Source organism: Marinococcus sp. PL1-022, from assembly GCF_033845285.1.
In the GTDB taxonomy this organism is placed as follows: Bacteria; Bacillota; Bacilli; order Bacillales; family Marinococcaceae; genus Marinococcus.
On record NZ_JAWXCX010000001.1, the window covers coordinates 747,252 to 801,843 of the forward strand.

At 47.0% G+C, this 54,592-nt stretch carries 67 protein-coding genes, 1 riboswitch and 2 other annotated features (2 of these 70 only partly in view); of the genes, 51 read left to right on the forward strand and 16 right to left on the reverse strand.

Annotated features, from left to right (window positions below):
* The 24 genes from hemL to SIC45_RS03870 all read left to right on the forward strand — a co-directional run.
* Positions 1 to 342, forward strand: the 3' end of a protein-coding gene (hemL, locus tag SIC45_RS03755) for a glutamate-1-semialdehyde 2,1-aminomutase (protein WP_319631114.1). The gene continues 972 nt to the left of window position 1, outside the view; 342 of the gene's 1,314 nt are visible here — the last part of the coding sequence; the start codon falls outside the window, past its left edge; its stop codon occupies positions 340 to 342.
* Positions 343 to 391: 49 nt separating this feature from the next.
* Positions 392 to 607, forward strand: a binding site (T-box leader).
* Positions 608 to 647: 40 nt separating this feature from the next.
* Complete coding sequence (locus tag SIC45_RS03760) at positions 648 to 3,287, forward strand: valine--tRNA ligase (RefSeq protein ID WP_413645497.1); 2,640 nt, start codon at positions 648 to 650, stop codon at positions 3,285 to 3,287.
* A gap of 58 nt (positions 3,288 to 3,345) precedes the next feature.
* Positions 3,346 to 4,638 carry a folylpolyglutamate synthase/dihydrofolate synthase family protein gene (locus SIC45_RS03765; RefSeq protein ID WP_319631115.1) on the forward strand — a complete coding sequence of 431 codons (1,293 nt, stop codon included), beginning with the start codon at positions 3,346 to 3,348 and terminating at the stop codon, positions 4,636 to 4,638.
* Positions 4,639 to 4,743: 105 nt separating this feature from the next.
* A complete protein-coding gene (locus SIC45_RS03770; RefSeq protein WP_319631116.1) occupies positions 4,744 to 5,499 on the forward strand; it encodes a prepilin peptidase in 756 nt (251 codons plus the stop codon).
* A 38-nt stretch (positions 5,500 to 5,537) separates the two neighbouring features.
* Positions 5,538 to 6,224, forward strand: a complete 687-nt coding sequence (gene radC, locus SIC45_RS03775) for a RadC family protein (protein WP_319631117.1) — start codon at positions 5,538 to 5,540, stop codon at positions 6,222 to 6,224.
* A gap of 328 nt (positions 6,225 to 6,552) precedes the next feature.
* Positions 6,553 to 7,596: a rod shape-determining protein gene (locus SIC45_RS03780; protein ID WP_319631118.1), complete on the forward strand. Its 1,044-nt coding sequence runs from the start codon at positions 6,553 to 6,555 to the stop codon at positions 7,594 to 7,596.
* A gap of 26 nt (positions 7,597 to 7,622) precedes the next feature.
* Entirely contained in the window at positions 7,623 to 8,564 is a 942-nt protein-coding gene (mreC, locus tag SIC45_RS03785; RefSeq protein ID WP_298783597.1) for a rod shape-determining protein MreC, read from the forward strand.
* Positions 8,561 to 9,085 carry a rod shape-determining protein MreD gene (gene mreD, locus SIC45_RS03790; protein ID WP_298783599.1) on the forward strand — a complete coding sequence of 175 codons (525 nt, stop codon included), beginning with the start codon at positions 8,561 to 8,563 and terminating at the stop codon, positions 9,083 to 9,085. The genes mreC and mreD overlap by 4 nt, the downstream gene beginning before the upstream one ends.
* A gap of 111 nt (positions 9,086 to 9,196) precedes the next feature.
* Positions 9,197 to 9,889, forward strand: a complete 693-nt coding sequence (minC, locus tag SIC45_RS03795) for a septum site-determining protein MinC (protein ID WP_319631119.1) — start codon at positions 9,197 to 9,199, stop codon at positions 9,887 to 9,889.
* Between the two features lie 79 nt (positions 9,890 to 9,968).
* On the forward strand, positions 9,969 to 10,766 hold the full coding sequence (gene minD / locus SIC45_RS03800; RefSeq protein ID WP_319631120.1) for a septum site-determining protein MinD: 798 nt from the start codon (positions 9,969 to 9,971) through the stop codon (positions 10,764 to 10,766).
* A gap of 204 nt (positions 10,767 to 10,970) precedes the next feature.
* A complete protein-coding gene (locus SIC45_RS03805) occupies positions 10,971 to 11,144 on the forward strand; it encodes a hypothetical protein (RefSeq protein WP_022793174.1) in 174 nt (57 codons plus the stop codon).
* Between the two features lie 67 nt (positions 11,145 to 11,211).
* On the forward strand, positions 11,212 to 12,726 hold the full coding sequence (locus SIC45_RS03810) for an Rne/Rng family ribonuclease (RefSeq protein WP_319631121.1): 1,515 nt from the start codon (positions 11,212 to 11,214) through the stop codon (positions 12,724 to 12,726).
* Positions 12,727 to 12,764: 38 nt separating this feature from the next.
* Positions 12,765 to 12,837: a sequence feature (ribosomal protein L21 leader region), on the forward strand.
* Positions 12,838 to 12,848: 11 nt separating this feature from the next.
* Entirely contained in the window at positions 12,849 to 13,157 is a 309-nt protein-coding gene (gene rplU, locus SIC45_RS03815) for a 50S ribosomal protein L21 (RefSeq protein ID WP_298783610.1), read from the forward strand.
* A 2-nt stretch (positions 13,158 to 13,159) separates the two neighbouring features.
* Complete coding sequence (locus tag SIC45_RS03820) at positions 13,160 to 13,498, forward strand: ribosomal-processing cysteine protease Prp (RefSeq protein ID WP_298783611.1); 339 nt, start codon at positions 13,160 to 13,162, stop codon at positions 13,496 to 13,498.
* A gap of 6 nt (positions 13,499 to 13,504) precedes the next feature.
* Positions 13,505 to 13,789: a 50S ribosomal protein L27 gene (rpmA, locus tag SIC45_RS03825; RefSeq protein ID WP_298783613.1), complete on the forward strand. Its 285-nt coding sequence runs from the start codon at positions 13,505 to 13,507 to the stop codon at positions 13,787 to 13,789.
* A gap of 66 nt (positions 13,790 to 13,855) precedes the next feature.
* Positions 13,856 to 14,605 (forward strand): MBL fold metallo-hydrolase, encoded by a 750-nt coding sequence (locus SIC45_RS03830; protein ID WP_319631122.1) that lies wholly within the window; start codon positions 13,856 to 13,858, stop codon positions 14,603 to 14,605.
* 177 nt (positions 14,606 to 14,782) lie between these two features.
* Positions 14,783 to 15,790 (forward strand): PstS family phosphate ABC transporter substrate-binding protein, encoded by a 1,008-nt coding sequence (locus tag SIC45_RS03835; protein ID WP_319631123.1) that lies wholly within the window; start codon positions 14,783 to 14,785, stop codon positions 15,788 to 15,790.
* A 91-nt stretch (positions 15,791 to 15,881) separates the two neighbouring features.
* Entirely contained in the window at positions 15,882 to 16,820 is a 939-nt protein-coding gene (gene pstC / locus SIC45_RS03840) for a phosphate ABC transporter permease subunit PstC (protein ID WP_319631124.1), read from the forward strand.
* Entirely contained in the window at positions 16,821 to 17,720 is a 900-nt protein-coding gene (gene pstA, locus SIC45_RS03845; protein WP_319631125.1) for a phosphate ABC transporter permease PstA, read from the forward strand.
* A 28-nt stretch (positions 17,721 to 17,748) separates the two neighbouring features.
* Positions 17,749 to 18,567, forward strand: coding sequence for a phosphate ABC transporter ATP-binding protein PstB (gene pstB / locus SIC45_RS03850; RefSeq protein WP_319631126.1), 819 nt, complete (start codon positions 17,749 to 17,751; stop codon positions 18,565 to 18,567).
* Positions 18,568 to 18,588: 21 nt separating this feature from the next.
* The gene (phoU, locus tag SIC45_RS03855; protein WP_319631127.1) at positions 18,589 to 19,245 is read left to right on the forward strand and encodes a phosphate signaling complex protein PhoU; all 657 of its coding nucleotides are present in this window, start codon (positions 18,589 to 18,591) and stop codon (positions 19,243 to 19,245) included.
* Positions 19,246 to 19,452: 207 nt separating this feature from the next.
* Positions 19,453 to 21,426 carry a chemotaxis protein CheA gene (locus SIC45_RS03860; protein WP_319631128.1) on the forward strand — a complete coding sequence of 658 codons (1,974 nt, stop codon included), beginning with the start codon at positions 19,453 to 19,455 and terminating at the stop codon, positions 21,424 to 21,426.
* Positions 21,427 to 21,442: 16 nt separating this feature from the next.
* Positions 21,443 to 21,895, forward strand: a complete 453-nt coding sequence (locus tag SIC45_RS03865; protein WP_298783632.1) for a chemotaxis protein CheW — start codon at positions 21,443 to 21,445, stop codon at positions 21,893 to 21,895.
* Between the two features lie 191 nt (positions 21,896 to 22,086).
* Complete coding sequence (locus SIC45_RS03870; protein WP_319631129.1) at positions 22,087 to 23,268, forward strand: FtsW/RodA/SpoVE family cell cycle protein; 1,182 nt, start codon at positions 22,087 to 22,089, stop codon at positions 23,266 to 23,268.
* 29 nt (positions 23,269 to 23,297) lie between these two features.
* Here the strand turns inward: SIC45_RS03870 and SIC45_RS03875 are convergent, their stop codons facing one another.
* From SIC45_RS03875 to SIC45_RS03885, 3 genes are read right to left on the reverse strand one after another with little or no spacing between them, the layout of a single operon-like run.
* Positions 23,298 to 23,486 (reverse strand): hypothetical protein, encoded by a 189-nt coding sequence (locus SIC45_RS03875; RefSeq protein WP_319631130.1) that lies wholly within the window; start codon positions 23,484 to 23,486, stop codon positions 23,298 to 23,300.
* Positions 23,487 to 23,540: 54 nt separating this feature from the next.
* Complete coding sequence (locus SIC45_RS03880; protein WP_298783638.1) at positions 23,541 to 23,762, reverse strand: DUF2922 domain-containing protein; 222 nt, start codon at positions 23,760 to 23,762, stop codon at positions 23,541 to 23,543.
* Positions 23,763 to 23,798: 36 nt separating this feature from the next.
* Positions 23,799 to 24,026: a DUF1659 domain-containing protein gene (locus SIC45_RS03885; protein WP_319631131.1), complete on the reverse strand. Its 228-nt coding sequence runs from the start codon at positions 24,024 to 24,026 to the stop codon at positions 23,799 to 23,801.
* A 123-nt stretch (positions 24,027 to 24,149) separates the two neighbouring features.
* Between SIC45_RS03885 and SIC45_RS03890 the strand changes: the two genes are divergently transcribed.
* On the forward strand, positions 24,150 to 24,788 hold the full coding sequence (locus tag SIC45_RS03890) for an SDR family oxidoreductase (protein ID WP_298783643.1): 639 nt from the start codon (positions 24,150 to 24,152) through the stop codon (positions 24,786 to 24,788).
* A gap of 69 nt (positions 24,789 to 24,857) precedes the next feature.
* Positions 24,858 to 25,457 (forward strand): type II CAAX prenyl endopeptidase Rce1 family protein, encoded by a 600-nt coding sequence (locus SIC45_RS03895; RefSeq protein WP_319631132.1) that lies wholly within the window; start codon positions 24,858 to 24,860, stop codon positions 25,455 to 25,457.
* A 20-nt stretch (positions 25,458 to 25,477) separates the two neighbouring features.
* Here SIC45_RS03895 and SIC45_RS03900 read toward each other — a convergent pair whose 3' ends face one another.
* Complete coding sequence (locus SIC45_RS03900) at positions 25,478 to 26,374, reverse strand: LCP family protein (RefSeq protein ID WP_319631133.1); 897 nt, start codon at positions 26,372 to 26,374, stop codon at positions 25,478 to 25,480.
* 134 nt (positions 26,375 to 26,508) lie between these two features.
* A riboswitch (M-box (ykoK) riboswitch) is annotated at positions 26,509 to 26,676 on the forward strand.
* 122 nt (positions 26,677 to 26,798) lie between these two features.
* Here SIC45_RS03900 and mgtE point away from each other — a divergent pair.
* Positions 26,799 to 28,157 carry a magnesium transporter gene (mgtE, locus tag SIC45_RS03905; protein ID WP_319631134.1) on the forward strand — a complete coding sequence of 453 codons (1,359 nt, stop codon included), beginning with the start codon at positions 26,799 to 26,801 and terminating at the stop codon, positions 28,155 to 28,157.
* A 132-nt stretch (positions 28,158 to 28,289) separates the two neighbouring features.
* A complete protein-coding gene (locus tag SIC45_RS03910; protein ID WP_298783652.1) occupies positions 28,290 to 28,763 on the forward strand; it encodes an RrF2 family transcriptional regulator in 474 nt (157 codons plus the stop codon).
* 128 nt (positions 28,764 to 28,891) lie between these two features.
* Here the strand turns inward: SIC45_RS03910 and SIC45_RS03915 are convergent, their stop codons facing one another.
* Together SIC45_RS03915 and SIC45_RS03920 are read right to left on the reverse strand one after the other, a co-directional pair.
* The gene (locus SIC45_RS03915) at positions 28,892 to 29,545 is read right to left on the reverse strand and encodes a potassium channel family protein (protein WP_298783654.1); all 654 of its coding nucleotides are present in this window, start codon (positions 29,543 to 29,545) and stop codon (positions 28,892 to 28,894) included.
* A gap of 79 nt (positions 29,546 to 29,624) precedes the next feature.
* Positions 29,625 to 30,017, reverse strand: a complete 393-nt coding sequence (locus SIC45_RS03920) for a hypothetical protein (RefSeq protein ID WP_319631135.1) — start codon at positions 30,015 to 30,017, stop codon at positions 29,625 to 29,627.
* Between the two features lie 343 nt (positions 30,018 to 30,360).
* Here SIC45_RS03920 and SIC45_RS03925 point away from each other — a divergent pair, with 343 nt between their 5' ends.
* From SIC45_RS03925 to SIC45_RS03955, 7 genes are all read left to right on the forward strand, one after another.
* Positions 30,361 to 30,654 (forward strand): IDEAL domain-containing protein, encoded by a 294-nt coding sequence (locus SIC45_RS03925; protein WP_319631136.1) that lies wholly within the window; start codon positions 30,361 to 30,363, stop codon positions 30,652 to 30,654.
* A 155-nt stretch (positions 30,655 to 30,809) separates the two neighbouring features.
* Positions 30,810 to 31,346: a dCTP deaminase gene (dcd, locus tag SIC45_RS03930; RefSeq protein ID WP_298783660.1), complete on the forward strand. Its 537-nt coding sequence runs from the start codon at positions 30,810 to 30,812 to the stop codon at positions 31,344 to 31,346.
* Between the two features lie 163 nt (positions 31,347 to 31,509).
* Positions 31,510 to 32,181, forward strand: a complete 672-nt coding sequence (gene queC / locus SIC45_RS03935; protein ID WP_319631137.1) for a 7-cyano-7-deazaguanine synthase QueC — start codon at positions 31,510 to 31,512, stop codon at positions 32,179 to 32,181.
* Positions 32,178 to 32,618: a 6-carboxytetrahydropterin synthase QueD gene (gene queD, locus SIC45_RS03940; protein WP_319631138.1), complete on the forward strand. Its 441-nt coding sequence runs from the start codon at positions 32,178 to 32,180 to the stop codon at positions 32,616 to 32,618. Before queC ends, queD begins: the two co-directional genes overlap by 4 nt.
* Positions 32,619 to 33,338 carry a 7-carboxy-7-deazaguanine synthase QueE gene (queE, locus tag SIC45_RS03945; RefSeq protein WP_319631139.1) on the forward strand — a complete coding sequence of 240 codons (720 nt, stop codon included), beginning with the start codon at positions 32,619 to 32,621 and terminating at the stop codon, positions 33,336 to 33,338.
* Between the two features lie 15 nt (positions 33,339 to 33,353).
* Entirely contained in the window at positions 33,354 to 33,845 is a 492-nt protein-coding gene (queF, locus tag SIC45_RS03950; protein WP_298783668.1) for a preQ(1) synthase, read from the forward strand.
* Between the two features lie 129 nt (positions 33,846 to 33,974).
* Positions 33,975 to 35,699 (forward strand): pyruvate oxidase, encoded by a 1,725-nt coding sequence (locus SIC45_RS03955; protein ID WP_319631140.1) that lies wholly within the window; start codon positions 33,975 to 33,977, stop codon positions 35,697 to 35,699.
* A gap of 17 nt (positions 35,700 to 35,716) precedes the next feature.
* Here the strand turns inward: SIC45_RS03955 and SIC45_RS03960 are convergent, their stop codons facing one another.
* Both SIC45_RS03960 and SIC45_RS03965 read right to left on the reverse strand, forming a co-directional pair.
* A complete protein-coding gene (locus SIC45_RS03960) occupies positions 35,717 to 36,025 on the reverse strand; it encodes a YtxH domain-containing protein (RefSeq protein WP_319631141.1) in 309 nt (102 codons plus the stop codon).
* A complete protein-coding gene (locus SIC45_RS03965) occupies positions 36,018 to 36,473 on the reverse strand; it encodes a DUF948 domain-containing protein (RefSeq protein WP_298783674.1) in 456 nt (151 codons plus the stop codon). The genes SIC45_RS03960 and SIC45_RS03965 overlap by 8 nt, the downstream gene beginning before the upstream one ends.
* A gap of 279 nt (positions 36,474 to 36,752) precedes the next feature.
* On the opposite strand from SIC45_RS03965, the gene SIC45_RS03970 reads away from it, so the two are divergent.
* Positions 36,753 to 37,196: a DUF2188 domain-containing protein gene (locus SIC45_RS03970; RefSeq protein WP_319631142.1), complete on the forward strand. Its 444-nt coding sequence runs from the start codon at positions 36,753 to 36,755 to the stop codon at positions 37,194 to 37,196.
* Between the two features lie 120 nt (positions 37,197 to 37,316).
* Here the strand turns inward: SIC45_RS03970 and SIC45_RS03975 are convergent, their stop codons facing one another.
* Together SIC45_RS03975 and SIC45_RS03980 are read right to left on the reverse strand one after the other, a co-directional pair.
* Positions 37,317 to 37,601 (reverse strand): 4a-hydroxytetrahydrobiopterin dehydratase, encoded by a 285-nt coding sequence (locus SIC45_RS03975; protein WP_319631143.1) that lies wholly within the window; start codon positions 37,599 to 37,601, stop codon positions 37,317 to 37,319.
* 24 nt (positions 37,602 to 37,625) lie between these two features.
* Positions 37,626 to 38,483, reverse strand: a complete 858-nt coding sequence (locus tag SIC45_RS03980) for a dimethylarginine dimethylaminohydrolase family protein (protein ID WP_319631144.1) — start codon at positions 38,481 to 38,483, stop codon at positions 37,626 to 37,628.
* A 241-nt stretch (positions 38,484 to 38,724) separates the two neighbouring features.
* Here SIC45_RS03980 and accC point away from each other — a divergent pair, with 241 nt between their 5' ends.
* Genes accC through accB form a run of 3 tightly spaced genes read left to right on the forward strand, consistent with a single transcriptional unit; the run spans position 38,725 to position 41,257 of the window.
* Positions 38,725 to 40,086, forward strand: a complete 1,362-nt coding sequence (accC, locus tag SIC45_RS03985; RefSeq protein WP_298783681.1) for an acetyl-CoA carboxylase biotin carboxylase subunit — start codon at positions 38,725 to 38,727, stop codon at positions 40,084 to 40,086.
* A gap of 23 nt (positions 40,087 to 40,109) precedes the next feature.
* Positions 40,110 to 40,742 (forward strand): TetR/AcrR family transcriptional regulator, encoded by a 633-nt coding sequence (locus SIC45_RS03990; protein WP_319631145.1) that lies wholly within the window; start codon positions 40,110 to 40,112, stop codon positions 40,740 to 40,742.
* Positions 40,743 to 40,771: 29 nt separating this feature from the next.
* Positions 40,772 to 41,257 carry an acetyl-CoA carboxylase biotin carboxyl carrier protein gene (gene accB / locus SIC45_RS03995; protein WP_319631146.1) on the forward strand — a complete coding sequence of 162 codons (486 nt, stop codon included), beginning with the start codon at positions 40,772 to 40,774 and terminating at the stop codon, positions 41,255 to 41,257.
* Between the two features lie 48 nt (positions 41,258 to 41,305).
* Here accB and SIC45_RS04000 read toward each other — a convergent pair whose 3' ends face one another.
* A complete protein-coding gene (locus SIC45_RS04000) occupies positions 41,306 to 41,746 on the reverse strand; it encodes a hypothetical protein (protein ID WP_298783688.1) in 441 nt (146 codons plus the stop codon).
* A 163-nt stretch (positions 41,747 to 41,909) separates the two neighbouring features.
* Between SIC45_RS04000 and SIC45_RS04005 the strand changes: the two genes are divergently transcribed.
* On the forward strand, positions 41,910 to 42,476 hold the full coding sequence (locus SIC45_RS04005) for a hypothetical protein (protein WP_319631147.1): 567 nt from the start codon (positions 41,910 to 41,912) through the stop codon (positions 42,474 to 42,476).
* Between the two features lie 21 nt (positions 42,477 to 42,497).
* A complete protein-coding gene (locus tag SIC45_RS04010) occupies positions 42,498 to 43,373 on the forward strand; it encodes a fumarylacetoacetate hydrolase family protein (protein WP_319631148.1) in 876 nt (291 codons plus the stop codon).
* A 1-nt stretch (position 43,374) separates the two neighbouring features.
* On the opposite strand, the gene SIC45_RS04015 is transcribed toward SIC45_RS04010, so the two are convergent.
* Positions 43,375 to 44,274: a PucR family transcriptional regulator gene (locus SIC45_RS04015; protein ID WP_319631149.1), complete on the reverse strand. Its 900-nt coding sequence runs from the start codon at positions 44,272 to 44,274 to the stop codon at positions 43,375 to 43,377.
* Between the two features lie 127 nt (positions 44,275 to 44,401).
* On the opposite strand from SIC45_RS04015, the gene SIC45_RS04020 reads away from it, so the two are divergent.
* From SIC45_RS04020 to SIC45_RS04040, 5 genes are all read left to right on the forward strand, one after another.
* Positions 44,402 to 44,773 carry a rhodanese-like domain-containing protein gene (locus SIC45_RS04020; RefSeq protein WP_022793219.1) on the forward strand — a complete coding sequence of 124 codons (372 nt, stop codon included), beginning with the start codon at positions 44,402 to 44,404 and terminating at the stop codon, positions 44,771 to 44,773.
* A 178-nt stretch (positions 44,774 to 44,951) separates the two neighbouring features.
* Positions 44,952 to 45,266: a hypothetical protein gene (locus SIC45_RS04025; protein ID WP_022793220.1), complete on the forward strand. Its 315-nt coding sequence runs from the start codon at positions 44,952 to 44,954 to the stop codon at positions 45,264 to 45,266.
* Positions 45,267 to 45,430: 164 nt separating this feature from the next.
* Positions 45,431 to 46,186 carry an alpha/beta fold hydrolase gene (locus SIC45_RS04030; RefSeq protein WP_319631150.1) on the forward strand — a complete coding sequence of 252 codons (756 nt, stop codon included), beginning with the start codon at positions 45,431 to 45,433 and terminating at the stop codon, positions 46,184 to 46,186.
* Between the two features lie 30 nt (positions 46,187 to 46,216).
* On the forward strand, positions 46,217 to 47,062 hold the full coding sequence (locus SIC45_RS04035) for a YitT family protein (protein ID WP_319631151.1): 846 nt from the start codon (positions 46,217 to 46,219) through the stop codon (positions 47,060 to 47,062).
* Between the two features lie 34 nt (positions 47,063 to 47,096).
* Positions 47,097 to 47,561 carry a BsuPI-related putative proteinase inhibitor gene (locus SIC45_RS04040; protein WP_319631152.1) on the forward strand — a complete coding sequence of 155 codons (465 nt, stop codon included), beginning with the start codon at positions 47,097 to 47,099 and terminating at the stop codon, positions 47,559 to 47,561.
* A gap of 34 nt (positions 47,562 to 47,595) precedes the next feature.
* On the opposite strand, the gene SIC45_RS04045 is transcribed toward SIC45_RS04040, so the two are convergent.
* Positions 47,596 to 47,898, reverse strand: a complete 303-nt coding sequence (locus SIC45_RS04045; RefSeq protein WP_319631153.1) for an AzlD domain-containing protein — start codon at positions 47,896 to 47,898, stop codon at positions 47,596 to 47,598.
* Positions 47,895 to 48,605 carry an AzlC family ABC transporter permease gene (locus SIC45_RS04050; protein ID WP_319631154.1) on the reverse strand — a complete coding sequence of 237 codons (711 nt, stop codon included), beginning with the start codon at positions 48,603 to 48,605 and terminating at the stop codon, positions 47,895 to 47,897. Before SIC45_RS04050 ends, SIC45_RS04045 begins: the two co-directional genes overlap by 4 nt.
* Before the next feature lie 64 nt (positions 48,606 to 48,669).
* Between SIC45_RS04050 and SIC45_RS04055 the strand changes: the two genes are divergently transcribed.
* Positions 48,670 to 49,236, forward strand: coding sequence for an XRE family transcriptional regulator (locus SIC45_RS04055; RefSeq protein ID WP_319631155.1), 567 nt, complete (start codon positions 48,670 to 48,672; stop codon positions 49,234 to 49,236).
* Positions 49,237 to 49,268: 32 nt separating this feature from the next.
* On the opposite strand, the gene SIC45_RS04060 is transcribed toward SIC45_RS04055, so the two are convergent.
* Entirely contained in the window at positions 49,269 to 49,721 is a 453-nt protein-coding gene (locus SIC45_RS04060) for a GNAT family N-acetyltransferase (RefSeq protein ID WP_298783713.1), read from the reverse strand.
* 33 nt (positions 49,722 to 49,754) lie between these two features.
* A complete protein-coding gene (locus tag SIC45_RS04065; RefSeq protein ID WP_319631156.1) occupies positions 49,755 to 50,591 on the reverse strand; it encodes a Cof-type HAD-IIB family hydrolase in 837 nt (278 codons plus the stop codon).
* A gap of 366 nt (positions 50,592 to 50,957) precedes the next feature.
* On the opposite strand from SIC45_RS04065, the gene argC reads away from it, so the two are divergent.
* The 4 genes in view from argC to SIC45_RS04085 are tightly spaced (at most 21 nt apart) and all read left to right on the forward strand, a layout consistent with a single transcriptional unit that may run on beyond the window.
* Complete coding sequence (argC, locus tag SIC45_RS04070) at positions 50,958 to 51,989, forward strand: N-acetyl-gamma-glutamyl-phosphate reductase (protein ID WP_319631157.1); 1,032 nt, start codon at positions 50,958 to 50,960, stop codon at positions 51,987 to 51,989.
* 16 nt (positions 51,990 to 52,005) lie between these two features.
* On the forward strand, positions 52,006 to 53,238 hold the full coding sequence (argJ, locus tag SIC45_RS04075; protein ID WP_319631158.1) for a bifunctional glutamate N-acetyltransferase/amino-acid acetyltransferase ArgJ: 1,233 nt from the start codon (positions 52,006 to 52,008) through the stop codon (positions 53,236 to 53,238).
* A gap of 21 nt (positions 53,239 to 53,259) precedes the next feature.
* A complete protein-coding gene (gene argB / locus SIC45_RS04080) occupies positions 53,260 to 54,048 on the forward strand; it encodes an acetylglutamate kinase (RefSeq protein WP_319631159.1) in 789 nt (262 codons plus the stop codon).
* A gap of 13 nt (positions 54,049 to 54,061) precedes the next feature.
* Positions 54,062 to 54,592: the 5' portion of an acetylornithine transaminase gene (locus SIC45_RS04085; protein ID WP_319631160.1), read on the forward strand. 627 nt of this gene lie beyond the right edge of the window; 531 of the gene's 1,158 nt are visible here — the first part of the coding sequence; it begins with the start codon at positions 54,062 to 54,064; its stop codon lies beyond the right edge, outside the window.

Consider the following 54,592-nt stretch of genomic DNA (forward strand, 5'->3'; position numbering starts at 1 on the left):
ACGTTCCGCGCCCGGGCAGCCCAGCTTGAAGAAGGGCTGAACCGTGCGGCTTCCAAGCATGGAATCCCACATCAAATCAACCGTGCCGGAGCGATGATCGGCCTGTTCTTTACCGATGAACCGGTAGTGGATTTTGCTTCTGCGAAGAAGTCTGATCTGGGAATGTTCGCGCGTTATTTCCGTGGAATGATGGCAGAGGGAATATCACTTCCGCCTTCGCAGTTCGAAGGCCTGTTTTTATCGACGGAGCACAGCGAAGAAGATATCGATAAAACCATTGAGGCGGCTGACCGCGTCTTTGCAAGTCTTGCTGCAAATAAAGAGCACGGGGAAGACAGTTGACGCACGCGTCCTGGTTTCGTAAAATAAAGACACTAACTCAATATTAATAACAAATGCAGAAACAGGGAGGAGTACGCACGCAGGTCTGTTGTACAGAAAAAAGGATCCAGGGCTGAGAGATTCTTTAACGACCCGTGCGGAAAGTCGCCCTCGAGCTTCTTTTCTGAACGCATACAGTAAGAAAAGACGGTAGCCGCCGTTATGGGAAAGTGCCTGCTTGGCGGCAGGTATTAAGGTGGTACCGCGAAAACTCTTCGTCCTTACTCGGGATGAAGAGTTTTTTTATGAGAAGAAAGGGGATTTGTATGGGAAAACAAGAGACGGAAATGGCGAAAAAGTACGATCCGAAGGAAACAGAGAACCGCTGGTATGACTTCTGGAAAGAAACAGGACAGTTTGAAGCAGGCCAGACAGACGGCACACCTTATACAATTGTTATTCCGCCGCCGAACGTAACCGGCCGGCTTCACCTTGGCCATGCGTGGGATACGACGCTTCAGGATATTTTAATCCGTATGAAGCGTATGCAGGGCTATGACACCCTATGGCTGCCGGGGATGGACCATGCCGGGATTGCTACCCAGTCCAAGGTCGAGGCGCAGCTGAAGGAAGAAGGTACGAGCCGCTACGAGCTTGGACGGGAAGCGTTCCTGGAAAAAACGTGGGGATGGAAAGAGGAATATGCAGATTTCATCCGCAGCCAGTGGGCCAAGCTCGGACTTTCACTCGATTATTCGAGGGAGCGATTCACGCTTGATGAAGGTCTCTCGGAAGCGGTGCGGGAAGTCTTTGTTTCGTTGTATGAAAGGGAGCTTATCTACCGGGGTGAGTACATCATCAACTGGGACCCGGAAACGCAGACGGCGCTTTCGGATATTGAGGTGGAGTATAAAGAAGTACAGGGTCATTTTTACCATATGCGCTACCCGGTTAAAGGCGAAAATACCTCGATCGAAGTAGCGACGACCCGGCCGGAAACGATGCTCGGGGACACGGCAGTCGCGGTACATCCGGAGGACGGGCGCTATAAGCATCTTATCGGAAAAACGGCCGTGCTGCCGATCATCGGAAGAGAAATTCCAATTATCGCAGACGACTATGTGGACATGGATTTTGGTTCAGGGGCAGTGAAAATTACGCCTGCGCATGATCCAAATGACTTTGAAATGGGTAACCGTCATGACCTGCCGCGCGTACTTGTGATGAATGAGGACGGCAGCATGAATGGAAATGCCGGCGTCTACGAGGGCATGGACCGTTTTGCCTGCCGCCGGCAGCTGACGAAGGATCTGCAGGCAGAGGGCATTCTGTTTGATATCGAGGAGCATATGCATTCTGTCGGCCATTCCGAGCGGAGCGGCGCCGTGGTTGAACCGTACCTTTCCACCCAGTGGTTTGTAAACATGGGGCCGCTTGCGGAGCAGGCGGTAGAGCTTCAGAAGAAGGAAGAAAAAGTTACCTTTGTTCCGGAACGCTTTGAAAAGACGTATCTGCAGTGGATGGAAAACATTCGGGACTGGTGTATTTCCCGGCAGCTGTGGTGGGGGCACCGGATCCCGGCCTGGTACCATAAAGAAACAGGCGAAATTTATGTCGGACGCACGGCACCGGAAAATCCGGAGGAGTGGAAACAGGACGAGGACGTGCTTGATACATGGTTCAGCTCGGCTTTATGGCCGTTTTCGACTATGGGCTGGCCGGAAGAAAGCGCGGACTATGCGCGCTACTATCCGACGAGTGCGCTTGTCACCGGCTACGACATCATTTTCTTCTGGGTGTCGCGGATGATTTTTCAGGGTCTGGAGTTTACCGGCGAACGCCCGTTTGAGGACGTGCTTATTCACGGCCTGGTACGTGACAGCGAAGGGCGGAAAATGAGTAAATCCCTCGGCAACGGGGTGGACCCGATGGATGTTATCGATCAGTACGGGGCGGATGCTCTGCGCTTTCTGCTCGCTACAGGTACAACACCGGGCAATGATATTCGTTTCCAGTGGGAAAAGGTAGAGGCCAACTGGAATTTCGGCAATAAAATTTGGAACGCTGCCCGCTTTACGCTGATGAATGTGGAAGGGATAACGGCAGAAGATATCGAGCTCGAAGGCACAAAAACGATTGCGGACCGCTGGATTTTACACCGGCTGCAGGAAACAAAGCAGAACGCCACCCAGCTGATGGAAAAATACGAGTTTGGGGAGGCCGGAAGGACGCTCTATAACTTTATTTGGGATGACCTTTGCGACTGGTATATTGAAATGGCCAAGCTGCCGCTGTACGGTGAAGACGAACAGCCAAAACGCATGGCCCAGTCTGTACTTGTTCATGTATTTGATCAGACGATGCGTATGCTTCACCCGATGATGCCGTTTATCACGGAGGAAATCTGGCAGCATCTCCCTCACGAAGGAACGTCGATCATGAGTGCTTCCTGGCCGGTAGCGGATTCGCAGCTGTTTGACGAGGAAGCGGTACGCGATATGGAATTAATTCAGGAGGTTATTCGTTCGGTCCGGAATACGCGGGCGGAAATGAACGTTCCACCGAGCAAAGCGGTGCCGATGAGTCTGAAGCCGTCCAACAGCCAGGCTTCGGAACGACTCGAACGGGGGCGTGACTATATTGTACGGTTTGGAAATCCGGAAACGCTGACGATCGATGCAGCAATGGAGGCTCCGGAAAAATCCATATCCCACGTATTGAGCGGGGCGGAGATCTTTCTGCCGCTTGAAGGCCTTATTAATGTAGACGAAGAAATAGAGCGGCTGCAGCGGGAAAAAGACAAGCTTGATAAAGAAGTGGAACGGGTCACGAAAAAGCTGAACAACGAAGGGTTTGTCAGCAAAGCTCCCGCACACGTCGTCGAGGAAGAAAAAGAAAAACAGAAGGATTACGAACAAAAAAGAGAAAAAGTAACAGCCAGAATGGAAGAACTGCAAAAAAGCTAAGCAGCAGACGCTCCCGGCGAGGGGGCCTGCTGCATGGCTGTTTAAAGGGAGGTCTACTTTGCACACATACAAGGAAGCAGAAGCATGGGTGCACTCACTCGAAACGTTCGGTATCCGCCCGGGACTTGACCGGATGAACATGATGCTTGAAGCTGTCGGCAATCCGGAACGCCGACTGAAGGGCATTCATATTGGCGGAACGAACGGCAAAGGATCCACCGCGGCATTTACGAGAAATATTATGACAGAAGCAGGTATTGTCTGCGGATCATTCACATCACCGTATATTCACCATTTCCGTGAGCGGATTGCCACAGACGGAGAGCCGATCAGCGAGGAGGATTTTCTGGAGCTGGCTGCCGTTCTTCGTCCGGTAGTGGAAAGCATCGCCCGCACGCCGTTTGGATCACCGACGGAGTTTGAAGTGATTACTGTTATAGCGGCAATGTATTTTGCCAGAAAAACGTTTCCGGACGTAGTAATATGGGAGGTTGGCCTTGGCGGTCGTCTGGACGCTACAAACGCCATCCACCCTATGGTGAGCATTATCACAAATATTGGACACGACCATCAGGGAATTCTCGGGGACACGCTCGAAGAAGTAGCCCGGGAAAAAGCCGGCATTATTAAAGGCGGGGTTCCTGTGGTGACATGCGAACAAAATGAAGAGCTTGCCGGCATTTTTGAGGAGGCTGCCGATTACCAGCGCTCGAAGTTTTATCAGCTTGGCAGTCAGTTTTATGTCCGCCGCCTTGAGCCGTCAGAGTCAGGAACTCGTTTTTCCTTTTATTCCCTGCTCGGAGATATGGAGGATCTCGAGGTCTCCATGCTCGGGGAGCATCAGGTGGAGAATGCGGCAGCAGCGGTAATTACAACGCGTTACCTGAAAATGTATTATGCCCTGCCCGCAGAGGATGAGCACATTCGTGCTGGTCTGAAAAAAGCAGCCTGGCCGGGGAGACTTGAAAAAGCGCCTGGCGAGGAGCACGTCCTTTTTGACGGTGCGCATAATGAAGAGGGAATGAAAAGCCTTAAAGAAGCGTTAGCCACGCATTATCCAAACGGCCGGTTTCATTTTATTGTTGGAATGAAAACGGACAAATTACAGGCACCGGTGCTCGATCAGTTGGACGGCCTGGAGATAAAATCCATCACGGCGGTACCGTTTGATTTTCCGCAGGCAGCAGCGCCGGAGGATATTGCTGAAGCGAATACAGCCGACGTTCAAACAGCAGAAAGCTGGCAGAAGGCGTGGGAAAAAGCAGAGACAGCCCGGGATCAGGAAGACGTGATCGTGTTTGCCGGCTCCCTGTATTTCATCTCCCAGCTGATGCAGGAGTGGAGTCAATAAGAAAACGAGAAGCAGAAGCCGTATGCTTCTGCTTTTTTATTATTTTTTTGAGCTGATTAACGGAAAAGCATGCTATAATAAGAAAAAAATGGAAGAGGTGTTGTAATGAACGTATTGCTCGCTGTATATTTTACAGCGGCAGGGATGGTAGTGAGTTCCTTCTGTAACGCCGCAGGCATGCGAATGGCTGTTGGTGCGTCTGTATGGATGCCCCCGTCAAGGTGTCCGGTATGTGTCCAGCCAATTAAAAAAAGAGATTTAGTCCCCTGCTGTTCTTATCTGTATCTGGGCGGTAAATGCCGCTTCTGTAAAACCCGTATTTCCGCGATTTATCCTCTTATGGAAGGCGCCGGTGGTGTCTTGTTTTTCCTCGCCTACGTCCGCTTCGGACCAACTGCAGAATTCGCTGCAGCTTTACTTCTTATTTCCTACCTTTTCATTATTACTATCAGCGATATTACAGCCATGATCATCCCGGACCGGGTGTCGCTTTTGTTTTTTCTTGGAGCGGTGCTTTTAAAACTGTTCTGGCTGGAGGAGCCCGCCTGGAACGAAAGCTTCATAGGCGCACTAGCCGGCTTTTTTCTTTTATCAGCTATTATTCTGGTAACGAGGGGAGGGATGGGCGGCGGCGATCTGAAAATATTTACTGTTCTCGGATTTTTCTTTGGCCCGCATCTTCTTGCCGTAAATTTTACAGCTGCTGTATTCACTGCTTCTATTGTTATTTTTCTACTATATCCATTTAATGCTTTCAAAAAAGGAACACCGTTCCCGTTTGCCCCTGCTATCGCGGTCGGCAGCTTATTTACGTTGTTTGCCGGAGAAGCATGCCTGAAATGGTACCTGGCTTTTTTATAATCCCCCGTTTCAACCCCCACACATAAAGGAGACGATCAATGATGAAATTGACTGCAATCCCTGCCGGAACAGAACTGTTCCGTCCCCGTGAGAAAATGGAACAACAAGGAGCGGAGGCGCTGACGGAGCAGGAACTGCTGGCAGTACTCCTTCGCACAGGTACAAAGCAGGCGCCGGTACTGGAGCTGGCTGCCCAGGTGATGGAACGTTTCGATGCTCTTCCCTTATTGAAAGAAGCGACCAGGGAAGAATTGATGGAAATCCCGGGTATTGGAAAAGCAAAAGCTTTGGAGCTGCAGGCTGCCCTTGAGCTGGGAAAGCGCGTCTTTCGCTATTCGTATCCGGACAGATACGTTGTGCGTTCACCTGAAGACGCGGCGGAGTATATGATGGAAGACTTGAGGTTTTTACAGCAGGAGCATTTTGTAGTACTGTGTCTGAATACTAAAAATCAAATTATTCATAAGCAGACGCTATTTATCGGCAGTTTAAATTCAAGTATTGTTCATCCACGGGAGCTGTTCAAAGAAGCGCTGCGGCGGTCCGCCGCATCAATTATCTGTCTTCACAATCATCCATCCGGCGATCCGGCGCCGAGCAGCGAGGATATTCAGGTGACTAAGCGGGTAGCAGAATGCGGCCGACTGCTTGGAATTGAACTGCTCGACCATGTAATCGTTGGTGATCAGTGCTTTGAGAGCATGAAAGAGCAGGGATTTATGTAGAACGCGCAGATGTGAAAATAAGCCTATCCTAAAAAAACAGGTGCATTGCCCCTATGTTTTTCAAATATTTTTCAGTATAATAAAAAATAGTGCATGCAGGGACAGCTGTACTTTAATGCATAATAACGGGAGAGCGTCAGAGGAACAGAAATCCTGGAGATGAAAGCATTCATCCAGGAGGACCGCTGAACGTGCCCGCTACATATGGGAATACAGGGGTGCCGAAAAGGGCATTATCCAACATAATAAATCATTAGATGCTCCAATGAATAATACCTGCTGAAAAGGACGACCGTGCATTTTGCGAGACGAGAGGAGATATACATAGATGTTTGGAACGAGAGACCTGGGGATCGATTTAGGTACGGCAAATACGCTCGTTTACGCGAGAGGTGAAGGAGTCATTCTTCGTGAGCCCTCGGTGGTAGCTATGCGGACAGACACGGGAAATATTGAAGCTGTAGGCCGCAGCGCGAAAAATATGATTGGGCGTACACCGGGCAACATTAAGGCAATACGTCCAATGAAGGACGGCGTCATTGCTGATTTTGACACAACGGCGACTATGATGGAATATTTTATTGGTCAGTCGGTCAAAAAACGTTCGATATTCTCAAGAAAGCCAAATGTGATGGTATGTGTGCCGTCAGGTATTACGGCAGTTGAAAAGAGGGCCGTCGAGGATGCAACCAAACAGGCTGGTGCAAGAGAGGCCTATACGATCGAAGAACCGTTTGCAGCAGCCATCGGAGCCGACCTTCCTGTGTGGGAGCCTACAGGAAGCATGGTTGTTGACATCGGGGGTGGAACAACAGAAGTGGCTATCATTTCTCTTGGTGGCATCGTCACGAGTCAATCGATCCGCATCGCCGGAGATGAAATGGATGAAGCGATCATTCAGTATATCCGGAAAACGTATAATGTCATGGTGGGAGAGCGGACAGCGGAAGCCATTAAGCTTGAAGTTGGTGCTGCGGCTCCTCCTGCGGAAAATGAAAACAATGATACGATGGAAATCCGCGGAAGAGATGTAGTGACCGGGCTTCCAAAAACAGTTACAATTACCTCTGAAGAGATTGCAGGGTGTCTGAAAGACACGGTCTCTACTATTATTGATACGGTGAAGAGTACCCTTGAACAGACTCCGCCGGAATTAGCAGCGGATATTATGGACCGTGGTATCCTGTTAACAGGAGGAGGAGCTCTTCTTCAGCACATTGACCGGGTTCTCAGTGAAGAAACGAACATGGCCGTATTAGTGTCGGAGGAGCCTTTGGATTGTGTGGCACTTGGTACAGGACGCGCGTTAGAAAATATTCATTTGTTCCGCTCAAAAGCAGGTATTACATCCCGCTCAGGCCGGAATGCTTAATCTATCTTTAGAGTAGGTGGGGAACCATGCCGCACTTTTTTAACAACAAGCGATTGATCATCTTGATGGTAAGCATTATTCTTCTTGTTATACTCGTAGGGTTTTCCATGAGGGAACGGGAATCGGTGCCGTGGCCTGAAGAGTTCGTAAGAGACTCTGTAGGCGTTTTTCAGTCGACCATCAGCCGCCCGGCTCACTTTGCAGCTAATCGCTTCGAAGCTGTGGAAAATTTATTGGATACATACGAGGAAAATAAAACGCTTAAGCAACAGCTGGAAAAATACGCTGCCACTTCGGCAGAGCTTGAAAACACCCGTCAGGAAAATGAAACGCTCCGGGAATCGGCAGATACGCAGGAAATGCTGAGTGACTATGAAAGCCGCCAGGCGCTTGTCGTCTATCGTAATCCTGACCGCTGGACGCAGACGATCGGTATTAATCAGGGCACCCAGAACGGTATTGAACAGGATATGGCCGTGGTTACGAATGAAGGTCTTATCGGACGTGTGGCGGAGGCTTCTGAATTTTCCTCCACTGTTCAATTATTATCCGACGGGGAACGGACAAACCGTATCAGCGCCAGTGTGACTGCTGGTGATGAGACGGTTAATGCTTTCATTGAAGGATGGGATGAAGACCGGGACGGCCTTATGCTCCGGAAAATCCGCAGTGATGCAGAAATTGAAGAAGGCCAGCAGGTAGTTACCTCAGGGATGGGCGGAGCTTTTCCAAGCGGTATTCCAATCGGGGAAGTAAAAAGCATAGAACCGGATGAATACGGTTTAACGTATAACGCCCTTATTGAACCAGCGGCAGACTTCAGTGATTTAACGTACGTGAACGTCCTGGATCGGAACATTGAAGATTTGAGTGAAGAATTTCCTTCCCTTGAGGAAGACCAGGAGCAGGAGGATGAAGAGGAAGAAGCCGTGGATCCGGTCGGTGAAGAAGGCGGCGGGGGCTCATGACACGCTTTCTTATCCCCATATCGATCTTTTGTTTATTTCTTATCGAAGGAACATGGTTTGAAATTCTCTTCCCTCAGGAAAATGAAAGTGGATGGGTGTGGATGCCGAGATTTGCACTCATTGGAGTGGTTTTGACCAGCATATACCGCGGGCCGGTCGCAGGAGTGTGGGCAGGTATTTTCGTTGGTTTTCTCTATGATTTCACGTACACGCAGATTCTTGGTGTTTATACATTCTGCTTTGGCTTTATTGCGTACATGAGCTCCTACTCTCTGCCAGTGGTCCGCAACAGCTATGGTTGGCAGTGGCTTATCTTCTTCTGTGCGCTTTTTGTGTTTGAACTGCTGATCTATTTTATTTATTTTTTGTTAGGCATTGCCGAACTTTCCTTTGGAGAATTTTTAGTGAAACGGATGCTCGCTTCGTGGCTTATTAACGGGGCCGCCGCTTTGCTGCTGCTCGTTCCTTTTCGCCGTATTTTTGAATGGATTGAAGACCAGGAAAAAATCAGGCAGCGATAATTTTTTAAAAAAGAAGTGGTTTGCTGTTTATTCCTGTGAAATGAAACCGTATAATGGAAAGAACGACATTTACTAAGAATGGAGAGCGCTTAAGGGTTCAGGGGTGAAAATATGACGAATAGCAATGGAAATTATGTAACGATTAAAGGTACTAAAGAAGGTTTAACCATTGTATTAAATGATCAGTGCTCTTTTCATGAACTTCTTGAGGAATTGAAGAAGAAGATTGAACGGGAGCAGCGTTTGTTTGAAAACGGACCGCAAGTGGAAGTCCGTGTGGACGCCGGGAACCGTTATTTAAGTAAAAGTCACGAAGAAGAAATTACGGAAGTTCTGAACAAAACGGGTTCAGTACGGGTGCATGAAGTTCATTCGAACGTGATAACAAAAGATGAAGCACAAGAAGTAATTGAAAAAGCAACAGTAACGTCTGTGATACAGATTGTCCGCTCCGGACAGGTGCTCCGCAAAACAGGTGATATCCTTATTATCGGTGATGTCAATCCCGGCGGAGTGGTCGAAGCAACGGGGAACATCTATGTTATCGGTGCATTAAAAGGGATAGCCAGAGCCGGCACAGAAGGAGAAAGTCATGCTGTGGTATGTGCCTCTGTGATGATCCCTAAACAAATTTCTATTTCGGACACCTATTACTACGCTCCGGAAAAGCACGAAAAGCAGGAGCAGAAGCCTGCGATTGAAGGACCGGGGTATGCGTATGTCACCGGAGAAGAATACAATGCAATCGCATTCGAGGAAACAAAAATGCTCGGGCATTATTTACGCTCGGTCTCATATACATAAGCATGTCAGGCCGAAAACATCTTCCGGACACCGTTAGCCGGAATGAGAAGCATGTAAGGTCTGAAAGGAGGAACCGTTGGTGGGAGAGGCAATAGTAATTACATCCGGTAAAGGCGGAGTCGGGAAAACCACGACTTCCGCCAACATCGGTACAGCACTTGCACTGCAGGGACAAAAAGTATGTTTGATTGATACAGATATCGGGCTCCGGAATTTGGATGTCGTTATGGGCCTGGAAAACCGGATTATTTACGATCTGGTAGACGCTGCGGAAGGACGCTGCAAGGTTCAGCAGGCATTAATCCGGGATAAGAGGTTCGACTGCCTGCACCTGCTGCCGGCAGCACAAACAAAGGACAAATCTGCGGTGAATCCGGAACAAATGGAGGAAATCGTGGAGACGCTCCGCCCGGAATACGATTTTATTCTTATCGATTGCCCGGCCGGTATTGAGCAGGGATTCAAAAACGCTGTGTCCGGCGCGGACAAAGCGATCGTTGTTACCACTCCGGATACGGCCGCTGTGAGAGACGCCGACCGGATCATCGGTCTGCTTGAAAACGAAGACATTGAACCGCCTAAGCTGGTGGTGAACCGGGTGCGGAGTGATCTTTCCCGGGAAGGCAACGTATTGGATGTGGAAGATGTCGTAGCTACACTTGCAGTGGATCTGCTCGGCATGATTGTAGACGAAGAGCATGTGTTAAAAGCAGCACATAAAGGGGAGCCGATTGCGATGAACCCAAACAGCAGGGCTTCGCTTGGTTATCGTAATATTGCCCGCCGGCTGCTCGGGGAATCGGTGCCGCTGATGGCAGTAGAAGAAAAGAAAAGCTTTTTCTCCAAGGTAAAAAGTTTATTCGGCATAAAATCATAGCAGGCCAGGGACAGGAAGTATGCTTCCTGTCCTTTTTTTGCAGCTGAGTCAGTTTTGTTTTCTTTAAGACTCACGTGGTATAATACTAGTGAAAGGGCATGCTGTTTTGGATCTGATTCCCGAATCGCCTGTCTTTCTTATAAAGGTTTTTACAGAATGAAAGGCTTCGAGTATCTATCCGAATGCGCGAAGGAGGAATCACTGATGACCGTTATAGAAAAGCACCCTTATCTTTCCGATGAAGAACGCCAGAAACTGGCTCTTTTAAATAAACAAATGCAGGAAGCCGCTTCCGAACAGGAGTTGAAGCGGCTTACCACACAGATCGCCCTGCTTCATGAAAAGGCGAAGGTCAGAGAAGAAAATAAGTCTAACTGAATGACTGCCATCATCATGTGGCAGTCTTTTCCTTTTGGAAAGAAATGTGCCACTGGAGGAACGTTCGATGGAATTAATTGCAAATATGAAATCCGGGGAAGCAAGAGCGGCCCTGAAACATAATGGAAGAGTGACAGAGTTCTTCTTCGAGTCCGCAATGGATGACACGGCGGCCGGAGAAATCTATAAAGGGAGAGTAGTGGATGTGCTTCCGGGCATGGATGCTGCATTTATTGATATCGGCAAAGGGAAAAAAGGATATCTGCACCGGGACAATATTATGTCGTACCGGCTGCTGAAGGAGCCGCTCGCTGAAAAAAAACAGCGGGGAATTAAAGATTTCATTAAAAAAGGGGAATATTTATTTGTGCAGGTCGTGAAGGAAGAAACGTCCAGCAAGGGTGCAAAGCTTAAAGAAAATTTATCACTGCCGGGAAAATACTGTGTGTATCTGCCGGATGAGCCGGGACTGTTTATTTCACAAAAGGTGGAGGAATCTGTTAAGGAAGAATGGCTCGAACAGGAAGAAGCGCTGCCGCTCAATGGAGACGGCCTGATTATGCGTACGGAAGGAACGACACAGTCGCTGGATGTGATTAAGAAGGAAATTTTCCAGCTTCAGAGCCTGTGGCAGGATATCGTTATTCGGGGAGAGGAGCTGTCTTCACCGGGAAAGGTATCGCAGGAGGAGCACTTTTTAACAAAATGTCTGACTTCGACACCTCTGGAACACGTGAAAAGGATCGCTGTGGATACAAGAGAAGCGGTGGAGACAGCAAAAGCACACTTCAGCGGATGGGAGCCGGAAAAGCGTCCGGAATTTATTCTTTTTAAGCGTCCCGAAAATATTTTTTCAAAAGAAAATGTGGAGATTGAGCTCGAGCGTGCCTTAAAGCCTGTAGCGTGGCTGAAAAGCGGGGGCTTTTTACAGATTGAAAAAACAGAAATGTGCATCACAATTGATGTGAATACGGGAAGGTTTACCGGAAAACATGATCTCGAGCACACGATTGTAAAAACAAACCTCGAAGCTGCCGCAGAAGTGATGCATCAATTGCGTGTGAGAAATCTCTCCGGCATGGTAATGATTGACTTTATACGAATGAATCAAGAAAAAGACCGGCAGCATTTAATACAGGTACTGGAGGAAAAAGCCGCTGAGGATCCGCAGAAAATCCGGATTGCCGGCTTTTCCCGTCTCGGTATCGTGGAGTTGACCCGTCAGCGTTCCCGCCAGAGTCTCGAGGAACACATGCTTGAACCCTTCGGAACAGAGTACGGCAAAGGATGGAGGCTGTCGGAAAAAGAACTGATGGAAAGATCAAAACGGATGCTCGGCGCCTGGATAGAGGAAGATGTGGATGCGATCGTGCTGGAGGTGCCGGACCGTCTGCTCGCCCGGGAAGGCAGAGCGTTGCATGATGACCTTCAGCAAGTAGTTCCGGGACGCTTATTTATCGTCTCTGAACCGAAGGAGCAGGAGATCGTTGTCCGCTATGCTGGAAGCCTTGAAGTGGCAGAACAAAGAAATCAGGCTTTGAAGGCTCAAATGAAGCAGCGGGGAATTGACTTTCGTTTTTAATATATGCTATTATTTGTAACGTTAGTTGTTTGGAAGCACCCAAACTACAACCGCACAATAACAGGTTTAAGCCCTGGAAAGGCACCTGTATTGGCGAGTCTAAGTGATTAGGAGGTGCAGAGATGTACGCAATTATTGAAACTGGTGGAAAACAGTTAAAAGTAGAAGAAGGCCAGACTATTTTCGTTGAAAAATTAGACGTAGAAGCTGGTAATGAAGTGACGTTCGGCAATGTAGTATTTGTCGGAGGCGACGATGTGAAAGTCGGTTCTCCATTTGTTGAGGGAGCTAAAGTTACAGGCAAAGTCGAAAGACAGGGCCGTAACAAGAAAATCATCGTGTTCAAATTTAAAAAACGTAAAAACTACCGCCGTAAGCAGGGCCATCGTCAGCCTTACACAAAAGTTACAATCAACAGCATTGACGCGTAGTTATGATACGGGTCACTGTTAGCCGCGACGGGGCAGAGCATATTCGTTCTGTTACCATGACCGGTCATGCTGAATCAGGTCCCTACGGCTATGATCTAGTATGCGCCGGTGCCTCGGCAGTATCTTTTGGAGCTGTAAATGCAATGGCATCTCTCTGCCATACAGATCCCACAGTGGATTTAGGCACAGAAGGCGGTTATTTTCATTGCGTGCTTCCGGAAGAAAGCACCGAAGAGGATAAACGCCAGATGCAGCTGTTGGCAGAGGGCATGATTATCTCTTTGGAGACCATTGCAGAGCAGTACGGTGAATTTATATCAATTGAAGAGCATAGGAGGTGAATGTTGATGTTGAAATTAGACCTGCAGTTCTTTGCTCAGAAAAAAGGGGTAGGTAGTACAAAAAACGGTCGTGACTCCATTTCCAAGCGTTTGGGTGCCAAGCGTTCCGATGGCCAGCACGTAACCGGTGGTTCTATCCTCGTCCGCCAGCGCGGTTCGAAAATTTTCCCTGGCAATAATGTCGGTAAAGGCGGAGATGACACTCTTTTCTCCAAAATCGACGGCGTTGTGAAATTTGAGCGTGTCGGGAAAAAACGTAAACGCGTAAGCGTTTATGCAAAAGAAGCATAAGAATCGTATCCGTTTAAACAGATATTTCTGTTTAAACGGATTTTTTTATTGAAAGGGGACAAAAAAATGAAGGTAACAATTATTGGTTTTTGGCATGCCTTTCCCGAAGCAGGGGAAGCAGCCTCCGGCTATCTGCTTGAAGAGGATGGATTTGAGCTGCTGCTCGACTGCGGAAGCGGAGTGATTTCCCAGCTGCAGCATTACACAGAGCTCAGCAGCATCGACGCCGTACTGCTGTCCCATTATCATCAGGATCATGTGGGTGATTTCGGAGCTTTCCAGTACTACCGGCTGCTGGAACCTGTCCTTTGGCCAAAAAAGCAGCACGAGATGGCTGTCTACGCACACCGGGAGGATGAAGAAGGCTTTCAGCGCCTGTTTTATAAAGAAGCAGTGCAGCCGATAGAATACCGGGCACAGGAGCCATTTACCGCCGGTCCTTTTACGATCACACCAGTACCGGTAAAGCACGCTGTACCGTGCTTTGGATTCCGGATTGAAACAGCTGCCGGCAGCTTGTTTTTCACCGCGGACACGTCCTACATGCCAGAGCTTGAACAGGCCGCCGCCCACGTGGACGTGCTTTTGGCAGAATCCAGCTTTTACGCTGGCCAGGACGGCTCGTTTGCCGGTCATATGAATTCCGAGGAAGCCGCAATACTTGCCAACAATGCTGAAGCAGGCAAGCTGGTATTGACTCACCTGCCTCATTTCGGGGACCATGCACAGCTAAAAAGAGAAGCAGAAAATATATTTCCCGGCCCCGTGGAGCTCGCAGCAGGAGGGCTTAAAATAAATATCAGCCGGGACAGTTAATCATTTCTTTCGGGGAATGATTTTTTTGCGTTTATATGAAAGCGGTACCGCATTCGCCTTTACATATTCTTAACAATCAAACTATTTTCTCTTAACAATTAAGTCCTATACTAAGCACTGGGAGCAAAAAGAGTTGCTTTGCCTCGATTACATACACAAAAAGAGGAGGAAGTTGGTTTGAACTTTAAAAAGGTATGGATGGTTCCAACATTCGCTACATTGGCAGTATTTGCATCCGCATGTGGCGGAGGGGGAGAAGAAAGCTCCGAGAGTGGTTCAGAGGAAAGTTCGGGAAGCGGTTCGGAAGAAAGCTCCGGTGAGGAAGGAAGCGGGGGCTCTGGAGATATCGCTATCGACGGCTCATCTACTGTCTTTCCGATCATGGAAGCCGTATCTGAAGAGTTTCAACAGGAACATGGGGATATTGAAGCGCCTGTAGGCGTATCCGGTTCCGGGGGAGGATTTGAACGCTTTATTGCCGGCGAAACGGATTTAAGTAACGCTTCGCGCCCCATTGAACAGGCAGAAGAAGATGCGCTCGAAGAAGCAGGCATTGAATATACTGAGCTGGAATTAGCCTATGACGGACTGACCGTAGCTGTAAATCCGGAAAATGACTTTGTGGATAATCTCACCTTTGAAGAACTGTCACAGATTTTCGCTGACGGAAGCGATGCTCAAAATTGGTCGGACATTCGCGACAGCTGGCCGGACGAGTCAATTGATATTTATGCGCCGGGTACAGACTCCGGCACTTATGATTTCTTCAGTGAAGAGGTACTTGAAGAAGGCGACGTTTCTCGTGAAGCCCAGCTTTCCGAAGACGACAACGTGCTGGTAAATGGTGTAGCAGGCAGTCAGAATGCTATTGGGTTCTTTGGCTATGCATACTACGCAGAAAATCAGGATTCTCTGAAAGCAGTGCCTATCGTGCCGCAAGAGGGTGAAGATGAAGGTATTGAGCCTAGCCAGGAAACAATCAACGATCAGTCATATCCTCTCTCACGTCCGTTGTTTACGTATGTGAAAAACGAATCTCTGCAGGAAAATGAAGACGTCGTCGAATATGTGCGCTTTTTAAATGAAAATGCAGCTGGTCTCGCAGAAGAAGTAGGATATGTAGCAGCACCAGAAGAAGTGTACGAAGAAAATACTCAAAAAATTGATGAAGTAGTTAATCAATAGACGAAGATGGCATGGGAAAGCGAGGGAGCATACACTTCCTTGCTTTTGTCCTTGCTTTTGAGGAATTATCTGTTAAGGGGATGTGCAGAGAATGGAAGATCGTTCAAAACTCTCGGTCAGTGAACGAATCGAACAAAGAACAAAGGGTTCGGGATCCTCGAGTTTTACGGAAAAGTTAATGCCGGTTGTTTTTTTCATTTGTGCTTTGATATCTATTCTTACTACGGTCGGCATCGTTTTTACTCTTTTATTTGAAACAGTGACGTTTTTCAGCAACGTTCCGTTTGCCGATTTTTTTGCTTCTACAGAGTGGTATCCGTTTTTTTCCGATCCTCAGTACGGCATTTGGCCTCTGGTGAATGGAACACTGATGATAGCGGGAATCGCTATGCTGGTAGCCGTGCCTTTTGGTCTGGGAGCAGCCATTTATTTGAGTGAATATGCATCCGAAAAGGTGCGTAAAACAGTAAAGCCTATTCTTGAGGTGCTGGCAGGCATACCGACGATTGTGTATGGTTTTTTTGCCCTCACGTTTGTTACACCAATTCTGCGCTCCATTATACCGGGGATGGACATTTATAATGCATTGAGTCCGGGGATTGTAGTAGGGGTAATGATTATTCCAATGATTGCGAGTCTTTCAGAAGATGCAATGAGCTCTGTTCCAAATTCAATCCGCCAGGGTGCTTTTGCTTTAGGAGCCACCCGGATGGAAGTGACTGTAAAGGTAGTGATGCCGGCGGCATTATCAGGGATTGTTGCTTCTTTTGTTCTGGGAGTATCCCGGGCGATCGGAGAAACAATGATCGTAACGGTAGCCGGCGGGGCAAGTCCAACAATGACAGTAGATCCCACAGGAGCCGTGCAGACGATGACTGCGTACATTGTGCAGGTGACTCAGGGAGACGCAGGGTATGGTACGCCGATTTATTACAGCATCTACGCTGTCGGTATGACATTGTTTATCTTCACGCTAATGATGAACCTGCTGGCTCACTACATTTCTCGACGATTCCGGGAGGATTACTAAATGAAATTTGCAAATACAGCAGCACAACAGAGAGTGCATGATGAAGAAGTACAGGGACTAAGCAGAAGAAATATTTGGAATAAAATATTCAAAGGCGTTTGTTTTACAGCTACTGCATTTAGCATACTGATGCTTCTCGTATTGCTGATACGAATACTCACTCAAGGAATTGGCTTTCTGGACTGGGGGCTTATCGTAAACTTTGCCTCAAGAAATGCAGAGGATGCAGGATTGTTAGCTGCTTTAGCCGGTACGATCTGGCTTATGATGGTGGCAGCTCCGGTTTCCTTTATTTTGGGCGTTGGAACGGCAGTGTATCTGGAAGAGTACGCCCCAAGCAATAAATTTACCAACCTGCTTCAAACGAATATTTCCAATCTTGCCGGCGTTCCCTCCGTCGTTTTCGGGTTATTGGGGCTTACGATATTTAACCGTCTGATGGGAATGGGAGCAAGTGTGGTAGCAGGTGGTCTGACGCTTTCACTGCTTGTTCTTCCAATTATCGTGGTGGCTTCCAGGGAGGCTATCAGCGCGGTTCCGACAGATGTTAAGCATGCCTCCTACGCGATGGGAGCAACAAAATGGCAGACGATCTTCAGAATTGTTATTCCTACAGCTTTACCAGGAGTGCTTACAGGTACGATTTTAGCTTTATCCCGGGCCATTGGGGAGACAGCACCAATTTTAGTGCTCGGTGCCTTAACATACGTTGCCGCTACACCTTCCGGTTTACTTTCAAGTTTCACGGCAATGCCGGTACAGATTTACAACTGGACTGGGCGCCCGCAACAGGAATTTCAGGATATTGCGGCAGCAGGAATTATCATTTTATTGCTGATGCTTTTATTTATGAATTCAATTGCTGTATTTATCAGAAGCAAATTCCAAAAACGATTCTAATAGAAGGAATAAAGAGAGGGGAAGCAGTATGCAGACTAAGCATGAAAACCGTTCAGTAGAAGGGAATAAAACCACAAATTCAGAGGAAAAAGCACCGCTTGCCTATAACGTAGAGCAGCTGAACCTTTGGTACGCTGACAATCATGCCCTTCAGGATATTTCCATGGAGATTCCGGAAAAATCAGTGACAGCTATCATCGGGCCTTCCGGCTGCGGAAAATCAACATTTATTAAAACCTTAAACCGGATGACTGAAATGAATCCGATTGTAAAAACGAACGGCTCTATTAAATACCGGGAAAATGAGATTTTCGCAAAAAATTTCAGTGTCGAGTATCTTCGTACTAAAGTAGGTATGGTTTTTCAAAATCCGAATCCTTTTCCAAAATCAATTTATGATAACGTAACGTATGGTCCGAAAATTCATGGCATCAAAGATAAAAAAACGCTCGATGAGATCGTGGAAAGAAGCCTGAAAAAAGCGGCTATCTGGGACGAAACAAAAGACCGGCTGAAAGAAAATGCTTTCGGGCTTTCCGGGGGCCAGCAGCAGCGTCTTTGCATTGCCCGCTGTCTGGCGATCGAGCCTGACATTATATTGATGGACGAGCCTACCTCTGCACTGGACCCAATTTCTACGCTGAAGATTGAGGAGCTGGTTCAGGAGCTTAAAAAAGACTATACGATTGTCATTGTTACCCACAATATGCAGCAGGCAGCCCGGATATCAGACAGCACTGCCTTCTTTTTGAACGGTGTTATTGTAGAATATGATCAAACAGACAAAATATTTTCTTCGCCGGCGAAGAAAGAAACGGAAGATTATATTTCCGGCAGGTTCGGCTGATCCGGAAGAAAGAGGCGAATAATGGGCGTTCGAAAGGCGTACGAGCAGGATTTGACTTATTTGAAGCAGGAAATACTCTACATGGGCAAATATGTGAAGTATGCTTTCGACCAATCACTGCTCGCGTTAAAAACCAATGATAACCAGTCACTTGCCCGGGAGGTTGTTGCAGATGATAAAAATGTCAATTCCATGGAGCTGAAAATCATGGATGCGGCAACGCTGACTATTGCCAAACAGCAGCCGGTAGCTACAGACCTCCGCCGGTGCATCGTTGCTTTAAAAATGGCTAGTGACCTCGAGCGAATGGCAGATATCGCGGTGGATATTGCAAAAGCTTCAGCCAGGCTTAGTGAAAACAGAAGCCGGGAGGATATCGACCAATTAATTGATATGGCGGAAATTGCCAAGCAGATGTTTGGCCAGGCTATGGAAGCATATGAAAATCAGGAGCTGATGCATGCCCAGCGTGTTGCTTCTTTAGACGATCATGTGGACAGCAAGTACAAATCGTTTATACAGAAACAGCTTCGGCAAAGTGCTGATGAAGTACTGCTGGAAGATATTACCCAACTGTCTTTTATCGGTCGCTATATTGAGCGTTTTGCAGATCACACAACCAACCTGGCAGAATGGGTCGTTTATGAAGTGAACGGACACCATTTTGATTTAAATTAACATGTATACTAGCAAGCCTTCGCCTGGCGGCGGAGGTTTTTTATATCACTCCGGGGCCTTTCGCACCCTTTCAGGAAATTAAGCGTTGAAAAGATAAATTTAACCTGCTCTTATCTCAAATACCTGTTCTGGTCTGTCGATATAAAAAGGGAAGAAGCAGCAGCGCACTATTAACCAGTGTTGAGTTCAAAAGGCGGAGGTACGGGCATGAGCCATACAGAATATTTGGATATGTTTATTGAAGAAAGCCAGGAGCACATTCAGGCGATTAACGTTCATCTGCTGGAGCTGGAAAAGCAGCCGGAGGATGAAACGATCATTGGGGAAATTTTTCGTTCGGCCCATACCATGAAAGGCATGGCCGGAACGATGGGATATGAGGACTTAACGAATGTCACGCACGCTCTCGAAAATGTTCTCGACCAAATGCGTGAAAAAACGAGACTCGCAGATTCGGAAACAATGGATGTACTTCTTGAAGCAGCAGATGTTGCCGAAGAGATTGTAGAGGATATTGCTTCTGGCGGTGAGGGGAAAAAGGATATACAGGCTATTACGGCCAAGCTGCTTGGCCAAAGTACCAGGTCCGGGGCAGAAGAGGGGAAAACAAAAGAAATAACCAGCATAGGCATGGACTGGAATGAATACGACCGGACAGTGATCGCCCAGTCCGTGGAAAGTGGTATGCAGGGATATATGGTGCAAGTCACCCTTGAGGAAAACGCCATGTTAAAAGCAGCACGTGCCTATATGGTATTTGAAGCTCTTGAAGCAGACGGCCACATTATTAAATCAGTGCCGGAGGCTTCAGATATTGAAGCGGAACGGTTTGATAATGAATTTACCGCAGCCGTAGTAACGACCGCTGCCAAAGAAGATCTGGTGAACCGCGTGGCTTCTATTTCGGAAATTAAAACAGTGGCAGCAGAGAAAATTGAAATCCTGGACAGCACAGACAGCGAAGAACGTTTGGAAAAAACACTGTCTCCGGAGACAAAGGAATCGAGCTCGCCGGAACGCAAACGTGCAGAAACGAACAAAACCATCCGTGTGAATATCGACCGGCTGGATAAATTGATGAACCTGTTTGAAGAGCTGGTTATCGACCGGGGACGCCTTGAGCGTATAGCCGGGGAAATAAGAAGCAGCGAGCTGACAGAAACCGTCGAAAGAATGTCACGGACCACCGGGAGCCTGCAGGAAATCATTTTACATATGCGGATGGTGCCGGTGGATCAGGTGTTCAGCCGTTTCCCAAAAATGGTGCGCAGCCTGTCGAGAGATCTTGGTAAAAGAATCGAACTTGAAGTCATTGGTGCAGAAACAGAACTTGATCGTTCTATTATTGATGAAATCGGGGATCCGCTTGTCCATCTTATAAGAAATTCAATCGATCATGGCATTGAAATGCCCGAAAAGAGAAGGCAGAACGGCAAACCGGAAGAGGGTCACGTCGAGCTGCGCGCTTATCACAGCGGCAATCATGTGTATATTGAAATTGAAGATGACGGCGGTGGAATCGATCGTGAACGTGTGCTCCAAAAGGCCGTGGAAAATGGCGTAATAGCTGCTGAAGACGCTGATACGCTGACGGATTACGACGTTCATCAATTTATTTTTTCAGCAGGCTTCAGCACCGTTGATGAAGTGACTGACCTGTCTGGACGAGGGGTCGGTCTGGACGTAGTAAAAAATACGTTTGAAGCACTTGGCGGCGTCATTAGTGTACATTCTGAAAAAGGAAAAGGAACGAGATTCAGTATTCAGCTTCCCCTGACCCTGTCGATTATTGATGTAATGCTTGTGGATGTGGGGGAAGAGCATTACGGACTGCCGCTTACTTCTATCGTAGAGACAGCAAGTATTAAGAGCAGCAGCATTTTTTATGTGCATAAACGGAAAATGATCGATTTTCGCGGAAATGTTATTCCGGTGATGTTTCTGGAGGATGTATTTGAGGTCCCGGTGGAGCGGGAATGGGAACGTGAAAATTATTCTGTCGTAGTCGTGCATAAAGGAGAAAAGATGGCTGCGCTTGTCGTCGACAGTTTTATTGGCCAGCAGGATGTTGTACTGAAGTCACTTGGCCATTACCTGCGGGACATACGTGCCATATCAGGAGCGACGATCCTGGGAGATGGTAATGTGGCATTAATTGTAGATACAAACGCTTTATTGTAAGGAGGAAGAGATATTTATGACGGAAGAAAATGCTGTGAAGAAAGTCATTATATTCCGGCTGGCAGCCGAAGAATACGGCGTAGAAGTAAATCACGTCCAGTCGATTGAACGCATGCAGAATTTCACCCGTATACCTAATGCTGAAAAAAGTATACGCGGCGTCATTAACCTGCGGGGTGTCATTATCCCGATCATAGATCTTCGAAAAAGGCTGTCCTATGAGGAGGTCCCATACACAGAAGAGACCCGGATTTTAATTTTAGCTCTTGAGGGCAATCATGCTGGTCTTATAGTTGACGCAGCAAACGATGTGATAGACGTGTTTGAAAGTGAAATCGGAGCGCCCCCTCAGGCGGCATCGAAAGAAGAACAAATGTATTTAAAAAACATGATCAAGAAAGAAAGCCGTGTATTTACTCTTTTAAATGTGCACGCAGTAGCAGAAGCTTTGGAAACGTCGTCTGTTTGATCCTCAGGGCTGTTCTCCTTTATTATAAAAGAAGAAACTCTTTTTCTTATGCCTGAAACATACATCAGAGAAAAAGCGGATAGCGTAAATATATTCACAGGACTGTACGCCGCAGATAGAACAAGGTATGATGTTAACAGCGGCGCCAGACAGCGTGCGTTCGAAATTTTATATAATGGGGACATGCTTCCATGAGTTTACATCAATCGACTGAAGAAAGACAGTATGATATCAATATGATGTTTGTATTGTTTTTGTTCGCAGTAGTCAGCTGTTTCTATATTTTTCAGGCTCAGCAGCTCGAACAATACGAAGGCAATTTTATGGTCCAGCAGATTATCTTTTTCGTGCTGGCTTTTGCCATTATGATGGTCGTTGTACATTTTGATTTTGAGTATTATCTGGTACTGCACTGGTTCTTATATTCTTTTGGACTGGCTCTTTTAGCAGGGCTGCTGGTCGCACCGTCAAGCATTGCTCCGGTGATTAATGGTGCACAGTCATGGTATGTAATACCGGGGCTTGGACAGTTTCAGCCGGCAGAATTTATGAGGATTTTTCTGATTTTGACGCTCAGTGCCATCATTTATAATCACCATACCGAGTACAGTGGAAGCAAAAACATGCGCTCTGATTTCATACTTATAGGGAAGATGTTTCTGCCGACCCTTCCTGTCGTCCTACTTTTAGCAGTACAGCCGGACATAGGGAGTGTTATGCTCGTAGGAGCTATTTTCGTTTCTCTTTTGGTGGTCTCGGGTATTTCCTATAAAATATTGGCAGTAGCTATTGGGGGCCCACTTTTAGCAATCCTTGGGTTTGTTATTTCTTTTTTCCAGTTTCCTAATTTGATGGAGCGGTTTGTATTTTCCAATATGGATCCTTATCAGGTGAGCAGGATCCAGGGATGGCTGAACCCATTTGAGAATCAGGACGCCGGTTTTCAAACAGCAAGAGCATTGACTGCTATCGGCTCCGGAAGATTATTTGGCAATGACGGGGATCAGGTGTACATTCCGGAGGCCCACACGGATTTCATTTTTGCCGTTATCGGCTCTGTGCACGGTTTTCTGGGCGGTGCTATGGTCATCACTCTTTATTTTGTGCTTCTGTATCAGATTCTTCTGATCAGCATGCGGTCACATAACGCTTACGGCAAGTATATCTGTGCAGGCGTGATTGGATTGTTTGCTTTTCAGATATTTCAAAATATCGGGCAAAGCCTTGGCCTTCTCCCGGTTACTGGTTTTACACTGCCGCTTCTCAGCTATGGAGGAAGCTCGCTTGTCGGAACCATGTTTATTTTAGGCATCGTAATGAGTGTCCGCTATCATTCAAAAAATTACTTCTTTGCCCACCACAAAAATCAGTAAAAGCCAGCCGTAACCCGGCTGGCTTTTGTTTATGGTTTTTTAATATGCACGGAATCCTTTGGTGGTTTGGCTCTTTTCGAAGATAAGAAAAGCTGTTCGCTCTGCCTTTGCACGGTCCAGATGAGCGTATCCAGTTTGCGTTCCATCCGGTAAACAAGAAAAAAGGCAAGAACGACAGCCGCTCCCTGGTCTCCGGCCAGCTGTATCCATTCCTCCATGAAAAATCCTCCTTTGTGAAGAATCCCTCAGCCTAATGGGCTGAGGGAATCGGGTTAATTGGTTTCCCAGATAGTGTCTACATTTCGTTCCACGACTCTTGCGTACACTTTTTTAGTGACGATACCGTCGCTTGTGAAAAAGGCTTCCTTAGCAATAATGGTGTCCATTAATGCTTCTACCGCCGTTTCATCCACCGGTTCTGCCGGCTCTTCGATAGAAAGGGTAGTAGCTTTGCCGAAATCACTTTCAAAACGCAGCTGCAGTTGTTTGCTCATCATCTTCACCTCCTGTGTCTGAAATTACTGCCGGCTTTACAACGACGGAGCCGGGGCCTGCATGTTGTACTCATTGTTGCGCTGTACACTTTGCACGACGTGAGGCTGGAGAACAGCAATGCCATCCGCAATTTCCTGCAGATCGTCGTCTGAAATCTCAGGATTGATATTGCGGAATGTTTTTCGTTTGTATTCGCCGCTGCCGTCTTCGCCGGGGCCTAAATAAAACTCAAAAGAAAGATTGGTTTTTGTTAATTGAGCCATGTTTCTCACCTCCTTTCACCGTATATATTGACGGGCCGAAGCAAAAGGGGGGAGGCAGCTGTGTTTATTTTATGGTGGTTATGGGAATATCACCATGGAATGTTAATCGAAGGAGGATTTACAATGAACGTACTGGTAATCGGAGCGAACGGAAAAATTGCACGCCACCTGGTGGAGGAATTGAAGGAAACGGATCACCATGTAACGGCGTTAATTAGAAAAGAAGAACAATCAGAAGAATTGAAGAGCCTGGGGGCGGACGAAACGATAGTCCGTGATCTGGAAGGAGATATTTCCGATGCTTTTGCCGGTAAAGATGCAGCCGTCTTCGCTGCTGGGTCAGGCGGTCACACAGGACCGGATAAGACCACTATTATCGACTTGTGGGGCTCGAGAAAATCGGTAGAAGCCTCCAAGGCCCACGGAGTGAAACGCTTCATCCAGGTAAGTTCGATGAACACGGATGAACCGGAGAACGGCCCGGAAAAAATGCGCCATTACTTCATTGCTAAACGTGTAGCTGATGACTACCTTGAAGAAAGCGGTCTTGACTATACTATTGTAAGGCCGGGAATGCTGACAAATGACGATCCAAGCGGCACAGTGGAATTAAAACAAAAGCTGAATGAAAAGGGTGAAATTCCACGTGCGGATGTGGCAAAGGTGATCGCGGCATCCTTGGATACGCCAGGTACTATCCGCAAAAAGTTTGATCTGATCAGCGGCGATCAGGAAATTGTTGCAGCACTTAACGAATTATAAGAAGATAAGCAAACAGCCGGCTGTCCAGAGCCGGCTGTTTTTACATAATGACCGTAGGAGGAAGCAGCCATGATAAACAGTTCAGGCCCCCGAATTTCCGGAGGCGCCCTATGGTTAAACTTTTTTCTGCTGTTTGCAGTGGGTATTGTTATTATTGCTGCTGTGTTTCAGGGGGAGACCCTGATGTACATAAGCGGCTTGTTTCCATTTAATACGGCTGCCGCCGATAGCTTTACCGGAGCCTGTACGGGAATAGCAGCAGGGTTTTTCGCCTGGGGGGCATACAAAAAGCAGTGGTTTTCTGTGCCGGACAATGCATATACCGATCTCTTAAAAGAACTGATCCGCCGCCGGGGGAGCTTTTGGGCTGTGACAGCCGGAGCGGCGGTGTCAGAAGAAATACTGTTTCGGGCAGCAGTGCTGGGAACGCTGGTTCTTGTACTTCCGGATATCTTTGCTTTGTGTGCTGCTTCATTTATTTTCATGCTGGTGCATGTGCCTCAATATGCCGGCCAGCAGCTGATTCATGCATGGATTTTCGCTCTGGGACTGCTGCTTGGCAGCCTGTTTTTATGGCAGGGAACGCTCTGGGGGGCTGCAGCTGCCCATGCCGGATACAATGCGGTTTCCTTTCTTATTTGGAAACGAAGTGAGGCCCTTCAGGAATAAAAATACTGAACCGGTGGAGGTCAGTAGCTTTCGCCTGCCTGATGACGCTCGAGGCGCAGCTGTGCTTTCTCCTGTTCTTCCGAAGGGACGAGATAATAGCTTATCCCATTCTCTTCAGCGGAAGCTCCCTGAATTTCAGTCGTCTGTATCTGGGCGAGGGCAGGAGTATAGTGATAAGAAAAACTGCGGATATCCTGAAATGTCATATCCGTGTGGATGTGATCACCGAGGGCGTAAAGCAGTTCTTCCGCTTTCTGAAGTGTAGCCGGACTCTTTGCTTTCTCAAGCAGCGCTTCGAGCACCTGCTGCTGGCGGGAATTCCTTCCTAAATCACCCCGCGGATCCTGCTTGCGCATACGGACGTAGTACAGGGCCTGATCGCCATTTAAGTGCAGATCCCCCCTCGTGTAGGTGAAGGGCTCTCCTTCATCTTTGACGAATTCCAAATCGTTTTGAACTGTAACTCCGCCGTAAGCATCAACGACCTCCTGGAATCCTTCCATATCGGCTTCGACCGTAAAGTCAATGGAGGTGTCGAGAAACTCTTCCGCTGTTTTTTTTAGTAAAGGCATCCCACCATAGCTGTAAGCGTGATTTATTTTATCCGTGCCTTCTCTTCCTGGAATAGACACCCTGGTGTCTCGCGGAATATTAAAAAGCAGCGTGGATTCATTGCCGGAATGGACAGAGATAATCATAATAACATCAGCACGGGAAGCTGTTTCTTCTTTATCTGTACCCGCTATTAGAATAATCTGTGGTCCGGAAACGGTAGTAGGTTCTTCCGGCGCTGTTTCTGAGGTGATCTTCTCTTTTTGTCCGGCAGTTATAGTGTAATAATAATAAAAGAGGCCGCCGAGAGATAGGAAGCATGTGAGCAGGAAAGTGATCATAAAAAACAAGTATACGCTCCGCATAATTGACCGTCCTATCTGTAAAAGTCAAAATCTCTATCTTTATATCGGCAGAAAAGGGAAGATGTCCAGTAGGAAAGCTTGCTCCCTGCGTTGACAAAAAGAGAGCGTAACGTTATATTCAACGTTACTGCTAATTATAATCTCGTTAGGTGAGGCTCCTGTGTAGATATAGGCTTCTGCCCAAAAATGTCTAAAGACGCCAATGGGTCAACAGAATCCATCGAATTAAGGTGTTTTCTAATGAAGCTGGATAATACATTTTTATGCTATGCAGTGCTAAAGCTCGACGAAGGGGAACAGAACGGGCATATACGATGACTGGCTGATTATGCACGTCTTCCCAGCGATGGAAGGCGTTTTTTTGTTTGAAATAAGTGTCAGGCGGAAGAAGTGCAGCTGCCTGGCCTGGAGAGGAGGAAAGAGGATGGAGAAATTAAACGAACAGGCACGCGAAGAGTTCGTGGAACTAATAGCGGAGTCGTTGCAGCAGGAGCGCATAGAAGCGTTTCGTGAATTATTTTTAGATCTGCATCCTGCGGACCAGGCAGAAGTGTTTCTCGAGCTTGATGAAGAACGGTCAGTGGTTTACGAATTTTTGTCTCCGGAAGAATTTGCCGAAGTGTTTGACAGCTTTGAACCTGAAGTTCAAAAAGAGGTAGCTCTGCAGCTGAACGACCAGTATGCTGCTGAAGTATACAACAATATGTATGCTGATGATGTCGCTGACTTTCTGGGAGAGCTTGAGCCAAGGCAGATGACCCATATTCTGCAGGCGATGGACCAGGAGGATGCCAACGACGTACGGGAATTGCTGGCCTATGAAGAGAAAACGGCCGGGGCCATTATGACAAAGGAATTTGTGTCAATTAAAGCAGCGGATACGATTGATGCAGTCATTGAACAGCTGCGACGGGAAGGGCCCGACGCAGAAATGATCTATTATCTGTATGTAGTTGACGAGCGGGATAAGCTGGCCGGAGTAGCATCGATCCGCGATTTGATTGTAGCGGACTCAGACCGGACCGTGGCCGAAGTGATGAGCAGCCGGGTCGTATCTGTGCATGTAGAGGACGACCAGGAAGAGGTCGCCCAGCTGATACAGAAGTATGATTTTCTGGCAACGCCTGTTATAGACAGTGAAGGCAGGCTTGTCGGAATTGTAACGGTGGATGATGCGCTTGATGTACTTGCGGAAGAAGCATCAGAGGACATTGGAGAAATCTCCGGCTCCCGTGGCTCGACAGACGTGAGCGTTAACGCCTTTAAAGCAGCAAGACTCCGCGCTCCCTGGATTATTCTGCTGATGTTTTTAGGGCTGTTTACCGCCCAGGTGATTGGCTGGTTTGAAAGCACGCTCGAGAGTGTCGTTTTGCTTGCAGCGTTTATTCCGATGATTATGGGATCGGCCGGAAACACGGGCACGCAGTCGCTTGCTGTATCCGTGCGTGCGCTTGCCACGGGAAACATCGAACGAAAAGGGCTGTGGCGGACGATCAGCCGGGAATTTTCCACGGGTATTATGATTGGGATCGCCTCAGGTATTGTAATTACGATATTATTGTATCTTTTTTACGGGGAGCCCCTGATAGGAATTATTGTTGGTTTTTCCATTATGGTTTCACTGGGAGTCGCAAGCGTTATCGGTACGCTTGTGCCGCTTGTAATCAACAAGCTTAAGCTCGATCCTGCCATTGCTTCAGGACCTTTTATTACAACGCTCACCGATATTATCAGCCTGCTGATTTATTTCACGGTAGCTTCGTCACTCATCCAGAGTATTTAAGGGCAGGTTTTTCCAAAAGAATGATGAAAAAGGGGAGGCGCTGTCTCTTCTTTTTTTGTGGGCAGTTAATTAGATTAACATTTACGGGTTGTGATAAACTAACACTATCCTGGATGAAAAGGAGCGAGGGCTTTGCAGTTAACAACCTATACGGATTATGCATTACGGATGGTAATGTACCTGGCTGCTCATGATGAAGACGAGTCCCTGCATAGTATTAAGCAAATATCAACTGCATACTCCATTTCATACAACCATCTGACAAAGGTCGGGCATGAGCTGTCGAAGCTTGGCGTCATTCACACGGTGAAGGGCAGAAACGGAGGAATTCGTCTGGCCAAAGAACCGGAGGAAATCAATGTTGGCTGGATTGTAAGGCAGACAGAAGATAATCTGACGCTCGTGGAATGCTTTGATCCGGAATCGAACCAGTGCATTTTAGCAGGCAGATGCCGGCTCCAGGGTATTTTGGGAGAGGCACTGAAAGCGTATTTGTCGGTGCTCGATAAGTATACGGTCAAAGACATCACAGCGAACAAGGAAATGCTTCATGGCCTGTTTGCAGCGTCAACGGCAAAAAACCAGCCGCCGATTTCTTTTTCTTAAGAAAAGATATCATCGTGCTTGCCCCGGTCACGGTGACATTCGTTAATCATCCAGGAAACTAATTATACATAATAAAGCAGCAGCCCGTGGATATGGGACTGCTGCTTCTTTCATGGCCTAAATAAAGGTTAGTTTGTTTCTTCAAACCGCCGCAGGTCGTTATTGTGGCCGATAGCAATAAGTACGTCTTCTTTATAAAGACGATCCTGGGCTGTTGGAGATATATTAACGTCTTTTCCGCGGCGAATGCCCAGAACGGTGACGCCGTATTTGGCCCGGATATCGAGCTGGGCCAGCGTCTTTTTATGCATGGACGCCGGTGCGGTAATTTCTATAATAGAATACTCTGCGGAGAGTTCGATATAGTCGATGACACGGTCAGAGACGAGGTGCTGGGCAATACGGTTGCCCATGTCATGCTCCGGGTGGATAATCTTATCTGCCCCAATTTTATCGAGAACCTTATGATGGTGAAAGTTCTGTGCTTTTACCCAGACCGAAGGGATATCCATCTCCTTTAGTAAAAGAGTGCATAAAATGCTTGCCTGAAGATCATCACCAATAGCGACAATCACGTGATCAAAATTTGTAATCCCTAGGTTTCTCAGCTCTTTTTCATCTGTGCCGTCGGCGACGGCGCTGTACGTAGAATGATTGGTAATGTCGTCGAGTTTTTCTTCATTATTGTCAATGGCCAGTACGTCATGACCGAGCTTGTACAATTCTGTACTGACGCTGACACCGAACCGTCCGAGACCGATAATGGCAAATTGTTTTTTCACACGGCTTTCTCCTTTTTCCGAAGCTTGGGGTCATTTTCCTGTAATGGTATCGTTAATGTACCGCCGCAGCCATGATTTGTCAAACAGAAGCCGGATGCAGGACTTCATCATCTGTTAAAGCGGAACGGCCGGAGAAATACAGATGAAGACAGCGCTCGGTCTGCTTTTTTAAATTAACATTTAAATGGGAAGTCCGACCCGAGCCGCCGTTAAGATAGTACACGTAGTGCGTGAAAACACCGTCATTTTCTTCAAAAACGACCTGTATATTCTTTTTTTCCATGTAGAGGCGAAGCTGATAGAGATCGTGCTGAAGAGCATTGGAAGCTTGTTGGAATAAGCGTTCGTAGGGCTCCTGGAGACGAACATCAGAAGATTTAAGCGCCTTCGTATCGAGCGCCAGTACTTTTTTCACAATAGGAAGGAGAACAGCGTAATGGATAACGATATGCTCTTTTTCTGTCATAACCATTTCTGTTCTCTCCCTTCGTTACTGGTTAAATCTATTATACGAATATACGTTCCCGTTTTTCAACAGAATTTTTCGTCTGCACTGAATTTTTTCAACTGTATAACTCGAATTTTTCTGGAAAATGGTCTATAATGATATTATGTAAGCGGATACAATAAATTGTTATTCTTCACGGAGTTGTCGGACAATTAGTTTTATTGGCGTTAAAGATGGGTATAGTGCAGTACACACAAAATTATTGGCAATCAATAGAGAGGCATTGGGAGGCCATGCGCGCGTCGCCCGCTTTAAAAAAGATCAGCGCCCGGCGGGTGCTGCAATAAGAACAGGGGGTTCGGCGAATATGTTACATCCAACTCATGAACAGCACTTTATGAAAAAAGTGAAACCAATCCAAAATGGAAGAAGACCTTCAAGGCAGATTCTTCAGTCTCTATATGCTCAAATGATGATGGAGTACGCTGTGTTTGAATTTAACAGAGAGCGGCTTCTGCGCAAAATTGATGACTCCCTGGATATGCATGACGAAAAAGCTTTTAAGGAATGGACAGGGGCTTATAAAGAATTGATGAGCGAATATAAAGATGGCAAGGTATTATTCGAGCAAGGCTATAAATTAGAGCTTGAATTTGAATAAAGACTTATATCAGCATCCTTTGGGCTCCGCCTGAGGGGTGCTTTTTCATGGCATGATAGATCAGGAAAAGCTATTGCCGGTTGTCACGGTGTTGGCGTTTTTTTGCATTGTTCTTTATACTGGGAAAGAAAAGAAACGAAAAGGAGGCAGAGCTGTTGATACTTTCCGATCAAACAATCCGCTCAATGATGGCACAGGGCGATCTTAGTATCGATCCATTAGAGGACCACCAGATTCAGCCGGCATCGGTGGACATTCGTCTGGGCACTCATTTTCTGAAAATCGACGAGAACGCTATCGAATCCATTCAACTGGACCGGCCCGCTAAGTATGTAGAATTTGAAAGCGATCAGGTAATTATCCCCCCGCATTCGTTTCTGCTTGCGACCACAAAGGAATACATCAGACTTCCTCAGCACATTACGGCCTTTGTAGAAGGAAGAAGCTCTATCGGGCGGATGGGACTCTTTATTCAAAATGCAGGCTGGGTGGACCCGGGGTTTGAAGGGGAGATCACACTTGAGCTCTACAACGCCAACCGCCTGCCGATTCGTTTAACGTCCGGAAGGCGGCTTGCCCAGCTTGTTTTTGCTGAGATGGATCAAAAGGCCGGAGCGCCTTATGCGGGCAAATACCAGGGACAGCGGAATGCGATGGGAAGTCACGCCTTTTTGGATCAGGAAAACGAATAATGCTGAGCCATACATAGTTAAAATGAGAAATAACGATTCAAACGACTCGTGACCTTTACTGTTCACGGGTTTTTTCGAGGTAAGCGTGAGCAGAGGCACAGGTGAAAAAAGATGTTATAATGGGAGCGCTGTGAAATGTTTTGGTGGAAAGAGGGAATAACAATTGGGTTTTCAAAATGATAAAGCGGTCGTTGTTTTTAGTGGGGGACAGGACAGTACTACTTGTTTGTTCTGGGCACTGGAACAATTTGAAGAGGTCATTGCCGTAACTTTTTCTTACGGACAGCGGCACGATGAAGAAATAGAAGTAGCAAAGCGAATTGCTGAGGATATAAATGTGGAGCATCATGTGCTGGATATGGGGCTCTTAAGCCAGCTGGCACCGAACGCGCTGACTCGCGATGATATTGACGTGGAGGCAGGAGAGGACGGGGAGCTTCCTTCTACGTTTGTAGAGGGGAGAAACCTGTTGTTCTTTTCTTTTGCGACGATTCTTGCTTCGCAGAAAAAGGCAAAGCACATTGTGACAGGCGTATGTGAGACAGATTACAGCGGGTATCCGGACTGCCGGGATGTATTTGTGAAATCATTGAATGTCTCGTTAAATCTGGCTATTGGCAAAGAGTTTGTGCTGCATACACCTTTAATGTGGCTCGATAAAAAAGAAACCTGGGAGCTTGCCGACCGGCTCGGAAGGCTTGAGTATGTGAAGGACGAAACGCTCACCTGCTATCACGGCATACCGGGGGACGGCTGCGGGGAATGCCCAGCCTGTAAACTGCGCCGTGCAGGCTACGAGCAATATATGGAACAAAAAGAAAGGAAAGGATTATGATTTATTCGTATTACCCACAGTGGCCGCACGACTATCGGTACGAATTAAACAAGGACATGCATCTAAGTGCGGCACACTATATTCCCTCCGAAGACGCGGGAAAGTGCCGCCGGGTGCATGGACACACCTATACAATCAACGTGACAGTGGCCGGCGATGAATTGAACCGGAACGGGTTTTTAATTGATTTTACCGTTTTAAAAAAATGGATCCATAAACGCTATGACCATACGCTGCTGAATGACCATCCGGAGTTTGCCAGTGAGGAAACCGAGGCTGCCTACCCGACGACAGAAGTAGTCGCCCAGGTGATCTGGAAAACAGTGCAGCAGAAGCTCGATGAAACGCCGAATACACCTAAATGCCTGCAGGTACTCGTCAGGGAGACCCCGACAAGCTATGCGGTCTTCCGGCCCAAAGAGGGGGACTTTGCTTAAATGAAACCAACACCTGTACTGGAAATATTCGGTCCGACAATCCAGGGCGAAGGCATGGTCATCGGGCGGAAAACAATGTTTGTACGCACCGGTGGCTGTGACTACCGGTGCTCCTGGTGTGATTCCGCCTTTACATGGGATGGTTCACAAAAAGCCGTGGCGATGAGTGCGGAAGCCATTTATGAAAAGTTAAAAGAAGCCGGCGGCAGAAGCTTCAACCATGTCACTATTTCCGGAGGCAATCCTGCAATGCATCCCGGTCTCGGAGAGCTTGTAGCGCTTTTGCAGGAGCAGGGCATCGAGACAGCGATTGAAACGCAGGGCTCAATCTGGAATGACTGGGTGAAGGAAATCGATGAAGTAACAGTTTCCCCGAAGCCGCCGAGTTCGCTGATGAAAACGGATTGGGCCAGGCTGGATTATTATATGGGAGAACTGCGTCCACGCAGGGAAAAAGAAGTCAGTCTGAAGGTGGTCGTTTTTGATGAAGGCGATCTGGATTATGCGATGGAAGTACATGAGCGTTATCCTGCCGTAACAATGTATCTGCAGGTAGGAAATGACGATACCGTAACACCGGAGGTAGAAGAGCTGAGAGACCATCTCCTCGCTAAATACGAATGGCTTACAGAAAAGGTCCTGCAGGAGGAACGTTTAAACGGGGTGCGGGTGCTGCCGCAGCTGCATACGCTGCTCTGGGGAAATAAACAGGGAGTATAAGGAGGAAAAACAGAAATGCCGGAAAGAGAAGATATTGAACAACTGGATCAGCTGGGAAGCGAAAAAACGGCGTATACATTTGAATACGATCCTTCTCTGCTTGAAGTATTTGAAAACACCCACCCATACCGGGATTATTTTGTGAAATTTAACTGTCCGGAATTTACCACCCTCTGCCCGAAAACAGGACAGCCGGATTTTGGCACGCTGTATATCAGCTACATTCCGGACGAAAAAATGGTGGAAAGCAAATCGCTGAAATTGTATTTATTCAGCTTCCGAAATCACGGGGGCTTTCATGAAGATTCAATCAATACGATTGTAAATGATCTGGTAGAATTGATGAATCCCCGCTATCTGGAGATATGGGGCAAATTTACCCCTCGTGGCGGCATTTCAATTGATCCATTTGTAAACTACGGCAGAGCCGGGACTAAGTACGAGCAGCTTGCAGAAAACAGGCTGTTTCAGCACGATTTATACCCTGAGCCGGTGGATAACCGCTAAGCCTTTCCCGATATGGGAGAGGCTTTTTCTATAGGGAAGGGCAATGGTTCAAAGGTTTGAAGTAAATAAGAAGAGGGGTAGAGAAGTAAGGAAATATGAAAATTCGTGAAAACAGGAGGAGCAGGCAGGATGAGCAATCAAACAGCGGGAAATAAAGTGGTCGAAATACTTAAAGAATGGGGCGTAAACCATCTATACGGCATGCCGGGGGATTCCATCAATGAGTTGATAGAAGAATTGCGCAAAGACGAAGACGGGATGAAGTATATCCAGATTCGTCATGAAGAAACGGGCGCTCTTGCCGCAGCTGCGTATGCGAAGCTGACGGGAAAGCTGGGTGTTTGTTCTTCGATTGCGGGGCCTGGAGGAGTTCACCTATTAAACGGGCTGTATGACGCGAAAAGAGATAAAGTGCCGGTGCTTGCCCTGGTCGGCCAGGTGGACACGACAATCATCGGCACAGATAACTTTCAGGAAATCCAGCTGAATCAGATGTTTGCTGACGTCAGTGTATTCAACGAGCGTGTTCAGAGTGCTGAACAGCTTCCCGATATGCTGCATCAGGCGATACGTACGGCCTACACAGAAAAAGGAGTATCGGTACTCGTTATCCCGGATGATATTTCGGCTGCAGAAATAAAACGTGAACTCCCGATATCTTCCGGAGTGCTTGCGAAGCCGAGGATCCGCCCGGAAAAGGAAGACATGGTGGAGGCTGCCAGGCTGCTGCACGATGCGCAGAAGCCGGTGATACTGGCGGGAAAAGGTGCCAGGTACAGCACTGACGAACTGCTGATGTTTGCTGAACATATCCAGGCACCATTGGTGTCTACACTGCTTGCAAAGGGTGTCGTGCCGGACGAGCATGAGCACAGCCTGGGACAAAACGGCCAGATTGGAACGACACCAGCATACGAAGCGGTGCAGGAAGCCGATTTGATAATTCTGGCCGGCACCTCTTTTCCTTATCGGGAGTTTATGCCGAAAAATACCAAAGCAATTCAAATTGATATCGACCCCAGAGCGATAGGGAAATACTATCCTGTAACGGTAGGTCTGGTCTCTGAACTCGGTCCAGTGCTTCAATGGTATACGGAAAATCTTGAACGCCGGGAACCATCCTCCTTTATGCAGAAATATAAAGATAAAAGAAAGAAGTGGTGGGACGAGCTTGATAAAGATATGACAGAAGAGACTGATAGGCTGCAGCCTCCGCAGGTGATTCATGAAGTACAGCAGTTTTTGGAGGAAGACGCGGTAGTCTCTGTCGATGTCGGAAATGTCACCGTATGGGCTACGCGCTATTTAAAGCTGAAAAAACAGGAGTTTGTGATCTCCGGATGGATGGCTACGATGGGCTGCGGCCTTCCTGGCGCGATTGCCGCCAAAGCGGCCTGGCCTGAAAAGCAGACAGTCATGCTTGCCGGAGACGGTGGTTTTGCTATGGGAATGCAGGATTTTGCCACTGCTGTAAAGTACAGACTTCCAATGATTTGTGTCATATTTAATAATGAAAAGATTGGAATGATTGAATACGAGCAGCAGCAAATGGGTCATCTGGATACAGAAACAGACATCAGTGGGATGAACTTTGCGGCATTTGCCAAAGCATGCGGCGGTGAAGGCTACCGTGCCAGCACAAAGACCGAGCTTCATGAGGCACTGCAAAAAGCAGTACTTGCCACGAGGCCGGTAGTTATTGATTGCGTCGTGGATATGCAGCCACCGCTTCCAGGCCGGGTATCTTATCAGCAGGCGGTGCACTACAGCGAATTTATTATTAAAAATGTTTTTGAACGTGGAGAGCTTTCGCTGCCGCCGCTGAAAAAAGGATGGAAGCGAATAAAAAAATAAAAGAAAACCAGCTGATTTTATTTATCAGCTGGTTTTTGCATTGATTGATACTGCATACTTGATGCACCTTTGATACGGGCTTCCAGACGGATATTATCGAGTTTTCCGTGAAGCAGTTCATACCGGATCTTTCCGGATTCGTACAGCTTGTCGGAACGGGCATTCGCCTTCCCTTTTATCCTTGCAGGTGTCTGCTGGACAGTGCCTGCTCCGGAAGATACTTTGCGGCGGTAATCTTTTCCGCTTTTCGGAGCGGTGAGCAGACTGGCAAGCACTGACACAGCGTACCCCGCAGCAACCCCCGACCATAGGCTCTTTTTATGCATTTCCTGTATTCTCCTCTTTCCAGTCCTTAATGGCCTGGCGCTTCTGGTACATATAGTATCCTAAAGCAAGGCTGCCGTAAAGGCCGCCAAGAGCCTGCTCATTCACTTTGCCTTTACCCTCGGTGGAGCTTCGTTTCATGCCTGCTGTCATATCAACAAGGCTTGAAGTGAGCTTTCTCGAAGCTTCTCCAGCGTCACCTACAATATAAAACAGCGGACTCAACGAGTGGAGCTTTTCATTTACATCCAGAATCGTTTCGTTGCTGTTATGTAAAATCAGCTCCGATTGATTCATCACCTGGTCGAGTTGCTCCGGCAGTTTGTCTACTGTTTCGTTCACCCCATTCAATGTTTTAGTGAGGTTGCTTAAGACGCGTGCCAAGAAAATAACTAATACTGCAAAAGCTATTGCGATGATTAGTAGAGCTATGCCACCGATCATACCCATGATTCACCATTCCTCCTTACAATAAATGCGATTAATCCTACAGCCTAATAAATGGTACCATGATTCATAGCAGAGCACCAGGGCGTGCGGATCATATAATAGTGTCTAACTCTCTCGTACCCTGCTTTTTAGAGCCCTAAACAGTTTCTCTTATAAATTACCGGAAAGAAATTGGCGCCTGCAGGCATTAAAGAGATGGCTTTTGGGTGAAATCCTGTTTTTATATGCATATGATGCGGGAAGAGAAAAGTAATAAAAAATAACGAGGAGGAAAAAAACATGCCCTGGACCATGAATGACTATCCTTCATCCTTAAAAAACTTAGACAAGCCGGTAAAGAAAAAAGCAATCGATATTGCTAATTCGATGCTCGACGACGGGTACGATGAAGGCCGTGCCATTCCAATCGCGACTGAGCAGGCAAAAGAATGGTACAGCAATGCTTCTAAAGAAGAAGTGACCGAATTCATGGAGGAGGAAGATCCGAAATCCCGGGACGGGGAAGAAAGCAGTTCTGACCCGGAACTGATGGAAAAGGCGGAGCTGGTAGAAGCACATGAAGACGGCTGGGCTGTACGGGCAAAAAGTGCGAAAAAACCGGATATAGTCTATGGCAGCAAATCAGAAGCTATCGAACGTGCAAAAGAAGTGGCAGAAAAGAAAGGTACAGAAGCCATTATTTACAAAAAGGATGGCACAGTAGAAAAAAGACATTCCTATTAGACTAAAAAGAGCAGCTGCCCAGGACGCAGCTGCTCTGTTCAATGGTCATAGGAAACAGGACAGCGGCCAGGTTTTTTATCCGGCAGCTGTCTTTTACAAGCTATTAAAAAAATCCGCGACTTACTGAACGTCTTCAGCGAGTCGTTCCACTTCTTTTGCAGTATTGAAATCTTTTTCAGTAACGCCGCCCTGATCTACCGTGGTAAAGGAAATAGTAACCTGCGTGTGATCAATGGTGATTTTAGGATGATGCTGCACATTCTCTGCATGCGCTGCCACTTCTTTAACAAATTCAATACCATTCAGGTAATCAGAAAATTTATATTCCCGTACAATGGCCCTGTCCCCGTCGCTATTCCAGTTTGGCAGATTGCTCAGTTCATTTTGGATTTCTTCTGCAGACATGATCATTGTTCCACATTCCCTTCCTTATTGGTGATTTTTTCTCTCCCGTCTTAAAGGGAGAGTAGTACATCTGAAAGAGCCCCCGGATTTAATAATTTCATCGTAGGAAACTTCATGAACTATAAAACCATATTCCCGTAATTGTTTGTTAACATGCATATTTTCCGGCAGTGATATAACATGGCGGCGTCCGAGGGAGAATACATTAGTCCCCAGCCGGCTCTGTTCCGCTTCTGGTACAGAAATAATATTAAAAAACTGTTTGACTGTTTCCAGGCTCTCCGTTTCAAAGGCCGGTTCATAAGCAATAGCAATAGAGCTGTCCAAGATATTAAAGATACAGTCCAGATGCAGATGGCGGTTGTCAAAATGAACCGGAATAATCCGCTTATCAGGACAAGCCTTCTGAAGTTCGTCGAGGCCTTCTTTAGATGTCCGGGAGCTTTGGCCGATAAAAAGAAGCTTTTCCGAAAGCATAACGTCGCCGCCTTCGATGGTGCCGCTTTTTAAATGGGTGCATTCCCCGTAACGCTGTTCGTACCAGTCTGCTAATGCCGTGGTTTCTCCTGAGCGAATAGAAGTACCCATATTTGATACAATTAATTGATCATCAACCACAAAACCAATATCCCGGGTGAAGACCTGCTCGGGCAGAGAGGCGGAGGCGGGCAGAAAATGCACAGAAGCTCCGAATTCCTGAATGACAGCCGTAAGCTGGTTATGCTGTAATACTGCTTTTTCTATATCAATATCAGTGGAAGCGTACTGCTTCTGCATTTCGTTTATTACTTCCTTAATAGCCATATGCCTGGGTTCGCACATGATAACGTCCGCTAAAACAGAATATTCATCTTCCACATACGCAGTTATGGTGTTGGTCAAAACAACCCGCTCCTTTTCTCTTTAAACATACATTATACCAGACAAAACGACGGGAATTATGTATGCTTAACGGAAAGAAAAGAAAAGTTTTAAAAAAATTGTTGAGAAGAATTGACAAAAGGAATAAAATGAAGGGTAGCATAATTATGAAAAATCCTTACATATCAAGGGTTTTCGAGATAGATCGTCAGCGGGGCCGGAAATCAGCCGCTGGTTGTTTACAGAAAGAGAGGAACGAAGTATGTTTAAACGAATATTAATAGCCAACCGCGGCGAGATTGCAGTTCGCATTATAAGAGCCTGCCGGGAACTTGGAATTGAGACTGTAGCCGTATATTCAGAAGCAGATAGAGATGCCCTGCATGTTCATATGGCAGACGAAGCTTACTGTGTGGGGCCGTACGCTTCCTCCGAAAGCTACTTAAAGATGACTAATTTAATTTCCACTGCTTTAAAGACAGGAGCGGAGGCTATTCATCCAGGGTACGGCTTTTTAGCAGAGAACGCTGAATTTGCCGAGATCTGTGCAGATCATGACATTACGTTTATCGGTCCTTCTCCAGAAGCTATCCGCCGGATGGGAACAAAGGACGTAGCGAGAGAAACAATGAGAGATGCAGGGGTGCCGGTGGTCCCGGGAAGCAACGGATTGCTTGATGAAAACACAGACGTTCACGCACTCGCAGAGGATATCGGTTATCCTGTGATGATCAAGGCTACTGCCGGCGGCGGTGGAAAAGGAATGCGGGCAGCTCAAACCGCTGAAGACCTGGACAAGTGCATCCAGATGGCCCGCCAGGAAGCTGAAAGCTCCTTTGGGGACGCCGGAGTTTATATGGAGAAGCTGGTCGTGGAGCCAAGGCACATTGAAATCCAGGTTATGGCAGACAGTCATGGAAACGTTATCCATCTAGGAGAAAGAGACTGTTCGATCCAGAGACGCCACCAGAAGCTTGTAGAAGAGGCCCCGTCGCCGGCGCTCGATGAAGAGACGAGAAAGGCAATGGGGGAAGCTGCCGTACAGGCTGCAAAAGCAGTGGATTACTGCGGGGCAGGCACAGTGGAATTCCTCTTGGATGCACATAAAAAGTTTTATTTTATGGAGATGAATACGAGAATTCAGGTTGAGCACCCTGTGACAGAAGAAGTGACCGGTGTTGATTTAATTAAAGAACAAATTTATGCAGCTGCCGGCCATGAACTGCAGGTGAAGCAGGAAGAAATTGAAATTGAAGGATGGGCGATGGAATGCAGAATCAATGCAGAAAGTCCGGCAAAAAATTTCAGGCCTTCTCCCGGAAAGCTTGAACTTTATCTGCCTCCTGGCGGACTCGGTGTACGGGTGGACAGTGCGATGTATACAGGATTTAAAATTTCTCCCTACTACGATTCAATGGTAGCCAAGCTGATCGTGCGCGGAAAAAACAGGGAAGAAGTGATTGCCCGGATGAAGCGGGCACTGCTTGAATTTGTCGTAGACGGAGTCGATACGACGATCCCGTTTCACCTGAAGCTTTTGAACCATGAAGATTTCATTTCCGGAAACTTTACTACAAACTTTTTGGACACCCATTCTATTATGGAAGAAGAAAACAGTGTCTAGCATATAGGAAGGCGGAAGGATCGATGGCGACCAGATCGACAAAAAAGCGGATTACGGATGCAGCGTTAGAGCTGTTTGAAGAATTTGGCTTCCATGCGGTCACCGTCGATCGCATTGTGAAACAAAGCCATACATCCAAAGGCGGTTTTTATCACAATTTTACGTCCAAAGAAGAGCTTTTGTACACTATTCACGAATCCTTCATCACCTATGTGCTTACAAAAGCAGACGAAGTACAGTCCAGATATGACACGCCGGCTGAACGGTTATATGAAGTGATACGCTCGTTTGTCCGTATGTTTGAAGTGTACCGTCCGCATGTAACAGTGTTTTATCAGGAAGGAAAGCATTTGTCTGCGGATTACTTTAAACGGCTCGAAGCTAAACGGGATGAATACAAGAACACGATGTTTCAATTGGTCGAAAACGGCATTGAGGAAGGCGAGTTCCGAAAGGAGCTTCCAGTGCCTATTACGTCGATGGCGATATTTGGAATGATGAACTGGACATACAAGTGGTACAAATCAAGCGGACTGTACTCACTTCAGGATATCGCAAACATATTTGGCGATCTGGTGATGAATGCGGTCCTTACCGAAGAAGCCAGAAAACAGCAAAAATATCAGCATTTTTTCTTGAATTCAACGCATGTGTAAGTGTTTATTTTTGAGAGGAGAGAACCCTAATGTATTCTATTGAAGAAATTAAAGAGCTCATTCAGGCAGTGGACGAGTCCTCAGTCGGAGAACTGGAGATCCGGAATGATATGAAAGAAAAGGTTACTATACGTAAAGAGGCAGCGATGCGCCCTGTGGCACAGCAGACCACAGCTCCTTTGCCGCAGCCATCCGCCCAGCCGGCACCGCAGCAGTCAGAAACGAAAAAAGAAGAAACACCGGATGAGAGCAGAAAACAGGAAGTGGATTCCAATTATTATGAAATTACATCGCCGATGGTAGGTACGTTTTACCGTTCGCCTTCACCAGAAGCAGGCGTTTATGTGGAAAAGGGAGCTGCAATTAAGCCGGACACCATCGTCTGCATCGTAGAGGCAATGAAGTTAATGAATGAGCTTGAAGCAGAAGTCACTGGAGAAATCGCCGAGATTTTAGTGGAAGACGGAGAGCTGGTAGAATACGGACAGCCTCTTTTCCGGGTGACTCCTTCATAAAAAATATGCTCCGGGACTGAGAAGCCCCCGGAGCATATTTGTATTTGTTCAGGAAAACGAAGCGCCGATAAACATCAGAAGAACACTGCTGAAGCTGAGAACAAAAGGAACATTGGCCACAAAGGAAAACTGTCGGTGCCAGAGAACGAACAGCTGATCGATCGTAAAAAATAAAACAGCGGCGAAAATCCCCATGAGTGCGATGTTCCAGTGCTGGGAAAAAGCATAAACAAAAGCTCCGCCAATCATGTGAAGAACAAGTGAGACCTCGGGGAGGCGCCTGAAGAAAAGGTTGGTAATCCAGTCTGAACAGATCGAAAGAATAGTGCCGTAAACAATAATTGGTACGAGTGAAAAAAAGCCATAGATTGTATAGCTGTGCATTAAGTCAGCCAGGTTGCTGTCCCCGTTTGTCGTAAAGGGGAGGACAAGAGCCATAACGAATAAAAAGAGTGCCCAGACGGCCAGTGAGGTGTGCAGTTTATTCATCAACGATCCCCCCTGAGGTATTTAAGTTTGTATTACCGCTTTCATATAGAACTAAACCCGTATATAGGTTCGAGGATAAAAAGCCTCTGGTTCTGATCGAAAGAGAGGATATGATACGATAGGAAAGGAATTTTTAACGAAGGTACAAAGAAAGGGTTAGACAATGATTTGGACAATAACTCCATGGGTTTTTTATGTCATATGCGCCATTGTTACATTAGTAATAGGAGCAGCAGCAGCGTATGCGCTCCACCGGGCTGGCGCTAACCGGTCAAAGCGGATAGAACGGCTGCTTTCCCCGCTGCTCGCTGTTTTTATGGTGGGATTATTTTTTTATTTAAGCTTTAGTTTTGCCGATCGTCTGCAGCCGGGAGAACAATTAATAACTACAGACAGCCTTGAAGAAGCACAGGAAACAAAAGCAATTGTCCCCCTTGGTTCTTACGCGGTACTCGATAACGTATATGCTTTTGGATATTATAAAAATGATCAGTGGGATGGCAGAGATGTTCTAGTCAATATTCAGGTAACGGACGAAGAAGCCTTTCTAAAATCGTACGAGCCCTATATAGCTGGAAACAGCCTGTTTTTTAACCACTCCCGGGTGGAGTTTGAAGAAGCGTATGAAAAGGAATGGCAGTCACCCGCCGAGGAAGCCCAAAGCCGGCTGCTGGACGGGGAGAGCCTGAAGCTGGACGGGGTAACAATTGAAGCTGAGCAGACAGAATAGTATTCAAGGAGGAAAATAACCATGCGGATTGCAGCAGTGGAACAAAACGGCCATTCTTTTCTTGCCGGATACGATGAAGAATTTGATGTGTATGTCGATTTAGAAATTGGGGAAAACGGGGATTTGAGAAAATGGCTCGAAGAAACCGTCAACGGAAAAGCCCTGCTTGTAGAGCGGTGGCAGGATTATGCAGAAAGCCGTCATCAATTCAAAACGTATGCTTCGGAAAATGTAAAAGTACTTCCGCCGGTTAAGAGGGAAGGGCAGAACATTATCTGTATCGGAAAAAATTATGCTGATCATGCTGCGGAAATGGGTACGCAAAACGCTCCAGAGGCCCCGCTGGTGTTTACGAAATCGTCTTCCTCGTTAATCGCGGATGGTGAGATTATAGAATTGGACGAATCATTTACAAACGCTCTGGATTATGAAGGGGAAATAGCGGTAGTGATTGGAAAAGCCGGACGGAGGATATCAAAAGAAAATGCAATGGATCACGTATTCGGCTACACGTTGTTCAATGATATTACTGCCCGGGATGTACAAAGGCGTCACCAGCAGTTTTTCCTTGGAAAAAGCGGGGACACGTACGGCCCTATCGGCCCGCATGTTACTGTCGGTCCTTCCGGCGAGCCGTCAGATTGGAAGCTGGAAACTTATGTAAACGGGGAGAAAAGGCAATCCGGAAGTATGTCGGACCTTATTTTTGATATTGCAGAGCTGATCGAGCAATTATCCAAAGGCATGACGCTCAGACCCGGTGATGTTATTGCTACAGGCACCCCGGCTGGTGTCGGCTCAGGGTTCAATCCGCCTAGGTATTTAAAGGACGGAGATGCGGTAGACGTTCATGTGGAGGCGATTGGTACGCTCTCCAATAAAGTGAAAAAAATATAGCCTACGCAATACCCGAGCCGTACTGTGTTTGAAGCAGCATAAATAGCGGGGCAGCGTGCAGAAACTGTTTGACGTCGATGCCGATCCGTTCTGTTATTTTGTCGAGCCGGTATTTCAGCGTATTTCTGTGCAGGTGAAGCCTTTTGGCGGTGGCGCTGCTGTTTAAGTTTTCCAGGAAGAAAGTATAAAGAGTATGCATTAATTCTTCATCCTGCTCGAGGCCGCTGAGAGCATAATGGAGCAATTCTTTTTTAGAGAACCGGGTATTTTCAACCATATGAATGCAGGGCAGTGCTTCAAAGGGGGCAAAGGAACGCCTGGAGGGCTGCTGCTCCTGAAGAAAAGAAAACATTTCCTGTTCCTGCTGATAAATTAAACGGATGTTTTCGCTGCGGTATATCTTCCTTCCGTAATAGACAGAAGCATCGACCATCGTGTCGCCCATCAGCAGGCCTGATAATTCCTGGGCCTCAAACACTTCCTCCTCGTCTGAGTCATCATCCGGGATAACAGCGAGAAGCTTTTCATCCCCGAGGACGGTAAGGATGACTGCACGCTGGTAATATTCAAGCAGGGTATCGTAAATATCGTTTTTCCAGCGATGAAGGCTGGAGCCTTCAAGAAATAAAAAACGAAACGGGTTGGGGATCTGCTCGGGAAGCGTATCGCTTTTTGCCTGAAGATAGGCCGCCCACGGGGAATATTCCCGGGCGCCAGGGGAAACAGGCACAAGCATAGTTTCAAGCAGCTGCTTCTCCCTGGTGGAGAGGGAATGAGTGGGAAAAGCCATTTGTGTACCGTCCGGAAGTCTGTAATAAAGGTGGTGTCCGGGCTGGCTGATTTCCTGCCATTGCTCCTCGGGCACTGCTTCTGGAAATAGCGAAATAATATCATTATACAAGCTGACCGCCTCCTATTCTTACATTATTGTATCAGACACGGATTATTCTAAGGTACAAGACTTTTAACGAATCAATGGATAGGTGGTAGAATGAACCAGAAAGCTAAAATAGAAAGGATGAATAAGAGTGGCTTACGAATTAGAAGGAATCCGTCAGCTGGATGTAGACGAGCTGAAAGAGCAATATAATAACGGTAAAAAAACACCGATCATGATTGATATAAGAGAGCCGGGCGAATACGAGGAACGTCATATACCGGGTGTACCTCTTCTTCCGATGAACCAGGTCCCGGAAGTGATCGATCAGTTTAAAAAAGATGAATCATACGTATTTATCTGCCGAAGTGGCTCGAGAAGCCAGCATACGGCCCAGTATTTTCAGGACAATGGCATTGAAAATGTTTATAATTTTGCCGGCGGAATGCTCGCCTGGGATGAGGAAACGAATTCCGGCATGGAAAACCCATTAAAGGACGTAAACGATTTGTATAAAAAATAATTACGAAGAAGCTGCAGATTAATTTCTGCAGTTTTTTATATAACAGCTTCCATAGTTTTCACTAAAAAAGCTTACCGTCTCTTCTTCTCTATAAAGATGAAGGGTTTAGTATTAACTGATTTGGGAAATAACGAAAAAGAGCATTGAATTCAGTTGAGCGAAACAGGAGGCGTATTGTATGCAGAAAAATAGTATTTTATGGACCGTATTGACAGCACTGATTGTTGGCGCAGCCGTTTATTTTCTTAAAGACGGAGAAACAAGAGCGCAGGTGAAGGACGTATCAAAACGTACAGCAGCCAAGGTAGGCGGCAAAACAAAAGAAGAAGAAGATAAAGAATTGAATGAAACTGTAGGTAACCCGAATCCGCAGGATTTTGAAGATAACAAAATGGTTTCTGAAGGTGCTCAGTACTCTGTCCTTCATTACGAAGAAGCAGAGGAAAAAGAGGAAGAGCCGCTCCGGACAGCAAAGGAAAAGGATGAAAAATAGGCAACAGAAGGACAGCTGTCGAAGTGCTTAATGCACGCAGCTGTCTTTTTTTGTTTCTGAAGCTGATTGAAGGAAATGGAAGGCTTCTGTCTTTTCAATGATTGCTTTACTGGGGTACAATATTCAGAGTGTACTACTATAACGGCTGTAAAGGATGAAATGGCATGATTACTATCGAAAAGCAAACAATCGCAGATATTCCCAGCCTGCATATCTCGAAGCAGGCAGACAAACATCATCCGCAGCCGACGGTTTTATTTTGGCACGGCCTTGGCAGCAGCAAAGAACAGAATCTTTCCTTTGCCTATTATCTGGCAGAAAAGGGAATACGGGTCGTGCTTCCGGATGCTCTTTATCACGGAGAACGTGAGGGCGATATGGATGCCGGCAGAAGAACCTATGCGTTTTGGGATATTGTCATGCAGGCGGTGGAAGAAACCGAAGCTCTGCTGAATGAAATGACTACATATGAATGGATTGACAGCGGCCGGGTATACGTTTCCGGTACGTCCATGGGAGGAATTATTTCATGCGGGGCACTCAAGTCATTCGAGTGGATCCATGGAGGCATGATTCTGATGGGATCGCCGTCCTGGAAAGCGATGGCCGAAGAACAGATTCGGTCATTGAAGAAAACACCTGACTGGGTGCTGTCGGAACGCGAAGAGCAGGAGCTGTTGGATAAACTGGCTGCGTATGATCTCTCTCTTGACCCCGCCAAAGTGGAAGCAAAGCCTATCTTTTTTTGGCACGGGAAAGAAGATGACGTTGTACCCTACGAATTATCGTATCGTTTTTATGAGCGTCTTCCAGAGAGGGAGTCCTCGTGGCAGGCTTATTATCTGCAGCAGGAAGCAGGGCACAAAGTAACGAGAGAAGGAATGATTGCTGCTTCTGAATGGGCCTCTTCCCATATTTAAAGCAAGCGTGCAGTAGAAAGGAGGACATCTATGCTTACAAGCCATTCATCTATCGTATCGGAAGTCATACGCGTCCTGGTTATCGTATTCGGGGCGTTGATTATGGCAGTGGGCCTGAATTTGTTTTTGGAGCCGGCAAATGTATTTGCGAGCGGAGCCACGGGGATTGCGCAGATTATTGCAGGTTTTCTGCCGCTCTCCACAGGGGTACTCTTGTTTTTAATTAATATACCGATTGCTATGCTCGGCTGGTTTAAAGTAGGACGGCTGTTTACGTTCTACAGCTTTTTGCACGTAGCACTGACGACATTTTTTCTTGACCTTATACCTATCACCGAACTTTCAGGAGACATTTTATTAAACAGTGTCTTCGGCGGTGCGATTACAGCCGCCGGAGCTGCGGTAGCCTTAAAATGGGGGGCTTCTGCGGGCGGACTGGATATTGTGGCCCTGGTATTGGCCCGTATGGGGGACCGCCCGGTCGGCACGTATTTCATGCTGCTGAACGGGATTATCGTTATAGCGGCCGGCTTTCTGTATAACTGGGAAAGTTCTTTATACACCCTCGTAACGCTCTATGTCGGCTCAAGGGTCATAGATACTATTCATACACGGCACGTAAAGCTGACAGCTTTAATTGTAACGAAAAATCCGGACGAGATGCGCGATGCTATTCATGAAAATCTGACCAGGGGGATCACACGAATTCCGGCCCGGGGAGGATTTGATGCGAGCGAAAAAGAAATATTAATGACAGTGATTACAAGGTATGAAATGTACACGCTTCAGCAGGTGGTTCAGGAAGCAGATCCGGAGGCATTCACAAACATTATTAACACGACAACTGTGTTTGGTCTGTTCCGGAAAGACGACTGATCAAAATAAAAGCCGGGAAGTGAGAGAGATGGCCGTGAAAAAGTGGTTAGCTGCAGTAATAGCCTGTTTCTGTATGCTTTCTGCTGCTGCGTGTGGCAGCGGACAGACTGCTGAAGAGCCTTCCGCCGCTAGTCTGGAAGCTTCAATGACAAAAAATAATTGGGAGCTTACCGGTAATCTGGACACTGAAAACAACACCTGGCATTTGGAATTTGAAAATACGGGCAGCGAAGAAATGAAGCTGGATTTTCCGGACGGCCAGGAAATAGAAGTTATTATTACAGAAGAAGGCGTTTCCGAACCAGTTTATAGTTATTCGGAGGGAAAGGTATTTACGCAGGCGGAGAAATCTGTGGAAATCAGCGCCGGAAACATACGAAGGTGGGACGGGGAGCTTGATGCAGATCTTCTCGACTCTGAAAATTCGTACCGGGCAGAGTTTCGGATCCTTGCTGAAAACCTGGACGCCCCGGCCTTGAAAACGTCCGAAAATCCGTAAAAGCAGGAGTTGGCAGAGCTCCTGCTTTTTAGTATCAATAAATAAAATAAGCAGCAAAAGAAAGAAAGCCAATGGTACCGCAAATGACAGCAGTGAACCTGCCGCCTGTAAAAGCGATCAAAAGGGCAATGCCGAGGCCGAGCAGACCGAACCAGGGATCAGGCGGGGAACGCAGGGCCCCGGGGAGCAGGAGGGCTCCGAGCGCTGCGTACGGGATGAGCTGAAGTGCCTGCTGCACGGAAACGGGCAGGCGGTTAATATTTAACGAAAAGAAAGGAACAACTCTCGTGACGTATGTAATAACGCCCATTCCAATGATTAAAAGAAGCATATTCATGACTGACTCTCCTTTTTATGCTGAAAGGAACTGACATATACGACAATAATGACTGAGGCTGTCATTGCTGCTGGAATAGCCCATCCCGGGGAAAGCCAGAGCCCAAGAAACGTGTTGACAGCTGCGCTTAAGCCAGCGGTGTAAAGAGCCATACGGTATTTTAAAATGGCAGGAAACAGCAGCGCTGCAAAAAGGGCGTACAAGGCAAAATCCATGCTGATCTGCAGAAAACCGGGGAAAAAGGCACCAAAATAATAGCCGGCACATGAAAAAATGATCCAGCTGATATATGCTGCCAGAAAGATTCCAATTCCAAAATTTACTGTCGTTTTCTTCCTTTTGGCGGAGATCAGCGCGAAGACTTCATCGGTTAAGCCAAAGGCTAAGACGCCCTGCTTCCATTTAGAAGCAGAGAAAAGAATTTGTTTGACGGAAGCGCTCATTAATAAATGCCGGATATTTATGAGAAACGTAGAAATCCAGATGCTGTACAACCCCGCCCCGGCCGTAATCAGTCCAATAGCCATATACTGGGCAGCACCGGAGAAAATTATAATACTCATAAGTGCAGTTTCAAAAATGGACAGGCCGCTGTTGGCACCAAGCAGACCAAATCCCAAAGCAACTGGAATATATCCGGCAGCGATAGGAAGCCCCTGAATAAGGCCGCTGTTCCAGGAATGATCTAGTGCAGCTGTATTGCTCATAATCACCCTCCTTTTTTATTATATTATACTTTTGTATGTTATATTATACAACAGAGGTGAAAAAATGAAAGAATCCATTGGAAAAGAAATCGGCAAAACGTTACGTCAGCTTCGTCATGAGCGCGGTTGGAGCCTGGACAGACTGGCTGAAGCAACAGGGGTGAGCAAGCCAATGCTTGGACAGATTGAACGCGGGGCATCGAACCCGACCATTACGACAATGTGGAAGATTGCAGAAGGGATGGGCGTAGGGTTTTCTACTTTTTTGCAGAAACAGCGTCCGGACATGGAATTTGTTTCCGCTGATGAAGCTGAATGGCTTGAAGGGGAGAACGGCTACGCGGTCCGGAATATTTTTTCCAAACACGAACAGGCTCCGGTCGAATGGTATGAATTTGTGCTGGCTGCAGGAGGGAGCCATTACTCTTCTGCCCACCCATTTGGAGTAGAGGAATACATTTTTGTGCACGAAGGGCGTATGGAAGTGCAGACCAATGAGGAAAGTAAACAGCTAATGAGGCCGGAGGACGCGCTTCGTTTCCGGGCGGACCATAACCATGCCTATATTAATGCCGGCCCGGAAAAAGTGAAGGGTGTGCTTATGCTTTTTTATACGGCTTACCGGCAATAAAAAAGCCTTCCCACTTGAAGGGAAGACAGGAGTTAAAAACGGAAGCCGTAGCGCTTGGAAATAACGTCGTAAAAGCCGAGGGAATTATACAATGCTTTTGTGGCTGCGTTGTTCACTCCGGTTTCCAGCTCAATGCCCTTGATGTCATTATGCTCGGCCCAGTAAATAATTTTTAACAGCAGTTTCTTGGCAATACCCCGGTTGCGGTACTGCTGATCCACGTAGAGATCATTCAGCCAGACATAATAGCCCCCCTTTTCAAGACTGATGCCAATATTTAAAAAAGCAGCTCCCACAATCTTTTCTTCTGTTTCGGCTACAAAAATATGCGCGGTGGAGTCGGAATCAAGGGAAAGATCGATAGCCCGCTGCAGAAAGCGGTAAGCATCCTTCATGCCGATGGAATCCATCTGCCCCATGAGCAGATCTGCTATTTGATTTCTCACGTACTGTTCGGTATCTGTAGGTACTTTATACACCTGCATCGTTTGAACACATCCTTATTCAAAATCACGCGTCTAATTTTTAAAAAGCACCGGGTCGTATGCAGAAAGCTTTAACCGCTCTTCTAAATAATGGGCGATGCCGTCTTCTTCGTTTGTGCCAATAACTTCATTTGCCACTGATTTCGTATCTGTACTGGCATTCCCCATGGCAAGCCCCGTTCCGGCGGCTTCAAGCATTTCCAGATCGTTATCCTCATCCCCGAAAGCAATCACATCCTCCATCGTAAGCCCCGCATAAGCAGCGACTTTTTCGAGGCCGTTTGCTTTATGATTTCCCTTTTTAATAATTTCAATCATATGATGAGGCTCTCCCCACGAGCGTTGGTGCATGCCCTGGGCTTCGCTGGATGAGAGCAGTTCCTGCAGGCGTTCAGCTGTGCCTTCCTGGGGATATACAAGCAGGGAGGTAGGAGAGTTCGGAAGCACTCTTTCAAGCCTTCCTGCTCCGGTTACCGGCCCCTGGAAAGCCAGAAGATCAATAAAGGATTCGTCATGCTCATCCATGTACACGTCGTCGAGCACTTCGGCGAGCATGTTTTGAACATTTAACGTCCGGCATGTCTCGATTACTGTCCGGGCAAGATCCAGATCAAGCGGTTCATGGAAGGAGCGGAAAGAGTGGTCGGCCGGGTGGTGCACATACGCTCCGTTAAAATTAACGATAGGCGTGGAAAGGCCGAGCTGCTGGTAGTACATTTTACTCGCCCGGTATGGTCTGCCGGTAGCAATAGCTATTGTGTGTCCGGCATGTTTAGCCTGCTGGATTACTTTCCAGGTCTTTGTGGAAATCGTTTTATCATCTTTTAGAAGCGTCCCGTCTAGATCAAGAGCTATCAAATGTTTTTTCATAAAAACCTCTTCTTTCCTGATGGAAATATAAATGTAGGCTTACGTCTGTATAGAAACAGCGTCGTTAAACACGATCCGCTCTTTATTTTACTGGAACACAAGCAAAAAGAAAAGAAAAGGAATACCGGTGACATGAGAAAACAGATATAAAAATTTCAGCCATTTATACATTAATTGTACATTTTCATACATAAACTATATTCTCCGAAAAAAGGCTGAACAAATAGAAAAAGCTTAATAAACTCAGCTTGTGACGGAAAAGAAAAAATATGAATAAAAAATAAAAATACAGTTGCATTAATATATATTCAGACTTATAATAATCACCAGAACATATTGTATAAAGATAAATAGAGGTGCAACTTTATGAATACAGCGATTATTGGAGCAACTGGCTATGGGGGAGTGGAATTAATACGCATGCTGGCCCAGCACCGCGGCGTTAAACAAATTGACGTTTATTCCTCCTCAAAGCAAAATACGAAGCTTTCTGATATGTATCCGCATATGAAGGATTTATATAATGAAGTTCTGCAGCCGCTTGAGACGGCTGACTGGTCCGCATATGATGTTGTGTTTCTTTCCACGCCGCCCGGAATTTCAGCGGAGTGGAGCGAAACCATCGCAGCGCACACCAGAGTAATTGATTTGTCCGGGGATCTCCGGCTGAAGAACGCAGGAACCTACGAACAGTGGTATCAGCGTCAAAGCGCACCAGAAACCCTGCTTCAGGAGGCGGTTTACGGTTTGACGGAATGGAACAGGGAGGAAGTGGCAGGCACTTCTCTTTTGTCAAACCCGGGATGCTATCCGACAGCAGTACTTCTTGGTCTTCTGCCCCTGGTGGATAAGGATGCTATTGATCCTGCAAATATTATCATTGATGCCAAAACAGGCACTACAGGAGCGGGACGGACACCATCAGAAACCACTCATTTCAGTGAAATGGACGGCAATTTTAAAATATATAAAGTGAATGAGCATAAGCATACACCGGAGATTGAACAGGCACTGGACACGCATACGGGTAAAAATCATCCCGTTACATTCAGTCCTCACCTCGTGCCGATGACAAGAGGAATTTTAGCTACTATGTACGTGCCGCTTACCGGGGGAACAAAAAGCGGGCAGATAGAGGAACTGTTTCACCAGGCTTATGACAAAGAGCCCTTCGTCAGAATACGGGGAGAAAAATCCTTTCCAGCAACTAAAGAAGTGTATGGCAGTAATTTTTGCGATATCGGCTGGACAGTGGACGAGCGCACCAACCGCCTGACGATCGTTTCTGTAATTGATAACTTAGTTAAGGGCGCCTCGGGGCAGGCGATACAAAATATGAATGTGATGCTGGGAGCAGATGAGAACGAAGGGATTTCTCAGCTTCCAGTTTATCCATAAGAAAGGAAGAAAAATCATGGTAGAGGCATCGACAGCAGAGCAGGTAATAGAAGTATCGGGAGGAAGCATTTTAAGTCCTGCCGGTTTCTCCGCAGCGGGTATTCATACAAAGGTCAAAAGAAAAAGAAAAGATCTTGGAGCTATTATTTGTGACGTGCCGGCGTCGAGTGCCGCTGTATATACGTTGAATAAAATTCAGGCAGCACCGCTGCAGGTGACGAAGGAAAGCATTGCCAAAGAGGGAAAGCTCCGGGCGATTGTCGTCAACAGCGGGAATGCCAATTCATGTACAGGCAGACAGGGACTTGAAGATGCCTATACCATGAGAAAAAACAGTGCCGAAAAATTCGGCCTGCCGGAGCATCAGGTAGCGGTAACCTCTACCGGTGTGATCGGCGAAGCGATGCCCATGGATAAAATAAACGAAGGTATTGCACACCTCGAGCCGGAAACCGGATTTGAACGGGCGCAGGATTTTAATGAAGCAATCATGACCACAGACGTCGCCGGAAAGCACGCATGCTTTCAGACGTGGGTGGACAATAAAGCAGTTTTTATCGGAGGCGTGGCGAAGGGCTCCGGAATGATACACCCGAACATGGCTACGATGCTCGGGTTTGTGACCACGGATGCTGCCATTGAACCTGCTCATCTGCAGACGGCGCTTTCAGAAATTACGAACAAAACGTTTAACCGGATTACCATTGACGGCGATACGTCCACAAATGACATGGTAGTTGTCATGGCGAGCGGCAAGGCGGAAAACAGTCCGCTGAACCCGGATCATCCTGACTGGAACGCGTTCGTTACTGGATTGAAAGAGACATGTGAATCTCTTTCGAAAAAGATTGCAAGAGATGGGGAAGGCGCCACGAAGCTGATTGAAGTGAAGGTCGAGGGTGCTGCTACAGATGAAGAAGCCGGCCAGGCGGCCAAGCAGATTGTTGGATCAGATCTGGTAAAAACCGCTGTATACGGCACAGACGCCAACTGGGGCCGGGTGATTGTCGCTCTCGGCTACAGCGAAGTTGAGCTTGACCCAGACACTGTGGATATATCAGTAGGACCGGTGGAAACCTTAAAAGCAAGCACCCCGGTTCATTTTTCCGAAGAGGATGCAAAAGCGTACCTGGAAAATGACACGGTGGAAATAACGGTAAACCTCCACGTGGGAAATGGAAGCGGCAAAGCATGGGGATGCGACCTGACATATGACTATGTAAGAATTAACGCCGGGTACCGGACGTAAGGAAAGAAGGGAGAGAAGAGCATGAACAGCATCACTGTAGTTAAATGCGGCGGTTCCACAGTGAACAAACTCACAGCTGAATTTTTCAAAAGTATAGCGTCTATGAAGGAAAAGGGCATGAACCCGGTGCTTGTGCACGGGGGAGGGCCTGAAATCAACCGTATGCTTGAACAGATGCAGATTGAGTGTGAGTTTGTAAACGGGCTTCGAAAGACAACGCCCGAGGTACTTGAAGTAGCAGAGATGATTCTTTCCGGAAAAGTGAATAAGTGCCTCGTTTCCTCCCTTCAATCTGCCGGCTCTCCGGCGTTTGGCATGTCCGGTATTGACGGAGGTCTTCTGGAAGCAGAGCAGGTGGCTGATCAGGATCTCGGGCTCGTCGGCAACGTCGTGAATGTTAATACCTCCTGCATACACTCCATGCTCGAAAGTGGATTTGTTCCGGTGATCGCTCCTATTGCGGCGGATAAAAACGGCAAAAAATTAAATGTGAATGCTGACGCGGCTGCTTCGGCTGTCGCCCAGGCGATAGGCGCAAAAGAGCTTCTGTTTATTACAGATGTTGAAGGTGTGCTTATCGACGGAAGCAAAGCGGACTATATTCACGTAGAGAAGCTTGAGCAGCATATTCAAGACGGAGAAATTTACGGCGGAATGATACCGAAGGTCCAGGCAGCAGCGGCAAGCCTGACTGGAGATCTGGAAAAGGTCATTATTGCCGGCGCAGACGGGCATACAGACGAAGCAGGCGGGAAGCTGAAGGGAACGGCAATAATCAGAGAACAGGTCCAGGCTCCGTCCCTGACTTGAAAGGAGGAGAACAATGCAGCAGACAGAACAGAAATCGCACCTATTTGAAACGTATAAAAGATGGGAACTCACTTTTTCACATGCAGAGGGCTGTACCGTCACGGATAAAGAAGGAAAAGAATACACGGATTTAATGGCTGGCATCAGCGTTGTCAATCTTGGCCATGGTGATCCTGATGTAATAAAGCATGTAGAGAAGCAGCTGCACGCCGGATGGCACGGCTCCAATTTTTTTCAGTATGAACAGCAGGAGCGCGCTGCAGAGCTTTTGACGAAGCTTTCAGGAATGGATCTTGTATTTTTTGCAAACAGTGGTACAGAGGCAAATGAAGCAGCTATAAAGTGCGCCAGAAAATATACCGGGCGTACGAAAATCCAAAGCTTTGTCCAGTCTTTTCACGGGCGGACATACGGAAGCATGGCAGCAACCGGCCAGGACGCCATTCATCAGGGATTTGGCCGCATGCTCGAGGACTTTGAATATTTACCGTATAACGATGTGAATGCACTGGAGAAAGCTGTGGATGAAAACACCGCGGCAATT

Excerpts from the sequence above, each read along its gene's own strand:
- SIC45_RS03760 (WP_413645497.1), top strand. The coding sequence starts at position 648 with ATGGGAAAACAAGAGACGGAAATGGCGAAAAAGTACGATCCGAAGGAA.
- SIC45_RS03770 (WP_319631116.1), top strand. The coding sequence starts at position 4,744 with ATGAACGTATTGCTCGCTGTATATTTTACAGCGGCAGGGATGGTAGTG.
- radC (WP_319631117.1), top strand. The coding sequence starts at position 5,538 with ATGATGAAATTGACTGCAATCCCTGCCGGAACAGAACTGTTCCGTCCC.
- SIC45_RS03780 (WP_319631118.1), top strand. The coding sequence starts at position 6,553 with ATGTTTGGAACGAGAGACCTGGGGATCGATTTAGGTACGGCAAATACG.
- mreC (WP_298783597.1), top strand. The coding sequence starts at position 7,623 with ATGCCGCACTTTTTTAACAACAAGCGATTGATCATCTTGATGGTAAGC.
- mreD (WP_298783599.1), top strand. The coding sequence starts at position 8,561 with ATGACACGCTTTCTTATCCCCATATCGATCTTTTGTTTATTTCTTATC.
- minC (WP_319631119.1), top strand. The coding sequence starts at position 9,197 with ATGACGAATAGCAATGGAAATTATGTAACGATTAAAGGTACTAAAGAA.
- SIC45_RS03805 (WP_022793174.1), top strand. The coding sequence starts at position 10,971 with ATGACCGTTATAGAAAAGCACCCTTATCTTTCCGATGAAGAACGCCAG.
- SIC45_RS03810 (WP_319631121.1), top strand. The coding sequence starts at position 11,212 with ATGGAATTAATTGCAAATATGAAATCCGGGGAAGCAAGAGCGGCCCTG.
- rplU (WP_298783610.1), top strand. The coding sequence starts at position 12,849 with ATGTACGCAATTATTGAAACTGGTGGAAAACAGTTAAAAGTAGAAGAA.
- SIC45_RS03820 (WP_298783611.1), top strand. The coding sequence starts at position 13,160 with ATGATACGGGTCACTGTTAGCCGCGACGGGGCAGAGCATATTCGTTCT.
- rpmA (WP_298783613.1), top strand. The coding sequence starts at position 13,505 with ATGTTGAAATTAGACCTGCAGTTCTTTGCTCAGAAAAAAGGGGTAGGT.
- SIC45_RS03830 (WP_319631122.1), top strand. The coding sequence starts at position 13,856 with ATGAAGGTAACAATTATTGGTTTTTGGCATGCCTTTCCCGAAGCAGGG.
- pstC (WP_319631124.1), top strand. The coding sequence starts at position 15,882 with ATGGAAGATCGTTCAAAACTCTCGGTCAGTGAACGAATCGAACAAAGA.
- pstA (WP_319631125.1), top strand. The coding sequence starts at position 16,821 with ATGAAATTTGCAAATACAGCAGCACAACAGAGAGTGCATGATGAAGAA.
- pstB (WP_319631126.1), top strand. The coding sequence starts at position 17,749 with ATGCAGACTAAGCATGAAAACCGTTCAGTAGAAGGGAATAAAACCACA.
- phoU (WP_319631127.1), top strand. The coding sequence starts at position 18,589 with ATGGGCGTTCGAAAGGCGTACGAGCAGGATTTGACTTATTTGAAGCAG.
- SIC45_RS03860 (WP_319631128.1), top strand. The coding sequence starts at position 19,453 with ATGAGCCATACAGAATATTTGGATATGTTTATTGAAGAAAGCCAGGAG.
- SIC45_RS03865 (WP_298783632.1), top strand. The coding sequence starts at position 21,443 with ATGACGGAAGAAAATGCTGTGAAGAAAGTCATTATATTCCGGCTGGCA.
- SIC45_RS03870 (WP_319631129.1), top strand. The coding sequence starts at position 22,087 with ATGAGTTTACATCAATCGACTGAAGAAAGACAGTATGATATCAATATG.
- SIC45_RS03875 (WP_319631130.1), bottom strand. The coding sequence starts at position 23,486 with ATGGAGGAATGGATACAGCTGGCCGGAGACCAGGGAGCGGCTGTCGTT.
- SIC45_RS03880 (WP_298783638.1), bottom strand. The coding sequence starts at position 23,762 with ATGAGCAAACAACTGCAGCTGCGTTTTGAAAGTGATTTCGGCAAAGCT.
- SIC45_RS03885 (WP_319631131.1), bottom strand. The coding sequence starts at position 24,026 with ATGGCTCAATTAACAAAAACCAATCTTTCTTTTGAGTTTTATTTAGGC.
- SIC45_RS03890 (WP_298783643.1), top strand. The coding sequence starts at position 24,150 with ATGAACGTACTGGTAATCGGAGCGAACGGAAAAATTGCACGCCACCTG.
- SIC45_RS03895 (WP_319631132.1), top strand. The coding sequence starts at position 24,858 with ATGATAAACAGTTCAGGCCCCCGAATTTCCGGAGGCGCCCTATGGTTA.
- SIC45_RS03900 (WP_319631133.1), bottom strand. The coding sequence starts at position 26,374 with ATGCGGAGCGTATACTTGTTTTTTATGATCACTTTCCTGCTCACATGC.
- mgtE (WP_319631134.1), top strand. The coding sequence starts at position 26,799 with ATGGAGAAATTAAACGAACAGGCACGCGAAGAGTTCGTGGAACTAATA.
- SIC45_RS03920 (WP_319631135.1), bottom strand. The coding sequence starts at position 30,017 with ATGGTTATGACAGAAAAAGAGCATATCGTTATCCATTACGCTGTTCTC.
- SIC45_RS03925 (WP_319631136.1), top strand. The coding sequence starts at position 30,361 with ATGTTACATCCAACTCATGAACAGCACTTTATGAAAAAAGTGAAACCA.
- queD (WP_319631138.1), top strand. The coding sequence starts at position 32,178 with ATGATTTATTCGTATTACCCACAGTGGCCGCACGACTATCGGTACGAA.
- queE (WP_319631139.1), top strand. The coding sequence starts at position 32,619 with ATGAAACCAACACCTGTACTGGAAATATTCGGTCCGACAATCCAGGGC.
- queF (WP_298783668.1), top strand. The coding sequence starts at position 33,354 with ATGCCGGAAAGAGAAGATATTGAACAACTGGATCAGCTGGGAAGCGAA.
- SIC45_RS03955 (WP_319631140.1), top strand. The coding sequence starts at position 33,975 with ATGAGCAATCAAACAGCGGGAAATAAAGTGGTCGAAATACTTAAAGAA.
- SIC45_RS03960 (WP_319631141.1), bottom strand. The coding sequence starts at position 36,025 with ATGCATAAAAAGAGCCTATGGTCGGGGGTTGCTGCGGGGTACGCTGTG.
- SIC45_RS03965 (WP_298783674.1), bottom strand. The coding sequence starts at position 36,473 with ATGGGTATGATCGGTGGCATAGCTCTACTAATCATCGCAATAGCTTTT.
- SIC45_RS03970 (WP_319631142.1), top strand. The coding sequence starts at position 36,753 with ATGCCCTGGACCATGAATGACTATCCTTCATCCTTAAAAAACTTAGAC.
- SIC45_RS03975 (WP_319631143.1), bottom strand. The coding sequence starts at position 37,601 with ATGTCTGCAGAAGAAATCCAAAATGAACTGAGCAATCTGCCAAACTGG.
- accC (WP_298783681.1), top strand. The coding sequence starts at position 38,725 with ATGTTTAAACGAATATTAATAGCCAACCGCGGCGAGATTGCAGTTCGC.
- SIC45_RS03990 (WP_319631145.1), top strand. The coding sequence starts at position 40,110 with ATGGCGACCAGATCGACAAAAAAGCGGATTACGGATGCAGCGTTAGAG.
- accB (WP_319631146.1), top strand. The coding sequence starts at position 40,772 with ATGTATTCTATTGAAGAAATTAAAGAGCTCATTCAGGCAGTGGACGAG.
- SIC45_RS04000 (WP_298783688.1), bottom strand. The coding sequence starts at position 41,746 with ATGAATAAACTGCACACCTCACTGGCCGTCTGGGCACTCTTTTTATTC.
- SIC45_RS04005 (WP_319631147.1), top strand. The coding sequence starts at position 41,910 with ATGATTTGGACAATAACTCCATGGGTTTTTTATGTCATATGCGCCATT.
- SIC45_RS04010 (WP_319631148.1), top strand. The coding sequence starts at position 42,498 with ATGCGGATTGCAGCAGTGGAACAAAACGGCCATTCTTTTCTTGCCGGA.
- SIC45_RS04025 (WP_022793220.1), top strand. The coding sequence starts at position 44,952 with ATGCAGAAAAATAGTATTTTATGGACCGTATTGACAGCACTGATTGTT.
- SIC45_RS04030 (WP_319631150.1), top strand. The coding sequence starts at position 45,431 with ATGATTACTATCGAAAAGCAAACAATCGCAGATATTCCCAGCCTGCAT.
- SIC45_RS04035 (WP_319631151.1), top strand. The coding sequence starts at position 46,217 with ATGCTTACAAGCCATTCATCTATCGTATCGGAAGTCATACGCGTCCTG.
- SIC45_RS04045 (WP_319631153.1), bottom strand. The coding sequence starts at position 47,898 with ATGAATATGCTTCTTTTAATCATTGGAATGGGCGTTATTACATACGTC.
- SIC45_RS04050 (WP_319631154.1), bottom strand. The coding sequence starts at position 48,605 with ATGAGCAATACAGCTGCACTAGATCATTCCTGGAACAGCGGCCTTATT.
- SIC45_RS04055 (WP_319631155.1), top strand. The coding sequence starts at position 48,670 with ATGAAAGAATCCATTGGAAAAGAAATCGGCAAAACGTTACGTCAGCTT.
- SIC45_RS04060 (WP_298783713.1), bottom strand. The coding sequence starts at position 49,721 with ATGCAGGTGTATAAAGTACCTACAGATACCGAACAGTACGTGAGAAAT.
- SIC45_RS04065 (WP_319631156.1), bottom strand. The coding sequence starts at position 50,591 with ATGAAAAAACATTTGATAGCTCTTGATCTAGACGGGACGCTTCTAAAA.
- argC (WP_319631157.1), top strand. The coding sequence starts at position 50,958 with ATGAATACAGCGATTATTGGAGCAACTGGCTATGGGGGAGTGGAATTA.
- argJ (WP_319631158.1), top strand. The coding sequence starts at position 52,006 with ATGGTAGAGGCATCGACAGCAGAGCAGGTAATAGAAGTATCGGGAGGA.
- argB (WP_319631159.1), top strand. The coding sequence starts at position 53,260 with ATGAACAGCATCACTGTAGTTAAATGCGGCGGTTCCACAGTGAACAAA.